Raw genomic sequence first — 57,671 nt, 5'->3', positions numbered from 1 at the left:
GGCGGCACGTATGCCTGGACACCCGGTGGCATGAGTGATTCGGTGATCACGGTTAATCCAACTACGACAACCTCCTACACCGTTACCGTAACGAATGTACAGGGTTGCACAGGCACCAGCCAGGTGGATGTGATCGTTTATCCTTTGCCGGTTGCCGACTTCACGGCACCTCCTGTATGTTTAGGCGCTCCGAGCGTTTTCTCCGATCAGTCGGTCTCGACACAAACTATTTCCAGTTGGAATTGGACGTTCGGTGACGGAACCGGCAGTACACTGAGTTCGCCTTCGTATACCTATGCGGATACAGGAACCTATAACGCAGTACTGACGGTCACCACGGCCGATGGTTGTACCAGTTCGGTCGCGCAGCCCGTGATCGTGTATCCGGTGCCGACTCCCGATCTGGGTCCGGACCCCGCGTATTGCGATGGCGGAAACGCAACGTTTGGAACCAGCGGCGGCGTCAGCTATGATTGGACACCGGGCGGCATGACGGATTCGGTGATCACCGTCAATCCCTCCGCCACCACCGCTTATACTGTTACCGTTACGAATGCGCAGGGTTGCGCGGCCAGCGATTCCATACTTGTTACCGTTTATCCGCTGCCGATCGCGGATGCCGGCACGAATCAGGCAGTCTGCTTCGGCTCCTCCGCCACACTCACCGCAAGCGGAGGCGTTCTTTACGATTGGCAACCAATTGGGGTCGGCACTGCGACCACCACCATCACCCCCGATACGACATCGGATTATACGGTTCTCGTGACCGATGCGAACGGATGCACCGATACGGATGTGGTCACGGTAGTAGTGAACGAATTGCCCGTTCTCTCGGCAACCGCCGATTCCGCCCGCTGCAACGGTGCGGCCGATGGTGTTGCGACGAGTCAGGTCACTGGTGGAACCGGACCATATGGTTATACCTGGTCACCCTCCGGCGGAAGTGCTGCAGTGGCTGGTGGTCTGACGGCCGGTGCCTATTCGGTCATCGTTACGGATGTCAACGGTTGTTCGGATACCGCCTATGCTCAGGTAAATGAGCCAGCGGCTTTGACGATCGCCGCGTCCGCCACCGATGTGGCCTGCAACGGTTTCACCAACGGAACGCTTAACGCGAATGCAGGCGGAGGAATTCCCGGATATACCTACACCTGGAGTCCGGGGAATCATTCGGGTGCAAGTATTTCTTCCCTTCCGGCCGGAACCTATACGGTAACGGCAACGGACTATAACGGTTGTACCATTACAACCACTACGGTCATCCAGCAACCAACGGTATTGCAAGCCAACGCCAGCGCGGTGCCGACATTGTGTAATGGCAGCGCGACCGGATCGGTCTCTGCGAGTGTGAATGGCGGTACGGCAGGCTATACCTACAACTGGCTTCCGGGAAATGCCACCTCGGCCAATGTCAGCGGGCTGGCTGCCGGCTTATACAATGTCACGGTCCTTGACGCGAACGGTTGTCTGACTACTGCTTCGGTGAACTTGACCGAACCGACACCTGTATCCGTCAGCACCGGTTCAACGGCAGCGACCTGCGGCGTGGCCAACGGCAGTGTGAATGCACTGGCATCCGGCGGTGTTGGCGGATATACTTACAGCTGGACACCCGGCGGCGGAGTCGGCGCGACGGTCAACGGTTTGTATGCGGGCGGTTATACCGTTACCGCGACCGACGCGAACGGATGCACCTCGACGCAGGTAGCCACCATCTCCAACACCGGTGCTCCGGTCATCACCGCTTCGGTTGTGCAAAACGTCTCCTGCTTCGGCGGAGCGGACGGAAGCGCGGTCGCCAACATCGTTTCAGGTAACGGGCCGTTCACCTATTCCTGGCCGGGCGGTGTTGCCAATGATACGGTAAGCGGACTTTCGGCAGGAACGTATCCGGTGACGGTCACCGATGTCAATGGTTGCAGCGCACTGGATACCGTACAGGTGATCCAACCCACGGCCTTGTCGATCATCACCGGTGCACGTCCTGCCAGTTGCGCGGGTTATTCGGATGGTTCCGTGAGCTTCTCCGTTTCCGGCGGCACTCCGGGTTACCAGGCGGTATGGTCGCCCGGCGGACATACCGGCAACATCAATTCAGGGATTCCTGCAGGAGTATATTCGGTTACCGTTACGGATGCGCACGGCTGTACGATACTCGGCAGCGCGACTGTCACGCAACCGCAACCGGTAAGTGTGTCGGGTTCGACTGCGCCTGTATCGTGTAATGGCGGTAGCGACGGACAAGCCTTCATCGCCGCTGCCGGTGGGACGGGTCCGTACGAGTTCGACTGGTTGCCCTCGGGCATTGCCAACGATACTGCGAGCGGACTGGCAGCGGGCCAGCACATCGTCACCATCACCGACAGCCTTGGTTGCATCACCAGCGATACGCTGACGGTTACGCAACCGGATCCCGTTACTCTGACTATCGTTGCTGCGGGAGTCTCTTGCAGCGGCGCGGCCGATGGTGTCGCGGCCGTCACGGCAGCCGGCGGCAATGGAGGTTATCAGTATCTCTGGTCGAACAATGCGACCAGCGCAAGCCTGAACAATGTTCCGGCGGGATTGTATACCGTCATGGTGACCGACCTGCTGGGTTGCACCGCGACCGGTTCGGCGATCGTGGATGATCCGTTTCCGGTGGAATTGTTCGTCGAAGGACCGGCACCGATCTGCATCGGACAAGAAGCCCTCCTCACCGCATCGGCCAGCGGAGGTACGAGTCCGTTCAGCTTCACCTGGAACGAGGGAACCGTCAACGACTCGCTGGCTGTTACGCTTGATACGACAACGACCTTTTCCGTCGTGGTGACCGATGCCAACGGATGCTCGACAGCGCCGCAGGAGGTCGAGGTCGTGGTCTATCCGCCTTTGCAACTGAGCGTGGCGGAGCTTCCAATCATTTGCGGAGGCGATTCCGCGCTCCTGAGTGCGGAGGTGACCGGTGGTAACGGCGGGCCATATGCTTATAGTTGGAACGATGGTGCCATCAACGGCGCATCCTCGGTCATCCAACCCTTGAACGATTCGCTCTTCGTGGTGATCGCCACCGATGGTTGCAGTCCGCCGGTAACCGATTCTGTTTACATCGACGTGCATCCCTTGCCGGTCGTCCAGTTCACGCCGGAGAACATCGAAGGATGCACGCCCGTATCGGTCGACTTTTCAAACCTGATCGATCCGCCGGCGGGTTCAACCTATTACTGGGACCTGGATGATAATGTCACCTCCACCGACCCTGCGCCTACTCATACCTACGTTACACCCGGGACATACGATGTAACGCTTACCATCACCTCCGACCAGGGCTGCGTGGCAACTCAGACGATCGAACAGGCGGTGCAGGTGTGGGGTTACCCGCAAGCCGGCTTCCAGCAATCGGCCGATACGATCTCCATCTTCACGCCGGTCGTTGAGTTCAGCGACATCAGTACCGACGCTGTGAGCTGGGAATGGAATTTCGGCGATGGCAGCACAGCTTCCGGCGAACAGTTTCCTGTTCATCATTATGCGGATAGCGGTAACTACGTCGTACAGCTCATCGTGACCAGCGAAGGCGGTTGTCCGGATACCATCTATGGCATCGTACGGATCGAACCCGAGTTCACGCTCTACATTCCCAACGCGTTCACGCCGAACGGAGACGGAAAGAACGACGGCTTCATCGCGATCGGGGAAGGCGTATTGGAATACAACATGTGGATCATCGACCGCTGGGGCCGCGAGATCTTTTATTCCAACCGTTTCGACAAACCCTGGGACGGCTCCGTGTACGGAGGCGATCCCACCTGCCAGAACGACGTCTACGAATACGTCATCGACGTCCTCGATATCCGGCAACGCAAGCACCGGTTCATCGGGCATGTGACGTTGGTGAGGTGAGGCAGGAGCAATAGTGAACCGCCTGCCGAAGCCTTAGCGTAGACGAACAGTGAACAGTGAACAGTAAATAGTAAACAGTTTGCTTTTGCTGTAGCCTGCCCAGGCATGCTTGGGCAGGCGGATTTACGTAACGCCAGTCGATCATATAACGATGACCCCATAGGGGTCTCATAATCCTTCCATTGGGATATATCGCAATGGAATTGCATTTCGATGACCCCGTAGGGGTCACAGTATCCTAGCCGATCGGGGTCGTATAAAGAGTTCATCGGGGATGCAGCCTGGAATTGCGGCATGCAGGTCCCCGCTGAGTCGAAGCCGGAACGTTGCAGGCTAGCCCCGGGTGAGTGAGGCGCTCCCTGCGTACAACAATGAAAGAGAGTTGATGCGACGAGGGAACACGGGACGGATAGGGAGTAACGAACTGCAGATCCGCTTCTGAGAGCAGTAGGCAGTAGGCAGTAGGCGGCAGGCAGTGAACAGTAAACAGTTTGCTCTTGGCTGTAGCCTGCCCAGGCATGCCTGGGCGGGTGGATTTACCTAACGCCAGTCGATCACATAACGATGACCCCGTAGGGGTCACGGTATCCTTGCAAAATGAATTCATTTTTTATTTCGGCCCCGTAGGGGTCACGGTATCATGGTTGCGTTGGATCCCGTGGATTTGATGAAATACGATTAAAAACAGATTTTGATTATTAAAACCTTCTTTTTTGTTGAAAATTGACCTTTAAACCTCACTTATTCACCTCAATTCCAAGCAAATCCGGCAGAAAAGGGCTAAGTTGCGGAGCCAAATCATTACCGCTCTAGCCGATAGTTTCCGCTTTTACCGGCTACTGCACCCAGTTCGATCATGCGCTTCCCGGCCAGGCTGTTTTCCTTGCTGCTGACTTTGCTTTTGAGCAAGACGGCTTTCGGAAGTCATTCCATGGGCTCCGACCTGACGTATCAATGTCTTGGCGGGAACAGCTACGAGATCACCCTTTCTTTCTACCGCGACTGCGCCGGTATCGATGCCGACACCGGTGCCTTCATCGTCTTCCAGTCATCGTGTTTTCAGGCCGACTCGGTCGAGATCTTTCAGATCGCCGGAACGGGACAGGAGATCAGTCCGGCCTGCGCGGCACAGGCTACCACTTGCAATGGCGGCACGTTCACCGGCATCCAGGAATACATCTACCGCGGCATCATCACCCTGCCCGGTCCGTGTGCCGACTGGAACATCAGCTACAACCTCTGTTGCCGCAATGCCGCCATCACCAACATCCAGGATCCGTCGAACACGCAGATGTATATCTACGCGACGCTCGACAACACCAACGGCCTGTGCAACAACTCGCCGGTGTTTTCCAACAAGCCGGTGCCGTTCGTCTGCCTCGGACAGCAGTTCTGCTTCAACCACGGCGCGTACGATTCTGGAAGGCGACTCGCTCGTGTATCAACTGATCACCCCCTTACGACCGGGCCGGTACGCCGGTGACTTACCTCGCGCCGTTTACTTCGAACCAGCCGCTCTCCTCGAGTCCGGCCATGTCGTTCAATCCGCAGACCGGCGATATCTGCATGACCCCGACCAATCTCGAGGTGACGGTCATGGCCGTGCTGGTGAAAGAGTACCGCAACGGCGTACTGATCGGCAGCGTGGAGCGCGATATCCAGGTGACGGTCATTACCTGTAGCAACATCATTCCAACGCTGACCGGCATCAACGGTACCAACAGCTTCGCGATGACGATCTGCGCGGGCGAACAAACCTGCTTCGATGTGTTCTCGTCCGACGTGGACGCCGGCCAGAACACCTTCGTGACCTGGGACTATGCGATCCCCGGCGCAGATTTCACCGCTCACCCTGCGCCGCGCGAGACCGGGACGTTCTGCTGGACGCCGACCCAGGCGGATGTGAACGTGATCCCGTATTGCTTCACCGTCACGGTACGCGACGACAATTGTCCGTACACCGGTTCCCAGATCTATTCCTTCTGCATCACCGTGCGCGGACTGGACGTGGATGCCGGCCCCGATGCCAACGTGGTCTGTAACAGCTTCGCCACGCTGACAGCTTCCGCTTACGGCGGCAGCGGGGCTTATACCTATCAATGGAATACCGGCCAGACGACCACGGCCATCACCGCCGGTGCCGGTGTGTACACCGTCACCGCCAGCGATGGAACCTGTTCGAACAGCGATACCGTGAATGTGACACCCGCCAACGGCGCGCCGCAGGCCGGCTTCAGCATCGCCCAGACGTGTACCAGTCTGGCTGTCGGTTTTACGGACCAGTCGACGATCGTGGGTGGAACCATCACTTCCTGGTCGTGGAACTTCGGCGACGGCGGAACATCCGCTGCGCAAAGCCCGACGCATACCTATGCCGCGACCGGTACTTACACCGTCATGCTGATCGTGCAAACGGCCACCGGTTGTATCGATACCGTGCGGCAGTCGCTGCTCTTGTCGAACAACCGCCCGACGGCCGCTTTCACCACTACCAATGTTTGTTTTGGCGAACAGGCGAATTTCGACGACGGCAGCGCGTCCAACATCACCTTGTGGGATTGGGATTTCGGCGATGGCAACGGTTCCAATGTGCCATCACCGGCGCATACGTACAACGCCTCCGGCAATTATGTCGTGACGTTATCCGTCACCAATGCGGACGGATGTACCTCGACCACAACGCGGCCGATCACGATCTACACACTGCCCACGGCAAATGCCGGCCCCAATGACACCATTTGCCGGGGCTCCGTGGCTACGCTCACCGCGAGCGGCGGGGTCTCGTATGCCTGGTATCCGGGTGGAGGAACGACGGCAACCTTTTCGGTTTCTCCCACCAGCACCCAGGACTTTTACGTGGTCGTAACCGATGCCCGCGGTTGTACCGACCGCGACAGCGCCCGCGTGATCCTGCGGAGAAGCCCGAATGTCAGCGCGGGCAACACGCGCCGCATTTGTCTGGGCGATACTACGACCCTGAGCGCACAGGCGAACGGTTCTCAACCGCTCACGTATCTCTGGACGCCGGGTAACCTGGCTACGCAGCAGATACAGGTACATCCGAACACCACGACCAACTACTACCTCACCGTGCGCGATTCATATAGTTGCCCGGGATATGATACCGTACAAGTGATCGTCAATCCATTGCCGACCGCTGCGACCAATCCGAACCAGTTGATCTGTCCTGGCGATTCCGCTTTGCTGATCGCCTCGGGTGGCATCAACTACTCCTGGAGCGGCGGCGGAAACAACGATTCGATTTACGTAAGTCCGTTAACCACCACAACGTATACGGTCACCGTCGCCGACACGAACGGTTGTGAAGACACCGAAGATATTCTGGTCACCGTTTCCGCTCCCGCCACCGCGAATCTCGGACCGGATCGTACCATTTGTGCCGGAAGTTCCGTCTCGCTGAGCGTCGGTAATGGAGTCGCCTGGCTGTGGAATCCGGGCGGACAAACCACCTCCTCGGTGAGTGTGGATCCGCTGGTTACGACCGATTACACGATCCGGGTAACCAACTTCGCCGGCTGTCTGGCCTGGGATACCATTCGGGTGAACGTGAATGATCCTCCGGTCATCGCCGCGCAAGTGCTTGGCGATGTTGCCTGCTTCGGTGGGGCCGACGGACAGGCAATGGTAGCGGTGAATGCCGGAACACCTCCTTTCCGGTACTTCTGGAGCGGTGGCGGCACCAACGATACGCTCTCCGGCATACGCGCGGGAACGTTTCAGGTCGCGGTGACCGACTCCAACGGCTGTATCAGCCGCGATTCGGTTGATTCTGGAACCGGCTGCTTTGAGCCTGGCTGCTGACGCATTGCCGGTGTCGTGTTACGGTGGTGATAATGGCAGCGTGACGCTGACAGCCGGTGGCGGAACACCTGTATATGCCGTTACCTGGAACGTGCCCGGTCAATCCGGGCTGGTCCTCGACAGCATGTCAGCAGGCAACTATTCCGCGACATTGACGGATGCCAACGGTTGTACAATAACGACCAGCGCCACGATCGCAGCGCCTGATTCAATCACCCTGCAAGTCATCGCAACCAATCCGCGTTGCTACGGAAGCCCGGACGGTTCGCTGATCGCGCTCGCCGGCGGCGGTACGGGAGCGATCACCTATGTATGGTCGCCCGGAACGGTCGATCGCGATTCCTTGCTTGATGTTCCGGCCGGCACCTATGTACTCCTGCTCACCGACGCGAACGACTGTACCCGTCTTGATACCTTCGTTATCGGGCAACCGGATTCGATCGCGCTTCAGCCGCTTGCCACGCCGATCACCTGCACCGGTTCCCGTGATGGTTCCGTTGAGGTTCATCCGACGGGTGGCACACCCGGCTATCAGTTCCAATGGATGCCCGGTAACGCGACGGATTCGGTCGTGACCAACCTCGACACCGGTTCGTACCGCGTCGTAGTCACCGACGCGAACGGTTGTCGGGACTCCGTTGATATGATTGTGAACGATGCCAATCCGGTCAGCCTTACCGTCGCAGGTCCGCCGGTAATCTGCACCGGACAAACGGCGACCTTACTGGCCACGGCGATCGGTACCCGACCGCCATACAGTTTCACCTGGAGCGACGGTTCCACGCTCGACAGCCTGGTCGTGCAGCCTACGGACACGGCGCGCTATGAAGTCTATGTGACCGACAGTGCCGGCTGTCGTGGCGAACCAGTGGCGATCACGGTGAATGGCTATCCGCCGCTCGACTTGTCGCTCGACGCCTTACCCGCCATTTGTGCCGGTGATTCAGTCTTGTTGCATGCGGTGGCCGGCGGCGGCAATGGCGGCCCGTATTCCTACAACTGGAACAACGGCGCGGTCCTCACGGACGAAGCCATGGCCTATCCGGTAACAGACTCCTCCTTCGTCGTGACGGTTTCGGATGGTTGCAGTCCCGATGCCCTCGACTCGGTACCGGTCACTGTCTATCCGCTGCCGGTGGTCGAGTTCACGCCGATCAGTTCTTCCGATGCGCGCCGGTGGCTGTCAACTTCGATAATCTTATCGAACCGCCCTTGGGAAGTACCTACGCGTGGAATTTCGGCGACGACAGCACCTCGACGGTTCCGGATCCCGCGCATGTGTACACCGAGCCGGGCGTGTACGATGTATCACTCGCCATTACGAGCGACTTCGGTTGTGAGAATCGCCTCAGGATCGACAGCGCGGTGGTGGTGTATGCGTGGCCGGTGGCGGACTTTGACCAGTCGGCCGCGACGCTTTCCATCTTTACACCCTTGCTGGAATTGTTCGACCGCAGCGATCTGTCGGCTTCCTGGCAGTGGGACTACGGCGACGGTACCGTGGATACCGGCGTGGTGAATCCGCAACATCAATACGCCGATACCGGCACGTACCAGATCCGCCTGTTCGTGCAAAGTCCGGGCGGCTGTCCGGATACCGCCTACGGCACCGTACGCATCGACCAGGAACTCACGCTGTACATCCCGAACGCCTTCACGCCGAACGGCGACGGGAAGAACGACGGATTCATCGCGGTAGGGATCGGGGTGATGGAATACGAGATGTGGATCATCGACCGCTGGGGCCGCGAGATCTATCACTCGACCTCGTTCGACCAGCCCTGGGACGGCTCCTACAAAGGCGGCAACCCCACCTGTCAGGCCGACGTCTACGAATACGTCATCCAGCTACGCGACATCAAGGACCGGCGACATAAGTTTATCGGACATGTGACGCTGGTTCGGTAGAAGGGAAAAGGAGGAACGAGACCGTGACCGAGGAAAGTTGAGACGAGGCTAGCCTGCCCAAACGTTAGCGAAGGCAGGGACGAGTTGCGAGATGCGAGGTGCGAGCATACCTAAACCCATTGCCTGCTGAATTCTGCCCACTGCACTGCCTACTGCCTACTGCCTACTGAATTCTGCCCACTGCCTACTGCCCACTACTCACAGTGTCCTTTGTGGTTTAAAAAACCACCGCGATCAAAGACTCTTCCTGGCCAGATAGAAATCGACCATCTCGTAGTCGCTCTTCTCGCGTTCCTCCATGGCGGCCACCGTTTTCGGCGGAGGCACGATCACTTTCTCACCCGGCTTCCAGTTGAGCGGACAGGCGATCTTGTGTTGGTCGGCAGCCTGCAGGGCCTGGAGCACGCGCACGACCTCCTCCATGTTCCGTCCCACGTTGAGCGGGTAGTACATGATCAGCCGGATCTTGCCGTTCGGGTCGATGAAGAATACGGCGCGGACGGCTGCCGTTTCACTCTCGCCGGGTTGCAGCATGCCGTAGCGCTTGGAGACGCTCATGTCGATGTCGGCGATGAGCGGGAAACGCATCGTCACGCCGAGGTTCTTCTTCACGTTGTTGATCCAGGCGATGTGCGAGTGGATGCTGTCGATGCTGAGCCCGAGCAGCTTGGTGTTCATCTTCCTGAACTCCTCCTCGCGGCGCGCGAACTCGGTGAGCTCGGTGGTGCAGACGGGCGTGAAGTCGGCAGGGTGGGAGAAGAAGATCACCCAACTGCCTTTGTTGTATTCCGAGAACTGCAATTCGCCGACGGAGGTCAGCGCCTTGAAATCAGGCGCCACATCGCCGATCCGCGGCATCGTGGTTTGAATGGGCTGGTCCATTTAATGAGGTTTTGGGGTAGGTAACCACAGAGGACGCAGAGGTGCTCACAGAGGACACAACTGTGACCTCTGTGCATTCCTCTGCGTCCTCCGTGGTTTATACATAGTTGAATGATATCACACACGCTGATTAGACGTACTGTTCGATCACCTGTTTCAATTGCGGCGCGGGCACCACGCCCGACTGCCTCCATTTGATCTCTCCCCTTCCGGAAGAGGATGAGCGTCGGGACGCCCTGATACCGTAATGCGCCGCGGCCTGCGGGTTGCGGTCCACGTCCACTTTCAGGATCGTAGCCTGATCACCCAACTGCCCGGCCACCTCTTTCAGAATCGGCGCCATCATCTTACAAGGCCCGCACCACTCGGCCGAGAAATCGACCGGGACAGGTTTGTCGGATTGGATAAGTTGCGAGAAGGTTGACATGGGGGGGGAATTTGTAATTAGTGATTAGTAATTAGTAACTGGTAATTAGTAACTGGTAATTAGTAACTGGTAATTAGTGATTATCAACTTTAATTTTTTTTTCGCTATTCGCTATTCGCTATTCGCTATTTACTATTTACTGTTTACTATTCACTGTTCACTCTTCACTAGCGCCATCACTTCTCACCGACAGCCCTGCATTCTGCCACCCCATGATTCCTCCGTCGAGGTTGGTGACATTCGTGAAGCCGGCGTCTTTCATTTGCTGCATGGCGGCGGCGGAGCGGCGACCGGAGCGGCAGTAGACGAGGTAGGGGTTTGGTCTTGTCGAGTTTCTGGATCTCGTCGGAGAAGCCTGGATTTTCATAGTCGACGTTCGTCGAGCCGGCGAGGTGTCCTTCGGCGTATTCGCCGGGCGTGCGGACGTCCAGCAACACGGCTTCGTGTTTGTCGACGAGCTGTTTGAAGTCGGCCGTGGCGACGGTCTGCGTGCCGCCGGATTTCGTGCCGGCCTGTTGGCAGGAGCTGTTCACCGCCAGCAGGGTGGTGAACACGCTCAGAGGAGGAGGGAGCGGAGGAGTTTCATGGATGTGTTTTTGGGGCTTTGATTTTTTTAACCACGGAGGACGCAGAGGTAGACACAGAGGACACAACTGTGTTCTCTGTGCATGCCTCCGTGTCCTCCGTGGTTTATTTTATGCATTGACCGTCGGAGGCACGACCAGATGGAAATGCGACTGCTTCACTTGGTTCATGCCGCCCGTGATGTTGATCACGTTCGTGAAACCGTTGCGCTTCATCAGCGAGCAGGCGATCATGGAACGATAGCCGCCCGCGCAATGTACGTAGTACGTGAGATCCTTGCGGAGGTCCGGCAGCGCGTCGGGCAACTCCATCAGCGGCACCAGGTGGGCACCTTCGATCACGCCAGCGGCCCATTCCGGCTCGTTGCGCACGTCGAGGATGCGTTTGTCTTCGGTATAGAGGCGGTCGAACTCCTCCGGCGCCAGCGAGCGCACCGTATCCACGGAACGTCCCGCCGATTTCCAGGCGTTGATACCGCCCTTCAGGTAGCCCTTCACGTTCTCATAGCCGACCCGTGCGAGGCGCAGCACCGCTTCGGCCTCTTTGCCTTCGTCGGCTACCAGCACCATCGGGTGTTTGGCGTCGAGTAGTGAACCGACCCATACGGCATACTGTCCGTTGAGGCCGATGTTGATCGCGCCCGGCACGAAGCCCTTTTCGAACTCGGCCGCGTCGCGCGCGTCGAGGACGATCGCGCCGTTGCTCGTCTCCAGGTCGAACGCTTCGAGGGAGAGTGCTTTGGCGTTGTGGCTCATCACCTCGTCGATCGGCGTGTAGCCTTTCTTGTTGATGCCCGCATCCATGAAGAAGTACTTGGGCGGAGCGGTAAGTCCGTCGGTGACGGCTTGCACGAACGCTTCCTTGCTCATCGGTTGCAGGGCGTAGTTGACTTTCTTCTGGTGACCGAGCGTGGTGATCGTCTCTTCGCCGAGGTTCTTGCCGCAGGCGGAGCCGGCACCGTGGCCCGGGTAGAGGATAACGTCGTCGGGCAGCGGGAGGATCTTGTTCTTGATGGACTCGTAGAGCAATCCGGCCAGGTCTTCGCGGCTGAGGTCGCTCTTCACGGCCAGGTCGGGACGACCCACGTCGTTGACGAACACCGTATCGCCGGTGAAGATGGAGTTGGGAAGTCCGTGTTCGTCGAGCAGGAGGAAGGACGAGGACTCCAGCGTATGACCCGGCGTATGGAGCACGCGGATCTTCACGTTACCGAGCGGCAGATCTTCGCCGTCTTGGGCGACGTAGATGTCGTATTCCGCCTTGGCGGTCGGACCGTACACGATCTTCGCGCCGGTCAGGCGAGCCAGGTCGATGTGACCGCTCACGAAGTCGGCGTGGAAGTGCGTCTCCAGCACATACTTGATCTTCGCGCCACGTTCTTTGGCGAGTTGCAGATACGGTTCGGTCTCCCGGAGCGGATCAATGATCGCCGCTTCACCGTTCGATTCGATGTAATAGGCCGCCTCAGCGAGGCAGGAGGTGTAAAGCTGTTGAATATACATGACTGTTGGTTTTTTAGTTTCGGGTTTTGGGTTTCGGGTTTTGGGTTGATTTTGGTGATTGGAGATTAGTAACTAGTAACTAGTAACTGGTAATTAGTAATTAGTGATTAGTGATTTGTAATTTGTTTTTATTTCCTCGGTCTCGGTCTCGGTCTCGGTCTCGGTCTCGTCCTCGTCCCACGTCCCTTTTCCTCGGTCTCGGTCTCGGTCTCGTCCCTTTTCCCCGGTCTCGGTCTCGGTCTCGTCCTCGTCCCTCGTCCCTCGTCCTCGTCCCTCGTCCTCGTCCCCCCCGTCCCTCGTCCTCAAAGTTCCCCGACCAAGTCCCTTCACCAATGACCTTCCTCACACCAGCTTCCCCGTACATCAAGACGCCGCCACTCATATTGACCAGGTTTTCGAAGCCGTGGCGGGCGAGGAGGGAGCAGGCGGAGGCGCTGCGGGCGCCGGAGCGGCAGTAGAGGTAGAAGTGTTTGTCTTTTCCGAGCGCCTCGAATTTTTCGAGGAAGCGCGGGTCGGAGATATCGATGTTCTTCGCGCCGGGCAGTCGACCCGATTTGAATTCCATCACCGAGCGCACGTCCACTACGACCGCCTTCGGATCGTTTTTGACGCGCTCAGCAAAATCCTGGCCCGAGAGGTTCTCGTAGTGCGTCGGGCCGGAGAGGAAGGAGAAGAGGTTGTTGAGCATAGCTGTTTGGTTGTTTCGGGTTGGTTTCGGGTTTCGAGTTTCGGGTTTCCGGTTGGGAGAGTGTTTTGGGTTCTGGGTTTCCTGTTGGTTGCGTGTGGTTCGGGTCGGTGTTTTTATTGTTGGTTCCAGGTGTTTCTAGGTGGGTTGCTCCTGATTTACCATCGTTTTCAACTTTCAACGTTTCAACGTTCAACGGTTAAACGATTTTCCTTCCAACCGGAAACTCGAAACGGGAAACCCGAAACGGCCAACTATATTCAAGTATGATTGTATTTTCATATTCAAGCGCCAAAAAAAGCAACCCCGAATCACATGTTGCAGGGGCAATTCTCAATGATCTCCTGATCTGGCTGACTTCTTTAGCTTTGAGGGAGTAGTAGATATTGGTGCCTTCGCGTTCGGCTTTGAGGAGGCCTTTGATGCGCATGTTGCTGAGGTGGTGGGAGACCAGCGACTGTTCGCACTCCAGATTGGAGCAGAGCTCGTTCACCGAGAGCCGCGGATGTTCCTCCAATAGCGCGATGATCGCGAGCCGGGTCGGGTGGGCGATGGTCTTCAGGATGTAAGCCGCTTTTCAAGCTTCTGGCGTTCGGCGATCATGGTTACTGGCTGAATTCTAATGCAAATATATGAACATATTGTAATAATTGCAAGTATTCACGGATTGTATTTACCTTTTTTGTGTAAAATATTGATAACTAATAAGATAAAATCATCGCATCAAGCAGAAGGAATTCCCGCTACCACGCTGTAGACCCGTCTTGGCCGACGATTTTCCCGCATTTAAGCGATTGAGTGGCCGAACCGGAACAGCGTCCTTGGGGAAATGAAAGCGCTTCCATCCGGCAAGCAGGTCAGCCAGATCCTGTTGGAGCCGATGCAATTGAAAGCACTGGCGGCTTACCTCGCGCTGATCGATCTCAAACGATACAGTCCGGCTACGCGCCGGAGTTACGGCACGGCCTTTCGCTATTTCCTGAGCGGATTTCCCGGTCGAAAGCCCAGCGTGATCAGCAAGGCGGAGATCATGGACTGGCTTTTACGCCAGCAGAAGGTGCACGATTGGTCCGGGAGTTACCAGAACCTGATGATCAACGCCATCAAGTTCTTTTACGAGCAGTTGTTGAAACGACCGCGCGAAGAATACGATTTGCCCAGGGCGAAGGAGCCGCATCTGCTACCCAACATCCTGAGTGTGGAAGAGGTGTTGCGCCTATTTGAATGTACCGGTAACCGCAAGCACCGGCTCTTGCTGATGCTGGCCTACAGCGGCGGATTACGAATTAGTGAAGTCGTCAACCTGGAGCTGGCCGACGTAGACAGCCGCCGCATGGTCATCCACCTGAGGGCCGCGAAGGGGAAGCGCGACCGCGTGGTGATGCTCAGCGAAGTGTTCCTCGAAGAGTTGCGGGAATACTACCGGCGCTACCGGCCGAAGCGGTGGGTCTTTGAGGGCCAGACCGGGGAGCGGTACAGTGTACGCAGCATACAACTCGTGTTCCGGGCGGCGGTAAAGAAAGCCGGCATCAGGAAACGGATCACCTTCCACGGCCTAAGGCATTGTTTCGCGACGCACTTGCTGGAAGGCGGCACCGACCTGCGCCGGATCCAGGAACTGCTTGGGCATCGCTCCATTAAAACCACCCTGCGCTACACCCATGTCGCCACCACCGACCTCGCCAAAGTGACCAGCCCGTTGGATAAAGCGAAACAGCGAAAGTGAATAACACGCATTTCGCCAATCTGCCCGATTGTTTGTATATTCGGGTGAAATCAAAGAATCCAGAGAAATAACACGAAGTAAACCTTCGTCTATTTGAGCGTTACAGGCAAGCATAAAGACGATACCAAATCAAGGCAAACAATTCACTAAAATGACAGACAATGGGTAATATTCATAAAGGAAATATAATATATTGGAATCCAACCTTTAGTTATGGCTTTATTGAATGTCCGGAGCTTTCAAGTAGTATTTTCTTTCATAAAAGCAACTGTAAATATGAAAGCATACAACTTTTTGACAAGGTATCATTTCAAACATCTGTAGCAAATTCAAAAAAGCACAAAGGAAAAAAGGTCGCAATAGAAATAAATCTGATTGAAGAAGGCAATTTCAAAAACTATGATTTACGTATTGGGACTATTCAAAATTGGAATGGCAAATTTGGTTTCATAGACTACCCGACAGACGGTAAAAAAATATTTCTATTTCACACAAGACTATTAAATACAAAGAATATACAAAATAATGATTTAGTTATTTTTAATCCAATTGTCTCAGTCAAAGACACAACGCAATTGTTTGCTTTTTTGCATATCCTGTATCTATTGAGAGGGATGTAGTTTTTTAAAATCACAATACGAAAAATATCATATACCTGCACTAAAGGATTACATATTAAGTATTACTAACCAAAATGAATTAACTCTTACAGAAAGATTTGAATTAGAATTAATGAATTTAGGGTTAATTTCAACAATTGAAGACTACTTGAAATTAGCAGACCTTTTAAAAGATATAGCAAAGATTATTCCTTTACAGCAGAATACGACTTACTATCAAAATATGTTTCTAAAACATATTTAATTCAACTATGGGAATCGGATATTATAAACTCTTATGACATCGATACAATTAAGGAATATTTTATTAGAGCAAATGCTGACACGAAAAGAGTAATTATTCAAAAACTAATAGAAGTAGACAAAGAGGTAATAATTGATAAATATTTCCTTCACTTACAAAACTCAAACAAACTTAAACGCATAAATAACGATTTAAAGACTTTTTTAGACATAATATACCGAAACGAAAAACTAGGAGAAAATCTTTATATGAAAAGGCAAAGCGATATTTGCTTTTGACTCTATCACCCGATGAACTAATTGATTTATGGTTACACGACTACATTGACGGTTTAAGTGAAAGTTATGTTGTGAAAAACTTCAATCTAGGTGATAAAAACTCCATCAAACTGCTTCTACAAAGAAAGGACGAAGATGGAAAGGCAAAATATACAGAACTAATTTCTAAAATTTACGAGCAATATTTTATTGATATAGCAAAGGGCAACTTAGACTTTGAGGAGGAATATCCAAATTTAGTTAAGTATTTAAAAATTTTTGAAAACGAGTTTACAGACCGTTATTTAGAAATAATTGACATTCTTCAAAAAACAATAAGACCATATCAGCAATTTGTATTATGGGTTTTAGGAATTAATATTGAAATAAATGCGTACTTTTTTGTAAAGCAAAATCTAAGTGAAATAAACCATTATTATAGATTAAAGTTTATTTTACGTTATTTGACTGAAAACGATAATGCTGACATAGAAACTCTTTTTAATTTGGTTTATCTAGACCTAAACGGCTTAAAAGGCTTTGCCATCAATTACAAATGGAATGATGTAGTTTATCCAACTGAAATTATTGAAAGAGAAGAAACTCATAGTTTTCTGTGTGACGTAATTGATTACAATTCTAAATCCAAAAAGATTTTAATATTCTTGATTTGGCTGATGCCATTTACAATTCAATTGAAAAATACAACGAAATCCATATACGATTGTGGCTTTATGATTATCTGACTGATAAAAAATATTATAGCTATGTCGGTTTTAGAGCAAATTTTAAATATTTAACAAATAAAGAGCGAGAATATTTTAGAACTAAAACAAATGAAAAAGACTTTTCCGAAATATCTGAACAAGAGGTTTCAGAAGTAAAACCGTGTACAAATTATGAGCAGATTAATGAAACAGCAAAGTCATACAAAGCCTTTGTTGAGAATGTTTACTTTGGCAATGGATACATTAAACTACGTTTAGAAAATAGGGACTATACAGAGCAATTTCCCACAGAGTATTCAAGTACAGGTTTAAACAGAATACCATCAAACCATTACTTGAATAAAATACCTTTGAAAATAGTAGTTGAGGCCAATAAAATTAAAGAATTAACAGGCTTAGAATATTTATTTGCACAAATTCACACAGGTGAAATAGAAAAGGCATTAGGTACAGTTATTGAAGGCAATGAGCGAAATAGCCAGAATTATACATATACTGAAGATTGGCAACTTAGAAAGCAAGTAATTAATTATCTAAACACTAGTCAAGCCAAAAACATAGAAATCACAATAGTAAATGAGCCAAAAAATATGTATAGGCGATTAGATGAGAATTCGGGAATTGATGAATTTGAAAAAACTGAATTATTCACTATAGAAATTGAAAATAAAGATGAATTTGCTATTGTTTGGGAAAATGTAGACTTATCTGAAGATAGAGCAACTTACATCTTTAAATGTTCAAAAGATAATCACAGCGAACAAATACGTAAAATTTCTAATGCCATTACGTCACTTGCACAGTTTAGATCAACTTTGTCAAGTGCAAAAGATGAAAATGAACTCTGTACTTTCAAAAATAATTTTGGCTTTATTACATCAATAAGAAAGCAACGTGGAAAAAACAAGCCATTTTCTAATTGGTTAGGGAAATTGGAAAATGCATTAATACAGCAAATCCCTAAATTACCTAATACCGATGAATTGGAAAAATTAAAAAAATGGACACCCAACATACCACATACAGCGAGGTTAAATAAATCATCACAAATTAGCTTCAAACCATCTGCCGTAATCCGAGAAAAAGATTTGGCAAAAACAGACATATTCACAAGTCAAGAACAAAATAATGATGATGAAAAAATGAAAGAAGCATCTAGCATTAATAATGACGATAAAATTTCATTATTGAATATTTTAAAAGAATTCAATCAACATTTTACTGAATATTTAAAATTCTAAATGCAATGAACGAAGAAATTACCATAGAACAACAATTGCAGACAGAACTTTCTCGACTGAAAAAGGCAATTGAATATATTGAACAAGCTGAAAATAATATTCAAAAGGTTCAATTAGTCAATAATGACACTCAATCCAAATGCGAGGAAATTCTCAAATCAAATGAGGACTTGAAAAGTGCGATATATGACGCAAAATCAGAGACGAACAAGAAATTTGAACAAATTCTCGGTGATTTGGACAAACTTTCTAAAGCTGTTACTTTGCAAAACAAGACGATTGAACAAAATCAAAAGGAAATTGAGCGACTAAAAAGCTTAAAATGGTATCAAAGATTATTCATCTAAAATCAATGCCAGCCTGTAACAGCGTGTTGCCTCAATTGGCGGTGACGTGCAAAATTGAAGCTGAGTGCTCCTATCAAACTTTTGTGCAGGTTGACAGTGAAGTGCTCCGAAATCGCCAACTGCGGCAACACGCAAAACGTTAGCAGAAAGCGTATTTGACAGCATCGCAACAATGAAACAGACGACTAAAAAATTAAAATAAGCAGCACTACAAACAATTTTGACAGGTGGACATATACATAACAGCAACTCGACATCGGGACACATCAGCTTGACGGGCAGACACACAAGCCAACGCAATAAAAAAATTAAAACACCCCACCGCACAAAAAAAATGAATTTCTATGGCTACCCGCATTGCACACATTTGGTGGCTGCCCCACCCTCAAACCCCACGCAAAGCAGCCACCAAAAGAGTGCAATTTTTGCAAACGCTTTATTTGGTGCAGGATTCAGAGCAGTAGGCAATTTTCAGCGAGCAAACGAACTTACATATCGGTTAAAATTGTTACTTTGCGAGTTAAAAAATTAGAGAAACTTTAATACAAAATGAAAAAATAACAAGAGGAAAGCGAAACAACTATGTCATTAAACATACAGCATTTAGAAAACGAAATTATAGACCAGTATCTCTATGACGAGAACCCAACAAGACCTTGGATAATAGGTTTTAGTGGTGGAAAAGATTCCACCATGCTTTTACAAGTCGTTTGGAATGCACTTAAAAAAATTGAACCTGCTTTGCTGACAAGGCAGATTTATGTTGTTTGCAATGACACTTTAGTCGAAAACCCACGAATTGTAAAGTTCATCAACAAAACACTGAAACGAATTCAGAAGGAAGCAAACCTTAATCAGTTCCCGATTATCGTTGAAGAAACGACACCAAAATTAGACGACAGTTTTTGGGTTCGCCTTATTGGACTTGGCTATCCTGCACCCAACAAATTTTATCGTTGGTGCACAGAAAGACTAAAAATCAATCCGACAACAAGATTGATAACAGAAAAAATCAGTGAGAACGGAGAAGCAATAATCTTACTTGGAACAAGAAGTGATGAAAGTTCAAATCGTGCAGCATCAATTAAACGACATGAAGTAAAAGGGCAGCGTTTGAGAAAACACCCATTGCCAAACGCTTACGTTTACACACCAATTAAAGACGTTACTACTAATGAGTTGTGGCAATACTTAAATCAAGTTCCACCACCTTGGGGCGGAACGCATAAAGAATTGGTTACGCTTTACCGCAACGCCAACAGTGGCGATTGCCCTTTGGTAATTGACGATTCAACGCCAAGTTGCGGAAACAGCCGTTTTGGTTGTTGGGTTTGCACCGTTGTAAACAAAGACAAATCAATGGAAGGATTGATTGACAACGGTGAAGAATGGATGCAGCCATTGGCAGACATCAGAAACTTCCTGATTGAAACCAGGGACAACCCTGAAATTTACAGAGAGCAAAGAAGGAGAAACGGTGAATTTAAAGAAGGCACTTGGGGACCTTACAAATTTGAAACCCGGGTAGAAATTCTAAAACGCATTTTAAAAGCCCAAAAAACAATTCAGGCAACGGAAGGAATTGAATTGATTACGCACCAGGAAATGGTGTTGATTCAGTACCATTGGTTCAGAGATTGTTTTTTCAAAACCAAAGTATCTCAAATTTATAATCGCATATTCAAAACACAAATTGATATGAGCAAACAAGAAGAAAAATTTAAACAGGAAGCGGAATTGCTGAAAAAATCATGTAAGCAAGAACCCAAAGACGTAGAGTTGATTCAAGACCTTTTGGCTTTGCAAAAAACCAAAACCTTGATGATACGCAAAAGAGGTTTGCAGTCGGATATTGACAACCGCTTGAATCAGTTTATTGAAGAATTAAAGAATCCTGAGAAAGTATAACCAATGACTATAAAAGAAATTGAACTCTACAATTTTCGTATCTACAAAGGCGAAAATACCATTGACTTAACTAGCGAGGGTAAGAAAAACATCTTTGTAGTGAGTGGAAGAAACGGTTTTGGAAAAACTACTTTATTAATGTCAATGGTTTGGTGCTTGTATGGTAAAAACATGCAAGAGGTTGACGACTTATACAAAAAAGAAATTGTAGACCAAGGAGGTTACAGCAAATACATTGTAAACTCACTTAATAGATTAGCGAAGGCAGAAGAAGACTATAACTTCCATGTTTCCATCACTTTCACTGATGTAAACATTCCCGAAGTTCCTTGCAAAGAAATTGTAGTTAAGAGAAGCTACAATGCCAAAACTAGTGTTGCAGATGAAGTAGAAGTTCTGATTGACGGCTATCCAAGTGAATTAGCAAAAGAAGTTGGACAAGAAATTTTCATTCGTGAGTTCATCATGCCGATTGAGATTGCAAAATTCTTCTTCTTCGATGCTGAAAAGATTGTGAGTTTAGCCGAAGTAAACACAGCAGAACAACGCAGAAATTTAAGTCGTGCCTATTCAGAAGTTTTGGGCATCAAGAAATATGAGGATATAAAAAACGAGTTGGAAAATTTACAACTCAAACTTCGCCAAGATTCAGCAAGTGCAAGCGAAAAAGGCCAGTTAAAACAATTAGAAGCAGAAGTTGAAACTTGCGAAATTAAAATTGAAGAGAATTATAAAAAGATTAGCGAACTAAGGGAAAAGAGAAACGAAAAGAACAAGGATTCCAGAGACATTCAAGAGAAACTAATCAAGGCAGGAAGTTTAATTACAGTTGAGGAACTGCAAAGATTACGTGACCAAGAAGATGAATTGACCAAACGCCAAAACGATTTACAAAACGAACTCAAAGATTCATACGACATCATTCCGTTTGCTATTGCAGGAGAGAAATTTTTGGATGTTAGCCGCCAACTTGAAAATGAAGCCAATCATAAAGCGGCACAATTCAAAAATGAAAATGTAAATGACGTTACCAATAAAATCTTAACCGATTTATTGAACATTCCGAAGCCAGACAAATTTGCAATAGACCACCAAGTGCATGACTTTTATGCAAATGCTTTTAAAACATTAATTCGAAAACATTTCTTTTCAGACACAGAAGCATTGCCGGAAGATTTTAAAGTAATTCATGAATTTTCTGATTCGGAAAGAAACGAATTGCAAGCAGTAATTAGCAATATTCGCTTATCATTCCGTGAATCATTCAAGAGAATTAACGGTGATTTCAACCAAACGAAAAACGAATTAAACGGAATCCGCAGACGCATTAAAGATGCAGAAGCCAATCAGGAAGACCCGATTATTGCAGAGTATAGAAAGAATAAAGAAGAACTTGACAAAGAGATAATCCGAATTGATGAAACGATTGATTCATTAAATCGTGAAATTGGTGAGTTTACCAATGAAAAAACGCAAAAAGGAAAATTGATTGAAACACTTTCACGCAAACTCAAAGTTTCTGAAAACAATCTTGAAAAAGATGCCATCATCACAAGAAATATTCAAAACCTGAAAGACTTTATCACCAAGTTTAAAGCCAAGAAAAAAGAATCGCTTGAAGAACAAATTTTAAGCGGACTGAACACTTTGCTTCACAAAAAAGGATTTATCAAAAAAGTGGAAGTTGAAATTATTGGTGAGGACATTGATATTGTTTTGAAAAATGCAAGAGGCGAAGAAATTAAAAAAGAATCGCTGAGTAAAGGTGAGCAACAAATGTATGCAACCGCTTTGCTTAGAGGACTTGTTGAGGAAAGCGATATTCAATTCCCTGTTTTTATTGATTCGCCAATGCAGAAATTTGACGAGCAACACGCTGAAAACATCGTGAAGTATTTTTACCCGAATATTTCAGAACAAGTGGTGATTTTCCCGCTAATTAACAAGGAGTTAACCGAGAGAGAGTTCAATATTCTTTCAAAACATATTGCTCAAACTTACCTCATTCACAATGTGCATGAAGATAAGAGCGAGTTTATGACCATTGAACCCGACAATTTTTTAAGAACTTACAATAGAATGTATAACAATGCTGATTAATCTACGAACATCCGAAGCGAACAAACCAGTTGTTCAGGAGCTAACCAAACGACTGAATCTTGGAACGGAAAACGTAGTTTCAAGAATTGCATTTGCCTATTCACTCTCTAAAGGTGTGAAACTTAGTCTTGAAAATGATTTGAAAGACAGCAAAGGCAAGGAATACAAAGACGATATTCTTTTCGGAAAATATCGTGATTATTACATTGCCATGATTTGCCAGCATTACAGTTTGTATAAGTCAGACAAAGACATTGGCAAATACATCAAAATGCACATTGACCACGGTTTGACCTTGATGAATAAACTGTTTGAGGAAAACAAAAACTATTCAGGTCTTGATTTTCTTTTGGAAAACATTGAAAGAGGAATTGAGAAGTTAGAGGAAAACGATGTTACCAATGATGCTATCATCTTTGACGAGCAGACAAGAAGAAACCGAATTTCAAATAAAGACTATTTCACAGGTGCAATCAGAATTTTAGTTGGAAGTTCATTTGATGATGAAAAAATCTATTTCAATCTCAATGACACTTCCATTCACAACAATGCACACATAGCCGTTGCAGGTAATTCAGGAACAGGGAAAACTTATTTCGCTAACCGACTGCTTGAACAAGTAGTTTCGGAAACCAAAGGCGAAGTGAATTTTATTTTCCTTGACTTTAAAGGTATCACTGCCGAAGATGAGAAGGCAAACAGCGTGTTTTTCAACAAAACGAAAACCGAGTTAATCAAAGCACCTTACAAGCCCTTCCCTATCAATCCGCTTTCGTTCATTGACAACGTGAACGAGAAAAACAAAATCATGGGTATTAGCAAGTTTGTTGACATCATTACCAGTTATAGCAACATTGGTAAGAACCAACAGCAAACATTGAAAGATGCAACCCGTGAAGTTTTTGCTTCAAAGAAAAACGGTCAATATCCATCGTTCAGAGAGATTTACGACAAAGTAATTGAGATAGACGGAGACAAAGCAAGCACATTGAAAGAAGTGCTACAAAGTTTGAGTGAGTTGGACTTGTTTGAAACGAAAGTTGATTTGAAAAACAGTTTCTTGAACAAAAACTACTACATGAGTTTAAGTGGCGATTTGCCAAGAAACATTCGTTTCACTTCTGTTTTTCTTATCATCAATTATATCTACAACACGTTCATGAACATGGACAACGCCCCGATTGAAGGGAAATATCAGGGAATGCGATATGTGTTGTTGATTGACGAAGCACACGTAATTTTTAAAGAGAAGAAGAGCCAAGACCTGTTGGAAAAAATACTTCGAGAAATCCGTTCTAAAGGAGTTTCGGTGGTATTGCTTTCACAAGGAATTGAAGAATTTAATCAGCCATCATTTGACTTTAGCAGCATGTGTGAAACCGCTTTCTTGTTCGACATCAAAGACAAAACCAACCTGAAAATGATGCAGAAATTTTTAGGCATTGGCGATAAAGACGGGCAAAAGCTAAAATCAAGCATGGAGAAAATTCAGAAATATCAATTAGTATCTAACCTGAAAGAATTTAAGGTTGGGGAATTGTTTAAAGCGTAAGTAAATAAAAGTTTATGCCAGTATTGACAAGAGACGAATTAGCCGATTTAAATCCTGAGAAACTATATAACATTCCAACCTTTGTGCTGCATTATGAATTATGGAATAACATTAATCCTAATTTGGCAGTCATTTTAAACGCACCTGTTAGAATACAGTTTAACGAAAATATAAGAGCAAATTTAGGAGCGGTTAGAAATAGAAAGGGCATTTATATGTTTTTTGTTGAACCAGAATTCCCCTTTACTCCTTCGGCAAATTATTTAATGTATGTTGGAAAAGTCGTTGGGACAAATACTTTTTCAGACGATTTTATGAATACGTTAGTGCTATTGGCGATAGGAATAAGAGAAGAAATATCCAGCTTCTAACGAATCTGTGGGAAAATAAAACTTGGGTTTACTTCTATGATTTAGCTCTGCCAGATAATCAAATAGAAATAATTGAACAAAATCTCTACGATAATATCATCCCACCTCTTAACAATCAATTCAGGGCAAGAAGAGCATTAAATTCACGAAGTATATATAACTAAATTATGGCACAGAAATCAATTCATCTACCTTCATTGAGAGGAAACTTTGGTTCTTGGAACTATTTTTCTACTGTAATTAAAGTTAAAGATATAGTTGAGGGAAATCGAGTAATTACTGTTCCAGAATCAAAAGCACTTTACACGAAAAACATCAATCAGATACTTCAAAGGGAAATTGATTTAAGTCGTATATCCAAAATAAAAGAATATTTGCTTAAAAGTAAAGAAAGATTCTTTAGTTCTCTGATTGTTGCAATACACAAAGGAAATCCAGAATGGGCTGACTTTGACCTTGAAAGACAATTTAGGATAGACAATGACTTAATTGATGATGCAGATGTTGATTATATTGAAAATAAAATTGGTGTTTTGACTTTAGCAGGTAATGAAGAAATATTTGTTTTAGATGGACAACATCGCCTACTTGGTATAAGAAAAGCATTTGAAGAAAATAAATCTATTGGTGATGATGAAATTTCATTAATTATTGTGATTCATAAATCAGATTTAAAAGAGCGAACAAGAAGATTATTTACTGTTTTAAATAGGTATGCAGTATCTATAAAACCTGCCGAAAAAGTAATTCTTGAAGAAGATGATGCTGCTGCTATACTAACACGTAAGTTAGTTCAAGACCATCCTATTTTTATTTTAGATAATGCCGTTTCCTCCACGAAAATGTTTAACCTAACAGCTACAGACATAAAGAATTTTACAACATTAGTTTGTCTTTATGAAATCAATAAAATTTTAGTGGATTATTCTACACTTTACAAATCGAAAGTAATTATCCGTCCAACAGATGAAGTTTTAAAGCAATTGTATAAAAAGATAACTGATTTTTGGTCGTTTTTCTTCGATACATTTCCAAACGTCATCAAATTCATTAAAGAGGAATCCGTTCCTTCAAAATTTATTCGAAATAAAAAGAATGGGGGGAATTTATTATTAAGACCCGAAGGTCAACTTTTATTTGCTACAATATATAAAGAGTTTGACGATTTAAAACGAATTAAAGTATTCAAAGAAAATGTTGCAAAAATTGATTTTGACCTTAGTAGTAAAAATTGGATGTATGTCTTTTGGAAGGGCGACAAAATGGAAACCGGGCACAAAAAACTAAAAAAGTCAATCTTTAGATTTCTCTTAGGCAAAAAAGATGAAAAAAATTATATCTCAAATGAGCTTACAAAGATTTATAAGGAATATAACTTATCCTATAAAGATGACCTTAAACCTATTGTATAACTAAGATGGAAGTCGTTTACATATTCCTTTCAGCCCTTGCGATTCTCCTAATCGTAAACATCTTTCTCACCTTAAAAGCAGGTAAGAAAGAATCAGGCAATGAGTTAATCGAAATCAAATCTTCTATCGGAACACTGACTTCCAATTTGAAAGACACCGAGAAAAATCTAAAAGATGAATTTGTAACCAATAGAAAAGAAAGTGCAGAAACGGCAACAGGTTTAAGAACGGAAATTGGCAATCAACTCAATAAGTTTACTCAAACATTTTCTGAGCAATTAGGCAACCTCACCAAATCAAACGAAGAAAAGTTAGAAGCCATCCGCAAAACCTTTGAAGAAAAATTGGTTGACTTTCAAAAGAGCATAGACAACAACAGCAAGGAAAGCAGAAATGAATTGAAAGATAATCTGGAAGCATTCAAAAAGGAATTAAACGATGCTTTGAAAGATTATAAAGAACGCATGAGAGAACAGTTTTCAGATTTTGAAAGAAGTCAGAAAACACAAAATGTTGCTAACAGCGAAAAAATTTCAGAACTCAAATTGAGTTTGGAAAAATCAGTGAAAACCATGCAGGAAGGCAATGAGAAGAAGTTGGAAGAAATGCGGAAAACCGTTGATGAAAAACTCAACGAAACATTGGAAAAACGCCTTGGCGAATCATTCAAACAAGTAAGCGACAGATTAGAAGCCGTTCACAAAGGTTTGGGAGAAATGCAAACTTTGGCAGTGAGTGTTGGCGATTTGAAAAAGGTAATGAGCAATGTAAAATCAAGAGGCGTTTTGGGCGAATATCAGTTGCAGAACATCATCGAAGATTTATTGACCAACGAGCAATACGAGAAGAATGTAAAAACAAAAGTAGGAAGCGGTGCGGTAGTAGAATTTGCCATCAAAATGCCACATGGCAACAACCTTGAAAAAACTTTGTGGTTGCCTATAGATTCAAAATTTCCAAAAGAGGATTATGAAGCCTTGGTAGATGCTTATGACAAAGGCGATGTAGATAAAATTGAAGAATATCGAAAAGCGTTTATCAACGGCATTAAGAAAAATGCCAAAGACATTAAAGAAAAATACATTGACCCACCGAACACCACAGAATACGGTATCATGTTTTTGCCTTATGAAAGTTTGTTTGGCGAAGTGTTGAGAGTTCCGGGACTTTTTGAGCAATTGCAGAAAGATTACAAAATCACCATAACCGGCCCAACTACTTTGAGTGCCTTGCTTAACAGTTTGCAAATGGGCTTTAGAACCTTGGCAATCGAAAAACGCAGCAGCGAGGTTTGGGATTTGCTTGGAGCAGTGAAAACAGAGTTCGGGCAGTTTGGAACTATACTTGAAAAGACAAAGAAAAAACTTGATGAAGCATCAAATGTAATAGACACAGCAGGAGTGAGAACACGAGCTATTGAAAGAAAATTAAGACAAGTTCAGGAGTTGCCCGCAGCCGAAACAAAGATGATTTTGGATGCAAGTCAGGAAGATGATACAACGGAAGAAAATTAGAAGTTATGGCAAAGACATTTCAAAAAATAACTCCACTAATTCCGCTTTCAGAATTTCTTGAAAAGGCAAGAAAAGTAAAATCGTTTACCAGTTCTAACGGCAGACGATATGAAGTTCAGAGAATTGAAAATGATGAAATGTTTTTTCTACGCTTAGACGCTAAGTCAGAAGAAGAATGGAGCATGAATTTGAAAGAAGTTTACAGGGCTTACAAAGAACTTGAAGATTTTGCAACAGTAAATTTTAAACCTTTCGTTCCTATTACACATTCACCAGCAAGGGGATTATTGCTGCATCTTGGTATGTTGTTTTGACTATGAAAGAACTATTATCACTTCAAGACCATGCTAGAAGGTTATTTCTTTGCCTACATGATTTGGGAAGTCCATACGAATTTCAAATAGTTTATGATTGGTTAGATGTAGCAAGCAGAATTGAAAGTGTAGATTATGATGCTTTTAAGTATGATTACTCTATTGGTTTATGTGAATCGGCAGATGACTATTCAGATGCCTTAGGAAAGCACAATAAACAATTATTACCCGAGTTAGTATTCTTCAATTTTGTTTGGTGCAGTTTAGAAAGTTTGATAATAACTCTAAAACTAAAAAAATGCCCTAGAGGATTCGGAAAAATATCAAAAGCAACCTATTTTATTAAAGCAGAATTTGAAAATTGCAATGTTCGTTTAAAGTATTACAACGAATTGATTCATCAGTTGAGAATTTTTCTAAAATCAAACAACATTATTCATGATGAAAGAAAACCATTAGAGTCTCTTTTTCAAATTAAAGAATGTAATTCTGAACACGGCATTGGTTTATCCGTTGTATATGAAATAAGAAATGAATTTGCACATGGTTCATTTTTGTTTCCAGAACCTCCTGATTGGGGAATTGAAAAGAAGGCACTTGAAGTTGATATTTTCTCAGTTGCTTCTCGGATAGTTTTACTCTCAATTCAAATGATTCTTATTGCAAAATATAAGAATGATGTCAGCGAAATACAAGCTGAGACTTTTGGAATAGGAGATGAAATTTATGTAAAAACTATAGACTACCTGAGGTTGTTACATTACTACGATTTTGAATCAACTGAAGATGAACAGTTGGAGATAGAATTTAGCTAATCATTGCCCTTAAACCAATAACAACATTTTTCACAGCATCAATAACAATATCCATTTCCTTTTTGGTATTGAATTTTCCGATAGAAAAACGAATAGAACTAAATGCAGCAACTTCATCTAAGCCCATTGCAGTTAAAACATGAGAAGGTTCAATTGATGCAGAAGTGCAAGCACTTCCATTGCTCACAGCAATTAAAGGCAAATCGGTTTCAGGATTACTCAAACCCATGATGATAGCATCTGAATCAGCACCACGAAACAGAATGTTTGACGTATTGAATAATCGTGAAGAAGTGTTTCCGTTAACAGTAGTTCCATCAATCTTGAGTAATTCAGTTTCTAAATAATCTCTCAAAGCACCAATGCTTTCAGCGTTTTTTGATAACTCTTTTTTTGCAATAGCACAGGCTTCACCTAAGGCGACAATTCCTGGGACATTCAGCGTTCCGCTTCGCAAACCTTTTTCATGACCACCACCATGCAACAATGCAGGTATTTTGACACGGTTCATTCTTTGACGAACATACAAAGCACCGACACCTTTCGGAGCATATAATTTATGACCACTTAGACAGAGTAAATCAATGCCGAGTTCATCAACATTGACAGCAATTTTTCCAACTGCTTGTGTTGCATCAGTCATAAACAAAGCACCAACACCATGCGACAGTTCAGCAATTTCCTTTATCGGTTGTAAGACACCCGTTTCGTTGTTGGCAAGCATGACAGACACCAAAATGGTATCATCACGCAAGACAGTTTTAAGTTCATCCAAATCAAGCAAACCATCTGCCTTGACAGACAAGTAGGTAACTTCAAAACCTTTGGTTTCCAAATATTGACAAGTATCTAAAACGGCACTATGTTCAGTTGACACCGTAACAATGTGTTTCCCTTTTGACTGGTAATTTTCAGCGACACCTTTAATAGCAAGGTTTATCGCCTCGGTTGACCCACTTGTAAAGACAATTTCGTGTGCTTCTGCTCCAATTAATTCCGCTACTTGGACTCTGGCAGACTTGACAGCTTCGTAAGCATAGACTCCAAACTGATGTGTGCTATTGGCATTTGCAAACTCATTGGTGAGAAATGGCATCATCGCATCCAAGACCCTTTTATCAATTTGGGTAGTTGCGTTATTATCTAAATAAATAACTTGTTTTTTCGCTTCCATTTCTATTTGACAAATTTATGAATTTGAAGGGTTGTTTCGGCAGACAATTACAAAATAAACATAACAAATGACCCTAAGCAGCAGTCACACACATTTGCAAACCGCTACAAGCCAACCCGCAGACCAAAGTTTGCAAAAGAGTGTGCCTGCCCGACCCAAGAAGAAATTCATTTTTTTTCTTCCCTCCCTTCGGTGTTTTAATTTTTTTTGCCAATGCACAACCCACGACAGACAAGCATTTTGACAGTTCGGAGCATAAATCAAAAGGTAGTGCAACTTGACACGGAGGACAGAACGCCATCTGCTAACATCGGTTTTGCAAAAGCGGGGGTGCAGTGCTTCGGTTGACAGTTTTTTCGTATAATTGAAGTGCGGTTTTTCAATTGAACGGTAGTGCTAAAAAGCCCCGCCTTCGCAAAGCCGAAAACCGTCAGACTGTGCAAAAACCTTCCCGCCCTGTTTAAAGAAATTCAATCCAATTAAGGGGATTGCTGATTATCTTCAGAGGATAATCGGCTTCCCATGAAATACCTCACCGGATTTGATCGCAGGCAGGCCACGTTATTCCCGACGTGTATCGATGATTTGATCCCGGAAGATGCCGAGGTCAGGGTAATTGATCTGTTTGTGGATGCGCTCCCGCTTAAGGATTTGGGTTTTTTGGAAAAAGCGCCGGTGGAAGAAGGCCGGCCGATGTATCACCCGGCGGATCTGTTCAAATTGTATGTCTACGGATACCTGAACAGGATCCGAACCTCCCGGCTCCTGGCGCGTGAGTGCCAGCGGAACATTGAGCTGCTGTGGCTATTGAAAGGCCTGCAGCCCTGTTTTCGTACGATTGCCGGTTTTCGGTCGGAGAATCCGCAGCTCTTCCGTAATGCGTTCACCCACTTCGTACGGCAACTCAACCGCAAGGGCCTGACCGGGAAAACACTGGTGGCGCTGGACTCCAGCAAGTTCAGAGCGGTCAACTCCAAGAAGAACAACTTCAACCAGAAGAAAATCGACCGGCAACTGGAATACATCGATACCAAGATTCAATCCTATATCGAAGAACTCAATGCCGGTGACCTGGATGAAGCTCAGCAGGAAGCCGTTGGTGAGAAGCTGAAGAAACAAAAAGCTCAGCGCCGAAAGTATAAGCGCATCGAAAAGCAGCTTGCCGCCACCGGCCAGGACCAGGTCTCCACCACCGACCCCGATGCCCGCAGCATGATCCTGCACGGCTCGGTGATCGAAGTGGCCTACAACGTGCAGACCGTCGCAGACTCGGCCAATAAGCTGGTGCTCGAGTACGAAGTCACCAACCAGAACGACCGCAAAGCCCTGCTGCCGATGGCTCAGAAGACCAAGAGCATCTGTGATACAGAGGCCGTGGCCGTACTGGCCGACAAGGGTTACCACAACGGCGAGCAGCTTGCCGCCTGCCAGCGGGAAGACATCTACACCTACGTGGCATACCAGGAAGTTCCCCGGAGCAATCCCGTTCCCACCCCGGAGTTTTACGGCGAGCGTTTTCGTTATAACCCGAAGAAAGATCAGTATGTGTGTCCACAGGGACATATCCTGAAAACCACCGGTCAGTGGTACAACAAAAAGTACGAAAAGTCGGTAACCCGGGTAAAACACTACAAGACCACGGCTTGTAATAATTGTGAAGTGCGGCACCTGTGCACGCGCAATCCGAACGGCCGGGTGATCGAGCGTTCCGTACATGCCGAAGCGGTAGAGCGCAACAACCGGCGGGTCAGAGAAAACTCATCCGTCTATACACTTCGTCAGCAGATCATCGAACACATCTTCGGGACCATCAAACGACAGTGGGGATACGACCACATCCTGTTAAAAGGCCTGCGGAAGAACGAAGGAGAGTTCGGACTCATTTACCTGATTTATAATTTTCGGAGGGTTATAAACATCCTAGGCCTGCCTAAGTTGAAAAAGTGGCTGAGGAAGCTGCTTTTTTCTATTTTTACGGATAGGGCACTCCGTAATGCAAGGCAATACCAAAAATATTCGTGCTGGCAGCTTGTTCCTGTTATCGTCCGGGAAGGGTGGTGCTGAATTTTTGGGGAGTTGTTGCACGAACTGACGTTATAAGCAAGCCTAAGACGACAAGACAGCGACAGACTGACGACTGAAATCAAGTAGGTACACGACAAACCATTTCGACAAGTGACTAACGGACAAACAGTATTACAAACCGACAAGAAGAAAGCCGACACTCAGACCGACCCTTCTGTATTTTTTATTTTCCCCACTGCACATTTTTAAATTCAATTTTAGCCAACCCACATTTGGCACATTTGCTTTTGCCCGACACGCAAGCCGACCCTCCGCAAAACCAAAAGAGCCAAATCTCCCACCCGCAAGAATGATGTTACTTTCGATTTCGTTTCCCAGTTGGATATACAAAGTGCTTTTCTTTGAATTCAGAAATTTCATCTTTAAGTTTTTTATTGGCGTTATGCAGTAACTCGTTCTGTACTTTCATGATACTAAGCAAATCGTGCATAGCGTTAAGGTTCTCCAATTGACAGGAAACGAGTTCTTCCAAATCGACTTTTGTATAGTTTCTCATGAGACTTAATTTTGTTCAAAAATATTCAAAATATGCTTAAAAAGCAAATAATAAATATAAATAAGCATATTGTTTAGCTTTAAAAGCTGAAAATGAAGAAAATAGATTTGTGATATTATGCTTATTTTGCAGAAAATTAGATGTTAAAGGCTTCATTTATGAAGAAAAAAGCGAGTAACCGGATAAAAGCTGTATTAGCAGAAAAAGGTAAAACCAACAACTGGCTTGCAGAAGAATTAGGTAAAAACAGAACAACCGTTTCTAAATGGTGTACTAATCAAATGCAACCAACGATGGAAACGTTATTCGAAATAGCTGATGTCCTTGATATAGATGTAAGAGAACTTTTGGTTTCAACAAAATAAAGTGCTGTAATGGAAGAAAGAAATTGTCTCATATTAACTCAATACAGAAATGACAGTGATTACAATGATTTCATTGGAAAATACTATCATTTTCCAGCGACAGACAAAAAGAACTATTTAAATCAATTCAGTTCTCTTCCGATTGAAGTTGTTTATTATGAACCGGACAAAAAGGGAGATGGTGTTTTTTATGGTTATGGAAGAATAACAAAGAGACCTTTTATTGACAAAAAAACTCCCGATCATTACTTCGTTGAAATTTCCGATTTTAAACCTTTCTCAAAACCTGTTTCTTTTAAAAATTCTGAAGGAGAAATTCTTGAAAAACTTTACAATTCGGAATTCTACAATTATAATAATGCTGTCAGAAAAATAAACCCGGAGTTTTTGGATGAATTGTGCCTTGATGGTGGAATAGTTTTAAACTTCAAAGCCGATGCACACCTCGTTGAGGTTTTAGGGGAGCAACTTATCGAATCAGAAAAGGTTGGCATTCTAGAATTGATTAAAAACAGTTTGGATTCTGGGGCATCCTATTGCAATGTTCGCATTGAAAAAATTAAATCAATACCAAAAACGGATGAAAAAGAAAATAGATTCAATCAGTTTGAAGGCCCGGTAATAGTAATTGAAGACGATGGTGTTGGAATGACGAGAGAAGTTATTGAAAATGGATGGTTAAGACCTGCAACAACATTAAAAACAAATTTAAAGGAACAGTTAAAGAAAGAAAAATTAAAAGCGCTTGAAACAGGCAAGTTAAGTAATTATGAATCTTTGCTTGCTCAATTAAAATCTCAGTATAAAGGAAGAATTCCTTTGGGTGAAAAGGGAGTTGGAAGATTTGCGACTCATCGTTTAGGAAAACATCTTTTAATTATCACAAAAACGGCAGATATAGATTATGAATTAGTGTTGAAAATAAATTGGGATGATTTCAACCAATCTAGTCCTAATACTTTAACAGATTTAAGTTCTGTTGGTGTTTCGTTGACAAGACAACCCATAAGCCGAGATTATGGAGATAGTAACTCAGGAACACAATTGATTATTTCTGGAGGACGAGAAAATTATTCATGGAGCAGTGAAACAATTTATGATATAAATTACTCCATTACACAGCTTAATACACCAAATCCAAATCCAAATAAAATTCGTCCTGCTTTCGTTGTTAATTTCTCTTGCCCTCAATTAGGAGAATTACCTCAAGAACCGTTTCATAAAAATTTCACTCCAATTTTTTCATACTATGGTTTAGTAAATGCTGAGGGTATCATTGAGGAAACTACAATTGAGTTTAATCCTCCTCACAATATCCCTATTCCACCGGAAACTATAACCTACAAAAATTACGATCTCAAAGTTGGAAATGCCTATTGGCTGAAGCATGGGAAGCCGAAATGCGGCTCTTTCTATTTTCATTTTGATATTTGGTATCGAGATAAAGAGTGGATTGAAGGACCGGATTCCAAGGAGTTTTTCACGTATCTTGAAAGCAATGGTGGTATTTCTATTTATAGAGACAATGTTTTGATACTACCTGCCGAATGGGCAAATAAAACAGATTGGTACGGGTTAAGGCAAAAACAAATTAAGCAGGCATACCGGCTTTCATATTATCATATGATTGCCAATATAGAAATAGACCAATTGGACAATCCTCAACTTATTGATAAAACAAGCAGGGAAGGTTTATTAGAAAACAGACAATTTCAAGATCTCCGCGAAATGGTACTCGGTGTTGTTAATTTGGTTGAGCAAAGCTACATCGCATTTAGAGATAAATACACGTCATTAACGAAAGGAATAACAAGAGACCCGGTAAAGCTTAATGATGTAATTAAGCAACAAAGAAAATTGTTGCAAAACATTGACGAAAATTATCCGGTTGAACAAGACCCTTATTCACTATTTCATCAAATTGTGGACAATGTCAGCGGCAGGAAAGAAAGGCTAATTAACCTAGATAACTCACTAAAAAATCTAAAGTCAAGTCTGGAGTTAATTGAAGAAATTCAGGATTTGCTCAAAGAAAAGGCAGCCTATGGAATTTCAGTAGCAGTATCTGTTCATGAAATTGCGAAAATTACCGCAAACTTCTATTCCGGCATTTCAGAAATGCTTAAAGCAAATGTGATTGATAAGGTAAAACTGGAAGACTTGAAAAAAACCTCTGCCTCACTTCAATCAGAATTAAAAAGATTAAGCCCATTACGAGCAATTCGCAATGAGAATCGCATAGAATTTCCTATTTCTCGTTCGATAAAATTTGCATCTGAAGTTTTCAAAAGAAAATTAGAGGAATTAAATATTGACTTCTCCTTTAATGAAAAAGAGGACTTTATTGTTTACGGAAGATATGGAACGATGAATCAAGTTTTAAGTAACTTATTTGACAATAGTGTTCATTGGCTTCAGTTCAGCCCAAGCCCCGATAGAAAAATCGAAATAAAACTAAACGCAAAGAAGAGAACAATGGTATTTGCAGACAATGGCCCTGGTATTTCGGAAGCTATTAGGCCATATCTATTTGAGGCGGGATACAGTTTAAAAGTTCCCCCAAGCGGGCTCGGCTTATACATCTGTAAATATTATATGCAAGCCATGAAAGGTGACATATATGAAACCCATAATAGAGAAAAGCTAAAAGGCTTCGATAATGGTGCTCAGTTTACACTTGACTTCGAGAAAGTTCCTTCACAAAAAGAAAAAGCGATATGAGTTACGAAATCTGTTATATAGACGATAAAATACTTCCGGAAGGCGGAATTGTGGCTAACGAAACCGGTTTAATATCAAAAGGAGAAATTTCCGGCTTGATTTCACAGGATTCATGGGCAGAACCGACCGTGAAGAGATTTTTATCAGCAACAATTGCGAAATCAAATAAGTTCAAGCAAATACAATTTTCCGGCTTCACGCATCCGAATTTTTTTCTTAACCATATTACCAACTCGAATTATCAACCTAATTCAATAATTCTTGATTGGGATTACGGTGAATCAAAAGCCGAGGAAACAATACAAGAAATTATTGCTCGCACTACAAGTAAAATTTTTATTTTATCCGGCAATGAATTGGAATCTGATATAGAGGACGTATTAAATCCAATCCGCCAACAATACAATGACAGACGACTTGAAATATTTTCAAAAAGTATTCACGAAGAGGATGAGAAGACTCAGGAAAATCTATTAGAAACTTTACTGTCTGATTTAACAAGCATTTCAGAAGATAAAAGATACCACGATGTTAATGTAAAGTTTTATCCATCGTCCTTTCTCCCATCATTTGAGTTATTTTGGATGGCAGAATCCATTCTCGGCAGTGATTTTATTATTTCCTTTTTCTCAAAAAATAACCCGGAAATCTCGCATTTATCTATTGAAAAGATGTTCGAAGAATCAAATGTCAAGTTTTACATCAATGCTAAAAACACAAGGATTTATTCAGAGAATGGAATTACTCTCAGTGAGTTTTATAATGATAAGGACAAGCTGAAGCCTATAACTGCTATTTATGCAATAAAGAATTATGATTTATCAATACTTGAGACAGCTTTTGAAAAAGGCTCGTCTAAAACATTTCAAAATCATGAAGGATAATTGTAAAGAAATATTACCCACAATTGGTCAAAAAGTTCCACCACAAAGAAGTGTTGAGTTTGGCGAAGATGCGCTATGTAAATCGTATAACGCATCCCAGAATGGATTTCCGGAAGACATTGTTTATGCCGATACCATTGATCAGATTAAAGATGAAATTGATTTGTCAGCAAAAAAAGAATATGATAAAATTCAAAAAAGACGAAGGTACTTATGGGTAATTAGTGAAGACAAAATAAATATCGCATATGAAGCACTTCCTTCTGAGGCAGAAAGAGGCTGCATTTGTCACACTAATGTAACAGGAAAGAAAGATGCAATTATTGGGGGTGAATTATGGTTCCTAAAAGAAAATGAAACCTACACACTTCAAATTAACTTTTCTTCGGGGAGATACCCGATAAAAAAGCAAGTTGAGTTAACCCAAAAAAGTCCTGACGAAATTATTAGCAACGTAGTTGCTCTTTTTAAGTGTGTAGGATATACAAATATTAATTTAATACAGAATTAAATCATGGAGCTATTGTCAATTGATATCTTCAGTGGTTGTGGGGGCTTAACAGAAGGAATGCACCAAGCCGACTTTAAAACTAAAATTGCTTTTGAAATTGATGAAATTGCATCAAAAGCATATCGGTTGAATCACCCCAATACAACTGTAATAACAAAGGATATTCGCAAAGTTTCAATTGCTGAAATCAAACGACAGCTGAAAGGAAAAAAAATTCATTTGTTAGCAGGTTGTCCGCCCTGCCAAGGTTTCAGCTCAATTAGAAGGTTAAACCGAGTTGAACCGGTTGATGATGAAAGAAACAACTTGATAATGGAATACGTTCGTCTTGTAAAGGCTCTAAAACCTTATACCATAATGATGGAAAATGTTCCCGGTCTTATCCATTATGATCTATTTAAGAAAGCGTTGAAAATCTTAAATGAAGCGGGTTACAAGTGGATTGACTATAAAGTTGTAAACGTAAAAAATTATGGCGTTCCACAAAGTCGGAGAAGGTTGGTATTAGTTGGCTCCAGACTCGGTGAAATTAGCGTTGCAAAACCCATTGATGAAAAGAAAACAGTTAGGCACGTTATTGGAAATTTACCTTTACCTGAAAACTCTAAAGACCCAATTCACAAAATATTTCCTGTCCATACTCCCGAAGTCCAAAAACGAATTGAATTGACTCCGAAGAATGGAGGAAGCAGAAAAGACCTACCAAAGAAATATTTACTAAAATGCCACGAAGCGGAGAATGTTGGATTCAATGATGTTTACGGTAGATTACGTTGGGATGATTATTCAACAACAATTACCGGAGGATGTTTAAATCCATCTAAAGGGAGATTTTTGCATCCAGAACAAAATCGTTGTATTTCTGCCAGAGAAGCGGCATTACTTCAATCATTTCCCGCTAACTATAAGTTTCCAGTCGACACACCAAGAACAAATTTAGCTTTGCTTATTGGTAATGCCTTACCGCCAAATTTCAGTTTCATACAATCCGAGAATATCAAACAACACATAATTTCACATCTTGGCTGACATCTTTACAAAAAGAAAACGCAGCCAAATTATGGCTTCAATTTCCGGTAAGGAAACCAAACCGGAAATTTCAGTCAGAAGTTTTTTGTTCAGACAAGGGTTTAGGTTTCGAAAAAATGTAAAGACACTTATTGGGAAACCCGACATTGTTTTGCCCAAGCATCAGACAATAAATTTCATACATGGGTGTTTTTGGCACGGACACAATTGTAAGAGAGGCACAAAACCGACATCAAATATCGAGTTTTGGAATTCTAAAATTCAGGGTAATATTGATCGAGACAAAAAAACAACCAGTCAATTAAAAAAAATCGGCTGGAGAGTAATAACGATATGGGACTGCGAACTAAAAAACAAAGAACGATTTGACAGTTCAATGAAAAAACTAAATGGGAAACTCAATGCAAAATAGCAACCGCACAGGTGTAAGCACATTTGCAAGCCGCACAAGCCCAAGCACAGACCAAAGCTTGCAAAAGAGCTTCCACCTTTCCTGCCCAGACAAAAGTGAATTAAAATATTTTCCTTCTCTTCTGAAAATAAAAAATACGTAACCCCACAACCGACCCTCAATGACAAGACAAATCAAGAATGACAATGGTTTGCAGACACGGTGGACAAAAGGCCAGCTTACAACAACCAAGGCTTCGTTGCGTCCGCAGGACGGACAATGAAGCCGCTGTTGCACGGAACCCCGCTATCGCGGCGCCGTGCAGGTGACTATGGAGGTTGAATAAGGCAGGTATGGATGGGGGACGATCAGGATGAGCTCCTAAGAGGCAGGATGTTCGCCGGATTTGGCGGGTGATGATTCAGTAAAGAAGTCATCAGGATAATTTCACAGGTTGTTTTTAAGTAAGGGTCAATACAAGCTCAGCCCGGCCTGCAGGTGTTTTTTTCAATGAAGTAATGATGGTGTCAATAGTTCCTTATGGCGCTTTGGCGGCCCCCAGTGGTCGAAGCGCAGGATGGTTTTCATCAGCGCTTTTTTGCAACAGGGACAGAGCACTTCGGGAGCCTTGCTGCGGATATGCCGGATCAGGGTGAGGGCCCGGCCCAGGAGTTGCAGCATGATCCGCGGGATGGACACGGCTTTGCGTCGGCTGGAGAGAATACCGTAGTGCCGGTTGCGCACAAAGCCTTTGGGCAGGATGTGTAGGGCAAAGCGGCGAATGAATTCCATGGGCTCCAGGTCCATCACCTTGTGAGAGCTGCCATCACGGTAGTCCTTGTACCGGAAGCGGACAACTTGCTTGCTTACCGATAGCAGCCGGTGGTTACTGATGGCGATCTTGTGGGTGTAGCGACCCAGATAATCGATCACCGATTCGGGTCCGGCAAAGGGCCCGATGAAGTATGACTTCCTGGGTTTTACACTACAACCCGTCATGCGCCGTATCAACGGGCGGGAGTTGCTGATGCCGGGAACGTTCGTGAGCATCCGATCCAAGACCGCGATCCGGGAAAAGTTCAGGAAGCTGGAACTCCACAAGCGGCGCAAACCGTTTGAGGAACTGGCCCGTGAGCTGAACCCGCTGATTGCAGGCTTGATCAGTTACTTCCATAGGTTTTGGGAAGGAGGGATGCGCGACGTCTGGAACCAGCTCAGCCACCGACTGCTGAAATGGGTGAAATGGGAAAAGGGATTGTACAAGTACGCCTCGCTGCGCTGGCTGCGGTCGTGCTATAAAGCCAACCCCGACCAGTTCACCCATTGTAGATTGGTGCAACCTTGACTATCTTAGTCAGTGGTAAAAGAATACAAAGAGCCGGATGAATCGAGCGGTTCACGGCCTCCCGATAGCTATCGGGACTATTGAAAGCACGGGGCGAGATTCCCCGGCCTGACTCGATTGAAAGCGCCCCCTTCCCCAACCTCAATGAGTAGAACATATAAAATAACGATATTATTCCTGTTAATTGCAGCTCAATCATTTTGTCAGGAAAATGATTTGTCTTTGACAAAAGACAGTGTAACAAATAAGATCGAAAGTGCATCAGCAGAAGAGCCGAAGAAGTACTACGTAAATAAGCCCAATAAAGATGCTATAGTTACTTTCACTAAGTATATTTCATGTTTTCGTTTCCCCGACATACTGGGCTCGTCGGCTCCAATTGAGTTCACAAAGCAGCATCTCAAAGGCGTTAAAAGCTTGAAGGTGGTAGATGACGGATTTTCTGTCCCTGTCTATTACGCGGAATTTGACACAGCAGGTAGGTATAAGAGAATTAACTACTATGAAGTTTATGCGTCTCCTCCCTATTATACACTGGTGTTTGATTATGACAAGAAGGAAAAGTTTGTCGAAGTAATTAACACCTATGGAAGTAAGCATGAACTCTTTTTGGAATTTTATGCAATTGAAGACACAATTGTTCAGAAGAGCATTTATAGCGATTATCCAACAATGATATTTCCAGATGCCTTCGATGTATACAAAAGAGCATTTTACAATAAAGAATTACAAATGTTTGACAGAAGCAAGGCTGTAGCATTGGACAAAAAAGCGCAGTACTGCATGAGCGAGGTCACACATTGTGCTTATTCAACCCTATCGAAAAATGTATACCGATATGATTACTCCTATGAAGTGGATCAGCGAAATGGATATGAGATGATCCATTACAATGACAAGGACCAACTGGTGAAAGTGGAGATCCATGAAGAGGGAGGCAGAGAGCGCCTGATAACTATTACGTACGAGTATTATGTCGATTAAAACTAAGGTAAGAGAAGTTTGAACCTTTCTTGCTTACAACAGGCAGTTTGGCACAAGCTCCCATTTTTATATGGATGTAGCCAAGGAGGGGGTGACGCTGCCAACCGCTTGGCCGAATGTCCCCACTTCAGATGATGAGTGGAATGTTAGGCTCACACAAAGCGTTAAGTGAAATAGTAATCGTTCCAGCGCGTATCCCGCCCGGCGGAATGTTACCACTACCATGGCTTGGCGATTTCTATGCCACTTGCAAGCCTTTCTTCACATAATTTCTCTTTTCCTTAACACAGGCGAATATGCGGTGTATAAGCTTGTTTCGGATGGCATTGATCACTAACATTTTGTTCTTTCCTTCTTTCACCCTTCGATCGAAGTAATCTTTAAACTCTCCGGACCTGCTGATCGAACTTAGGGACGCAAGGTGCAGCATGGTTTTCATTTCCTTGTCCGCAAGGTGGGATCTCTGCTTTTACCCTTCAGGCTTGTTCCGGATGTGTGCTCAAAGGGGCGACGCCGACATGACAGGCATATTTCTTAGCATCGATGATCTTATTGAACTCGTCAGTTGACACCAGGATCTTGGCAGCCGTGATTGGGCCGATATTCGGAACGGAAGTGATGTAGCTAAAAAGTTCCTTCAATTTTTCATCGCTAAGGATCACTTTGTGAATAGCTGCCGTCAAAGCTTTGATGTCGTTCTTCAGCGCTGCCAATGAGGATCGAAGCTTCGCTTTAAAGTAGCTAGATTCTTCTTTAAGCCAAGACCTGCCAGCTCTTCAATCGGGGTAATCAGGATAAGCTTTGCCTTAATGAGACGAGCTCTTTGTGATAGCAGGCTCTTTAAGGATTTGATGATTTCTCGAGACGGAATCCAGAGATTTGCTTGTTCCTGATGAAGGAAGGCATACTTTGCGATTCGGCCTGCATCAATCTTATCACTTTTCCCGCGGACCATACCGATTGACCTTTTTATCCGAAGTGCTGATTCTAACCAAACATGGAATCCAAGTTTGCAAAGCACTTCTACCAAGTGAATATTATAGACTCCCGTATGCTCCAGACAAACAAGTGTCTTTCGGGGATCGAGCTTTAGACTCTTGAAGAATAGTTGAAGCTTTTGGGACTGTTTTCCAAAGTCCCGTCGGACCGAACCTCGCCAAGAATGCGAAGTCGACCGTAGCTTTGCTGACGTCAATGCCGATGATGTGTTCAAATTTCATAGCTTTGGTTTTGAGTATCGTTAACACATTGAATATGCTCAAGTCCTTGATAACGGGTCGCGAGCCCAAATTTCTATCGGAGTCTTATTCAATGAACTGACAGGGGTTCCCAATCGCCAAATAGGTCTTACCTGGGAATGTGTTGGATCGCCCCTGTCAGTGTTAACTTATCTACAAGTTACATTAGATATCAACTCCCCCTAGAACCCCCTGTTTATAGTAGTAATAGGAGTGTAAGAATGGTGGAAGTAAAGCTAAAGGGAATGTTAAGCGCCGCACGAAGCGCTGAGCTAAGTGGATTCAGTTCCTGCGCGCATTCCGCCCGATGCACTGCAGCCGAAGGGCTTAGTTTTAAATTGGAAGGGCGGTGCGTTTTGGCGGAATGCGCGCTGCTGCTGCAGAACTATTTGCAATAGTGCGAAGGCGCTTAACATTCCCTTTAGCTTTACTTCCACCATTCTTACACTCCTATTACTACTATAAACAGGGGGTTCTAGGGGGAGTTGATATCTAATGTAACTTGTAGATAAGTTAACACTGACAGGGGCGATCCAACACATTCCCAGGTAAGACCTATTTGGCGATTGGGAACCCTGTCAGTTCATTGAATAAGACTCCGATAGAAATTTGGGCTCGCGACCCGTTATCAAGGACTTGAGCATATTCAATGTGTTAACGATACTCAAAAACCAAAGCTATGAAATTTGAACACATCATCGGCATTGACGTCAGCAAAGCTACGGTCGACTTCTTGCATTCTTGGCGAGGTTCGGTCCGACGGGACTTTGGAAAACAGTCCCAAAAAGCTTCAACTATTCTTCAAGAGTCTAAAGCTCGATCCCCGAAAGACACTTGTTTGTCTGGAGCATACGGGAGTCTATAATATTCACTTGGTAGAAGTGCTTTGCAAACTTGGATTCCATGTTTGGTTAGAATCAGCACTTCGGATAAAAAAGGTCAATCGGTATGGTCCGCGGGAAAAGTGATAAGATTGATGCAGGCCGAATCGCAAAGTATGCCTTCCTTCATCAGGAACAAGCAAATCTCTGGATTCCGTCTCGAGAAATCATCAAATCCTTAAAGAGCCTGCTATCACAAAGAGCTCGTCTCATTAAGGCAAAGCTTATCCTGATTACCCCGATTGAAGAGCTGGCAGGTCTTGGCTTAAAGAAGAATCTAGCTACTTTAAAGCGAAGCTTTGATCCTCATTGGCAGCGCTGAAGAACGACATCAAAGCTTTGACGGCAGCTATTCACAAAGTGATCCTTAGCGATGAAAAATTGAAGGAACTTTTTAGCTACATCACTTCCGTTCCGAATATCGGCCCAATCACGGCTGCCAAGATCCTGGTGTCAACTGACGAGTTCAATAAGATCATCGATGCTAAGAAATATGCCTGTCATGTCGGCGTCGCCCCTTTGAGCACACATCCGGAACAAGCCTGAAGGGTAAAAGCAGAGTATCCCACCTTGCGGACAAGGAAATGAAAACCATGCTGCACCTTGCGTCCCTAAGTTCGATCAGCAGGTCCGGAGAGTTTAAAGATTACTTGATCGAAGGGTGAAAGAAGGAAAGAACAAAATGTTAGTGATCAATGCCATCCGAAACAAGCTTATACACCGCATATTCGCCTGTGTTAAGGAAAAGAGAAATTATGTGAAGAAAGGCTTGCAAGTGGCATAGAAATCGCCAAGCCACGGTAGTGGTTAGCCGGTGCATTTTTGAGGATTTTGGCGGAATGCGCGCAGCTGCTACAGTACTACTTTCATTTTAGCCGGTCTGTTCGCCCATTGGAGATTGGAACAGCTGTGCTTATATTAGTGTGCAGTTCAAGATTACGAAGAACCATGTGAAGGGTGACAATCAGTCACGGTGCTGTGGAAAGGTCGGGATGAAATTCTCCGGCCCGATTCGAGAAAGCGCATTTAAAGAGGACACGCCAATGAAGCAATGCACACTTTTCATTGTTGTTTTCATTCTTCTTCTAACAGTTATCAGTGGTTGCAAATCAACGATAACCAATAAGCCACTTCCACCCCCAACAGAAAAAGACTTTCACGCTGACCAGAAGTGCTATCACAACGGGAAACTGACGGATTCGGAGCGGAGATCCACTTACCCGTTTGATAAAGCCGTCAGTATGGAGGTCATTTCCTTCGATTCGAAGTTGGGCAGGGCGCCAATCGATCAGGATACCATCGTTCATGCTAAGACCAGGGAGGCTGTGGTCTTATCCACCAATGAAATAAACAGACTTTCTGACATTTTATTCAACTACAACTATTCAAAAGAGACCAATTTGTTTTCGGAGACGACCGTGGGTTGCTATTACCCAAGACACGCAATTGTGTTTCTGGACAAATCGGAAAAAGTAATTTCCTACATAGAACTATGTCTGGAATGCAGTCAGGTCAAAACCAGCCTTCCTAAGGAAAGCACCGGACAGTTCTGCGAGGGCAAATACGATCTGCTCAGAACGTATTTCGTTTCAATCGGTATCCGGTATTTTGGTGACTGATTCCCCCCGCGGCGGAATCTTTCCACCACAAAGGAGGTGCGGAATGATTTGCGCCAGACAAGACGCTGAGTAAAGAAAGTCCCCTGCCGCCACGAATTCTGTTTCTTGCTCTGCAGCTGATGGGCTTCGTAGATTAAAAGACCGGAGCAATTTTATTGAATGTTCGTTGCTGCAGTTGCGCAATTTCGGCGGTCATGAAAATTCACCGACCTCATGACTTCACCGCGATGACGCGCACGGTATCAAAGAGATTGATCGGGATGCCAAAACTATTGAAGTTTTCCAACGCCCGGATGCGCAGTCCGGTCCTTCTGCCTACCTGATAGAACGCTAATCCCAGTGGTACGATCTTCCAGGGTGCTGAAACCGATCGTACTGTAAAGCCCGCCTTCGCGACCATGGCCGGAAGCGTTTTCGAGGAAAAGAAAAAGGTGTGCTGCGGGGGCGTCATCAGCCGCCAATTTGCTTTCATCACCCTGCTGAGCAGGGATCCATGATCGCCCGTAACGATCAAAATCACGCCGCCGGGATTCAGAGCAGAATATGCCAGCTCGAGTGTCCCCATCGGATCCGTCAGGTGTTCGATGACATCGAGCATGACCACAACATCAACTTTTCCGGTTTCGCGGAGAACGTCCTCGGTCAACGCTCCCTCGAATACCCGCAAACCAAGCGCTTCGGATTTCTGGACACCGGCCGTACTGACTTCCACCCCGTAGCAGGTAAAGTAAGCCGAGGCCTCACTCAAAAAATAGCCATAGGCGCTTCCCAGCTCCAGTAGTTTTTTTCCCTGCGGTTGAGGAATGTACTTCAGGATCTCGCGGACGATCTTTCTGAACTCAGCCCGCAGGATGGTCTCGGAAGATTCATAATCGCCATAGCCGTCGACCTGACCACCCTTGAAATAGGTTTCGTCGTAAATGGTGAGCGGGTTGAAATCGGCGGGCAATACCGTCGACACCAGGCCGCAGGAAAGACATTTTACGATCGGGAAGTTCTTCTTGACAAAAAGCAAACGATGGGATGTCGAGCTGCAAAGGTTGCACGGGAACTCGTAGGCTGTATCAGACAAGGTCTTATCGTTCATGTACAGGTCATTTTCTTAGCGCTTCCATGCTTTCCCTGGATGCGCTGACGCGTAGGAGCACGCTGGTCGGCGGAACGTACGGCTCAAGCTATCCAGCAGACAAGGTACTGAATCCGGGTTTGTCCATCAACAGCTTCGTGTAAGGAGAACAGCGGCCATGGCGAGGAAATTCTTATTTTGGGATGTATTCCTGGTGAGGTATGCGAGCAGGTGAATGCGAGCTTCGTATCCGCATGCGGGTGCAACAGCCGATAATCGACTACCTCAATCCTCGTGCATGAAACCTCAGGCAGCCGTCTTGTTACTTTTTATTTGCGGAGTGTGTTCCCCCGCCTTCGCGCAGATAAGCGTATCAGGCGTCGTGCTGGATTCCGTCACGCAGACGGCTTTGCCTTTTGTAAACATCGGTATCAGGGACAAGAACATCGGAACAGCGACGCTGTCCGACGGATCATTTTCGATTCACATCCCCTTGCAGTACGAGCAGGACACGCTGACCTTTTCCATGGTGGGATATGAGAAATGGAGTCTGCCGCTTCAGGATAGTAGCCGTGTTCATCAACAGACTTTTAAGTTGAAGCAACGGACAACTGGATTGAAACCGGTTACAATCACTACCAGCAAGCTGGTCGAACGGAGTTTTGGTATCAGGAACAGCAAAGCCCTGCTTCACTTTACAGACGGCAGCACCCAGCAACGGGATATTTTCGAAATAGCGCAATTGATCAAACTGGATACTGTCCTTTCCAGGATCACCTCGGTGAACCTGCACATCAATCAGGCGCGTCGCGACAGCGGTACGTTCAGGATCAACTTTTACGGGTATGATGGCAGCCGGCCCACCGAACGGATCCTGGAGAAGAGTATCGTACAAAAGAAGAGCATTCAGGAGGGCTGGTTGAAATTCGACCTGACGGCTTACGATGTTTATCTGAAGGGCAGGTTCATAGTTGCCCTTGAGTTTATCCCGACCGGCAGGAAAAGCGATCCCATTTACTACGAAGTCAAGCTCGGTGGTTCCGCGAAAAGTTTCCTCAGGACGAGCAGCCAGGGTGCCTGGAGTGTGCCACCGCATCATTATCGCCTCTTTGTCACCGCGCTTGTGGCGGATAAGAAAGGCAAGCAACAGGCGGAGCCGGAAGAAGACATCGAAACAAGCCCGACAACCGTCCTCTATTCCGAATCGGTGCGCGATTCGTTTTCGATTTTCGTTCGCTTGCCAAAGGAATACACCAAAGGGAAAGGCCGGACCTTTCCGGTCATCTACCTCTTGGATGCGAACGCGTATTTTGACCAGGTTGCCGATGCCATGGCGGAAACCAACGCGAACGCCATCCTGGTGGGTGTCGGTTACAAGGATGCCCTGCTCATGGATTCGCTGCGTGACCGGGATTATCTTTTTCCAAAGTCCGGCAACTGGGAAGGAGTATCAGACAGCGGCGGTGCGATCGGGTTCTTAAAGTTCATGGAAACGGAGTTGATGCCGTATGTGAATGCGACGTATCCAACGGATACCACGAATGAATCGCTCATGGGACATTCGTTCGGCGGCTACTTCGTTTTGTTTACGTTGCTGGAGACATTTCAGCGGAACAGTCATGCGTTTGAAACCTTCGTTTCCGCCAGCCCATCGCTCGATTATGCGCACCGGTATTTGCTGAAGCAGTTCGAGCAAATTACGGATGCATCCGGCTATCCGAAAAATGTGTTGGTGACCTACGGAGGCAATGAAGATCAAGAAGACGGAGGAATCGGTACGAAAGGAATCGACAATTTCCATTCCCTCACGGCGTTGCTTTCCGAGGGCAGACAGGCAAACATCCGGCTGAGCAGCGAAGTGTTTCCGACCTTCGGTCATATGGAAACGGCGCTTCCATCGTTTACCAGAGCGGTGAGAGAAATGCGTTAGTGCTTTGGTTGAGAAAATACGAACTTCGGTTCTTTGGGTTTTGCATCAGGCGTCTCGATACCGACAAGTCGGGAGTTCAATCGGGTTTATACAACTGTCCTATTCGAACCGATGAAACCGGAAGTGATTTGGACACAATTACCGGCAGGAAATAATTCCTGCATCCAGCAGGCGCAGAGCAAAAGAATTTAATGGCCAGCCATATGGTAAGATGAGCAAACCTGCATAGGAAGCACTTTGGAGTTTTGTCATTCCGTTTAATAGTCAACACTTTAGTGAACGGGAATCAAACCCCGGACTTATAGGAGGTCGGGCAGGAACTTTCATTTTACCAGGATGCGCGCTTTTATCATACCTTGAGTTTTAATTCAGGCCTTGCATGCCCGATGAGCGTTCATAGATATGCGTAAGTAAATTTGTCAATCTATAGCCATGAAAAAATTGCAATTCAACGTAAGCATTAAAGCGCCGGCCGAGAGAGTCTATGACCGGATGCTGGGTATCAGCAGTAAGCTGACCTACGAGCAATGGACCGCTCTGTTCAATCCGACTTCCACTTATGAGGGAAATTGGCAAAAGGGCAGCAAGATCTATTTCGTGGGTACTGACGAAAAAGGCGAAAGAGGCGGCCTGGTTTCGGAGATAGCGGATAATGTTCCGGGACGGTTTGTATCGATCCGGCACTACGGACTCGTGAGAGCGGATGCAGAGATCACGGAAGGGCCGGATGTGGAAAAGTGGGCGAACGGATTCGAGAACTATTCGTTTGTAGAATCCGATGGGGCCACGACCGTCACGGTTGAGCTCGACACGAACGATGATTTTTCAGAGTACATGAGCCAAACCTATCCCAAAGCCCTCGACAAATTGCGGGAGATCTGTGAAGCGTGAACCGATGTGATAGCGGAAGAGTTGGAAACCACGACTCCGACGCATTGGCAGTTCCGGTCCGAAAGCGCATTGATTGATTTCGATCACGCAGCACCGGATCCGCTTCCCGTTCGATCAACGTACGGCTGACAGCTTGCCGCGGACCATTGTATTTAACCAGTTTGAGATGCTGATTCCCATGAGATCAATCGCAGGAGTGATTTTTGGCGTAATGGCCCTGTTAAGTTCTTGTAAGGCGGGAAACGACACCCGGGAAAGCGAACAGGCGCTTGAAATCGCCATTGCGGATACGGTTTCCGGATTGGGCAACAGTATCTGGTATGTCTTTCAGGCAGTGAATGGAGACTACTGGTTCGGGAGTGATACGAGCGGGGTCTATCGGTATGATGGCAAAACGATCCTGAATTACACCACGAAGCAGGGATTGGCCGGTAACCGTATCCGGGGCATTCAGGAAGATAAGAACGGCAATCTGTTTTTTACAACATTGAGTGGGATCAGTAAATTCAACGGGAAGGCCTTCACTACACTGGAGAAAAGTGAGAATACCGAATCGGCCCGGCAGTGGAAGCTGCAACCCGAAGATCTCTGGTTTGGGATTCTTGGCAAGGATGGGGAGAAGGGACCGTACCGCTACGATGGCGAGCAGTTGTACAGCCTGGAATTCCCGAAACACGAACGCGAAGACGACTACTACCGGAGATTCCCGAATGTGAGCTGGAGCCCTTATGAGATCTATTCAATCTATAAGGACCATCGTGGAGTCATCTGGTTCGGAACGGGTAACTTTGGGATCTGTCGGTACGATGGGAAATCCCTTCGCTGGATGTATGAAGATCAATTAACCTATACACCGGAGGGCGGTTCGTTTGGGATCCGTTCCATCTTGGAAGACGTAGCGGGAAAGTTTTGGATATGTAACAGCCGGTACCGTTACACATTCTCTTCGGACAATGATAAGGGGGATAGTTTAGCTGTCCTTCACTATAAAAAAGAAAATGGGATTGATGGCATCAGGACGGCTGACGGGAGGGATCATATTTATTTTCTTTCCATCACACAGACTGACAATGGAGACTTGTGGATGGCCACTTACCGCGACGGGGCTTGGCGATACGATGGCAAGACCGCTACACAGTACCAGGTGCTGGATGGGACGGAGGAGATCACCTTATTCTCTGTTTATAAAGACAGACGAGGAGACATCTGGCTGGGTACACAGGGTCACGGTGTCTATAAGTTCAATGGCGTGGGCTTTGAGAGATTTCTACGATGAACTGGAAATGCGGAAAGTCGCTCGATTGGATTGGATATATGATCCGACGAATCATCACGACAGGAGTGCACCATATGGTAATGAAATTTCAATCACGCACCAGCAAGTTGAAGATGTTCTGATTTCATCCCAAAGTATCACTGGACTTCGGAGATGTTCAGTTACCGCACCCTGCATCAAGAACTACGTTGCAAGCGGAAACTGGCATGCAAGATGACCAATCAATAAGATGAAAGCCACACGACCGATACACCCGGACTTCCAGCATTTCCTCAAGTTCAAAGACAAGGAAGTGATCGACTTGTTTACCGATCTTCGGGAGTATATCCTGGAACTGTATCCGGACTCGAATGAACTCCTGTATCATACACACGCCCTGACAGCGGTTTTCTCCATTTCGGAAAAGTTGTCGGACGCTTTTTGCATGTTGCCGATCTATACCAAGCACCTGAACCTTGGTTTCAACAAGGGGACGCTGTTGAAGGATCCGCATCAGCTCCTGACGGGCACCGGAAATCTGATCCGGCACATCGATGTGAAGAAACCAGGTGATTACCGGAATCCGAAAGTGAAAGCCCTGATCAAAACAGCCATCGACTTTGCCATCAAGGATATGGAAAAGCCGACGAAATCAGTTGGCAAGACGATTTCCAAGATTGCGAAGAAGTGAAAACGGGTAGTATGGCGGGTGATTCATGATACGATCCCGGGTCTTGCAGCCTGTAAGCCGCGCAGGCGTTATAGCCTACCCTATTGCGCATCATGAAATCTAACCAGAGCAACTCGAAAACCAAGTTGACATATGAGAAAAGTTGTCGCTGCCTTCAACATGACCCTCGATGGGAACTGTGACCATACGGCGGGACTGCCGGATGAGGAGGTGCATCAGCATTATACGGATCTGTTGGACCGCAGCGATGTCATCCTCTACGGCCGAACGACCTATCAGTTGATGGAATACTGGCGGACATTTTTGGAAAAACCTTCCGGCGAGCGGACGATGGATGCGTTCGCGGCCGCGATCGACCGGATTCCCAAGATCGTGTTCTCCCGGAGCTTGAAGGAGGTGGATTGGAAGAGTGCCGGCCTGGCTGAACTTGAACTGAAAGAAACCGTCGAGCGTCTCCGGCAGCAACCGGGAAGGGATATCCTCATCGGAAGTCGAAGTCTGATCCAACAGTTGATGAAGCTGCGGCTGATAGACGAATTGCAGTTGTGCATTCACCCGGTCGTTGCCGGTAAGGGAATGTCGCTGTTTAAAGACATGGACCGGATCATCCTTCGGCTGGTCAACACAAAGCGGTTTGACGGCGGTGCTATTGTGCTATACTACAAGCTGGAAGCATCGTGAGGTGTAATGGAGCTTAGACTGGTTCCGGTAGGAAAGGTCAAGCGCTAATCGAAACGTATAAAATGAAACCGGTTTAGAGTGCTCATTACGCACATTGCATAGATTCACAATTTGAAGAATCGGACAAGAGCTACATCCAATGAACACATATCCGAAGGTGACTGTACGAAGCGCGAAGCTTCCGGACGACTTGGAATCCGTCAGAAAATTGTGGATGGACTACCTGAGTTGGGGTAACAATAAAATGCAGGAACTCTATGGTGTTCATCCGCATCATCCTGCGGAGACCGTGGAACAGGATATACGTCAGATCAGTAAGTTCCAGCCACCGCACGGTCAACTGCTGTTGGCAGTACATGAAGGCAGGGTTTGTGGACTTGGAAGCTTGAAGAGCATCAGCGCGGATGTCGGTGAAATCAAACGAATGTTCGTGGATCCGGGCCTCAGACGAATAGGGGCCGGCAGAGCCATACTGGAAGGACTCTTGACAGAGGCAAGAATGATCGGATACAAAACGGTCCGGCTCGACAGTCCCCGGTTCATGGAAGCTGCGCATGCACTGTATAGAAGTGTTGGCTTCCGTGATATTGATGCCTATCCGGAAGTGGAAATTCCGGAGGCCTTTAAAGCCTATCTGTTATTTATGGAGTTGGACTTAACCAAAGAACCGCAGTAAAGAATGACCGGTCCGTTTGGTGGCGTTTCTCCAGATTCAACAACAACTTCTTTTCTACCTTGCTGAAGTGTTCGTGAAAGGCATCCGGTATGAATTCACCGCCCCGCTTTGGCAGTATGCCGGAGCTGGCGGCTGGCATTTTGTTTCGCTCCCGAAGAAGATGTCGAAGGAGATCCGCAAGCTGTTACGATCGGAAGAGCAGGGATGGGGCCGGTTGCCGGCTACCGCACGGATCGGACAAAGCGAATGGAAGACGGCGATCTGGTTCGATACAAAGCAGGACACCTATTTGCTGCCTGTAAAGGGAGAGGTTCGGAAGTCGGAAGGGCTCATCGTCGACAAAAGTTTCAGCACGATCCTGTGGTTGTGAATCCTCTTTGATAGTGGTTGTGGCCTCCGAAAGCCGGATACTTCATGTTTGTCAGAGCCACTGAAACCGCTGTTTTTATACCCAACCACCGAATTTCTAATTAAATGCTGGTCTCTGGAGTCGCTGCTTTATTTCTTGGGCGCTGGCTTTGATTTTCGTGTTCGTCATGGGCTAAAAAAAAGCTTAGCAAGCCCGATTGTGTTGTAGGGAACGGACACTGAAGCAGGAGATAACTTGCAGGAAGGGAAGGAAATTACCTTACCTTAACGGTTCAGGGTAATGCTCTGCCAGGGACTGGCTTTTTTGTACAAACAAGAAACTAAACAGACCATGAGAAGGCTTCAACTTACGCTTTGGTTCGTATTGTTTACGGTCATTTCGCATAGCCAATGGTTGGGCGATGACTACTATGTACTCACATTTGAAGACACTGCCACACTGCCCCACTTGCGAATGGATTCAATATCGAATCGGAATGGCCTGTGGCAAGTTGGCAGTCCGCAAAAGGCTGTCTTCACTTCAGCCCAGTCACCTCCCAGGGTCATTGTCACCGACACTGTTCAGCCCTACCCGGTAAACGACACCAGCAGTTTTACCGTGGTGAATATTGCGAGCGGGTACGGTTGGCTGTATCCCCATACAGTAATGTTATCCGGATACTATCAGGTGCATTCCGATACGCTGACCGATTTTGGTACGATCGAACTTTCTCCCGACAATGGAACTACCTGGATTGATTTGATCAACGATACCTTATATTCCGCGTACTATCAGTGGTGGTCAACGGTACCGGTGCTAAGCGGGAATTCAAACGGCTGGCAGTACTTTTCTACCTGGCTGTCGCCACTCGGACCGTTATTCAATGTACAGCTCAACGATACGATCCTTTTTCGATTTACATTCATCAGCGATAGTATTCAGACAAACAAAGACGGTTTGATCTTTGACGATCTGGTTTTCGAGGATTGGATCGAAGGGGTTCCTTTCATACGAGACGATGACCGGGTATCCATTTATCCCAACCCGACCAATGAATGGTTGAGTTTGCGATGTGAGAGAGGGACGGGCGCGCGATCTGTTCAAGTCTTCAATTTTAACAGCGAACTGGTTTACGAGAGCCGGAATTTTTCGGAAGAAGGCCTGGAAACACGGCACCTTCCTGATGGTGTTTACTGGTTGAAATATTCCGACAATCGAATATTTGCAGTGAAGCGCTTCCTGGTTCAGCATTGAAAAGGCCAATTGGAATCGTTGCGCTGAACAATCATTATATATGCATGACATTCAGTAAATTAGGCCACATTCCCCAGAGCTAAACGGTATTGCGTTGAAATTTGAGTTTTTCGATAAAACACATATATTTATTGACAAACAATAAATATTTATTATATTTGCCGCAGCATTTATAATCATAAAGCGGCATGTCTAAGACAAATTCCCTCGTATTCAAGGCGTTATACATTATCGCCTGGCTCATCTTCGTCGGCTTGAGCATTGAGGCCGGTGGGCTGGTCGTCAATTTCTTCTTTCACCTGTACCGGCCCGACTTCGTGGTGAACCTTTACCAGAAGCTGGACCTGCGCGAGATGCTGACGCAAAGCAGGGCATCTTTCTTCGGGATCTACTCGCTGATCCTGTCGATAGCGCTGCTGAAGTCCTTCCTCTTCTACATTGTCATCCGCCTGATGCATACCATGAACCTGTCGAAACCCTTCGACCTTTTTGTTTCCAGTCAGATCCTGCGGATCAGTTATTTCACCTTGTCGGTCGGTTTTTTGAGTTATATCGCCCGGCAGTTTGCCAGGAATCTTCAGCAACACGGACTGATCACCGACGGGCTGCACCAGTTCTGGGAGGACAGTCAGGCCTTTGTGCTGATGGGCGCGGTGATCTACATCATCGCCGCCATCTTCAAACGCGGCGTGGACATTCAAAGCGAAAACGATCTAACCGTATAAGCCATGGCGATCGTCGTAAACCTGGATGTCATGATGGCGAAGCGAAAGATGTCGCTGAACGAACTGTCGGAAAAAGTCGACCTGACGCTCTCGAACCTTTCCATCCTCAAGACCGGAAAAGCCAAGGCTGTCCGCTTCAGCACGCTGGAAGCGATCTGCAAGGCGCTGAATTGCCAACCGGGCGATCTGCTCGAATATGTCGCCGACCGGGAAGGGGAGATCGAGTAAGTCAGCTGTTGCAACGGCCTGCTGGTATTTTCTTGTTTCAATCCGGAAGGATGGGCAGTCATTCATCCGAATACTTGCAAGTACCGCTTTAACAATTGGTCCAATGGAAATCGCCGGTAATACCCGACCTTCGGTGATATGGCCACACTCCATCCCCACATCAACTTCAACGGCAACGCACGGGAAGCTTTTGAGTTCTATCGTTCGGTCTTCGGTGGTGAGTTCAGCCGGATCCTGTACCTGAAGGAATTGGCGGGACCGGATGTTCCGATAGCGGACGAAGACGCCGACAAGCTCCTCCACATCGCCTTGCCGGTCGGCACAGGTATGCTGATCGGAAACGACGTTCCTTCCTTCCTCGGACGCGTGAATGAGCAGGAAAATCGCTCCAAGATCTCGGTCCGCGCCGTGAGCCGGGAAGAGGCGGACCGCTTGTATCACGGACTATCCCAGGGAGGAACTGTCGAGGCCCCGATCGGCGAAAGTCCCTGGGGAACTTATTTCGGTATGTTCCGGGATAAGTACGGCATTGAGTGGATCGTGGAGACGGAACGCTGAGCAAGTAACAGCTGGCGCGTCGCAGCCGGACTAATCAGCATGAAAGCACAACAGGAAATAACCCGCCACATCGCTACCCATCCCGAACCGAAGCGGAGTGAGCTGTCGACTCTGCATGAGTTGGTGTTATCGGTAGATCCAGGCTGCAAGTTGTGGTATTACGACGGAAAGGACGAACAGGGAAAAATCGTCGCCAATCCGACCATCGGGTACGGCACGCAGGTATTGCGCTATGCGAATGGCAAGACGCGGGAATGGTTCCGGATCGGGATCAGTGGCAACAAGACGGGGATTTCGGTTTACCTGCTCGGCATTGCGGATAAAGGGCATCTCGCGAAGGCTTACGGAAAGACGATCGGCAAGGCCAGTGTGACCGGTTATTGCATCAAGTTCAAAACGATCAGCGATATCAAATTGGACGTATTGGAAAAGGCGATTCGGTTCGGTATGGAGAATGGTAACTAGGTTGAAAGATGTCAGCATGAAACGAACGAGCATCAGGCTGTTACGGCTTCCACTACGCTTGTTGCTCTGGAGCCTCGTCATCCTCCCGCACTTTGCTGAAGGCAGGATGCCCATTGATTCGCTTTTGACGGGAAAGCAGGTGTATACCAGCACGGAGCCGATCGCGTTTACCGTCCACCTGAGTAAGGAAGCGCCCCCGGGAGCGAGCCGCATGATCCCGACCATGTCGTGTTCCTGCAGCGACCGTGATTTCTATTATGTCGTTTACCGCCTGGGCAAGGGCCGTGGATCTCGAAGCCGGACCGTATTTCTGAATCACTCGGAAGCCCCGACCGCCCCGCGTTGCCAGTGCAAGGTCCGGTACGCGAATTTCAAGGAAGGTGGAACCTGGTCCATTCCCGCGATCGAAAAGCGCGGGCGATACCAGATCGAGGTAAGGAGCAGCAGTTCGATTCTTAACTCGAATGTTTTTGTTGTTCGGGAATAGCTTTTCGATTCGGAACACAGCCATGGAGATCATATCCCGCAGATTGGAAATAGTAACTGCAAGCGCGCGCCGCTTTTTCAATCCAGATCCTGCCCTTAACTTAGTAATTCGTTAGCGTAATTTATGCAACAAAACGAGAAACAGCGTCAGCGCATCGCCACGATGACTTTCGCGTCGGTCTATCCGTTGTATCTTCAGAAAGTAACCAGGAAAGGCAGGACGGAAGCGGAACTTCGGGAGGTCATCAACTGGCTGACCGGTTATGATGGAAAGCGGTTGGATGCGGTGATACACGACAAGCTTACATTTGAGGCGTTCTTCCAACAAGCCAGGCTGCACCCCAATGCTCATCTGATCACCGGCCTCATTTGCGGCTACCGGATCGAGGAGATCGGGGATCCGTTGATCCGTCAGGTCCGTTATCTCGACAAATTGGTGGATGAATTGGCGAAAGGCAGGACGATGGAGAAGATACTGCGGAAGGCTTGAACCTGGCCTTCGTCGGGCACAGTTTCCATAAATGAATAACTTTCGTTCCGGGACTTGGCACGAACGAGTCAAATAATCTGAACTTTCAAGTCGCTAATGGTATGATGAAACACACGAGGTTCCTCTTATTTGCGATTGCCTTCTCACTGTTCGCCTGCAACTCTTCCACCATCAAGGAAAAGATCAACCAGGCCGGTGATGTGGCCGGGCAGACGGCAGGCGAATTTATCGAAGGCGCTTCGAAGGGCGTTCAGAAGGCGTTCGACGTGAAAGTCGAATTATCGGAAAGTCTGAAGAGCAAGGGCATTGAACTGGGAAAATCCACGGTTTCGAGCGACAGCCTCGGAACCGACAACCTCTTGTCGCAATACGTGATCTTCAACCAGGATTTTCCGGAGCGCTGACCGCACGGGTATTCGACAGCAGCGACAAGGAGATGGGTCGCGCTGCCGTCGAGGTGGAGGGAAAGCAAAAGGAAGCACGATTTATTGATTTCCGGTTCGATCCGCGTACGAATATTGACAGTAAGTGTCGCCTTAATGTCGAATGAATTGGGGTGCCGTACTTGGAGTACGAATCGCTCGATTTTTTATACCAATCCGACAGTTCGGATCTGATGGATAGAATCGCTTGCCGCAACATCATGGAAGCAAATGCTTGAATGCTGATAGTTCATTATCTTGCAGGAGCAATGGACTTGATTTCGCAGAACATATCTCAAATTCGTGCTTTGTGTGACCAGTATCACGTCCGGTATCTGTTTGCATTTGGCTCAGCAGTGAGAAACGACCTAAAAGCCGGAAGTGATGTAGATTTTCTTGTCGATTTTGAAAGTTCTGATCCAATCATTTACTCTGATAATTATTTTGCTTTAAAGTTCAATTTACAGCAACTTTTTGATAGGCCGATTGATTTGCTGGAGATGAAGGCACTAAGCAATCAGTTTATTAAGCAGCGCATTGATCAGACCAAAGTTCTGGTATATGGAAGAGGAAATTAACGCTTGGTTGGCTGATATTTTGAACGCCATCGGGGAGATCGAAGCGTTTCTTCCTGTAGAAAAGAACTTCTTAACCTTTCAAGAAGACCTGAGAACCAGGCGTGCTATCGAACGAAATATTGAGATTATGGGCGAATCGATGAGCCGGATCCTGAGAGTCCGTCCCGAGATTTCGATTTCCAGCGCACGAAAGATCGTTGATACACGAAATCGCATATCGCACGGCTATGATAGTGTATCGGCTGAAATTTTGTGGTCTATTGTCATTCGTGATTTACCTCTTCTCAAAAGAGAAGTACAATTGCTTTGCCTCCTAGCTAGGTCGGGAAGATCGCGAACATCTGTTTGGTTCTTCCGGTTA

Annotated in this window: 58 protein-coding genes and 3 pseudogenes (1 of these 61 running past the window's edge); 49 read left to right on the top strand and 12 right to left on the bottom strand. The window is 46.0% G+C overall.

The features are described from left to right. The 6 genes and pseudogenes from IPJ96_00305 to IPJ96_00280 form a co-directional block, all read left to right on the top strand. Window positions 1-3,882: the 3' portion of a PKD domain-containing protein gene (locus IPJ96_00305; protein ID MBK7908801.1), read on the top strand. It extends 1,938 nt beyond the left edge of the window; 3,882 of the gene's 5,820 nt are visible here — the last part of the coding sequence; its start codon lies beyond the left edge, outside the window; its stop codon occupies window positions 3,880-3,882. A gap of 856 nt (window positions 3,883-4,738) precedes the next feature. After that, window positions 4,739-5,365 carry a hypothetical protein gene (locus IPJ96_00300; GenBank protein MBK7908800.1) on the top strand — a complete coding sequence of 209 codons (627 nt, stop codon included), beginning with the start codon at window positions 4,739-4,741 and terminating at the stop codon, window positions 5,363-5,365. Then, window positions 5,362-7,704 (top strand): PKD domain-containing protein, encoded by a 2,343-nt coding sequence (locus tag IPJ96_00295; protein ID MBK7908799.1) that lies wholly within the window; start codon window positions 5,362-5,364, stop codon window positions 7,702-7,704. Before IPJ96_00300 ends, IPJ96_00295 begins: the two co-directional genes overlap by 4 nt. Then, a pseudogene (locus IPJ96_00290) lies at window positions 7,661-7,795 on the top strand (SprB repeat-containing protein). Before IPJ96_00295 ends, IPJ96_00290 begins: the two are co-directional and overlap by 44 nt. Window positions 7,796-7,915: 120 nt before the next feature. Then, window positions 7,916-8,257: pseudogene (locus tag IPJ96_00285) on the top strand (SprB repeat-containing protein). 659 nt (window positions 8,258-8,916) lie between these two features. Then, the gene (locus IPJ96_00280; GenBank protein ID MBK7908798.1) at window positions 8,917-9,612 is read left to right on the top strand and encodes a gliding motility-associated C-terminal domain-containing protein; all 696 of its coding nucleotides are present in this window, start codon (window positions 8,917-8,919) and stop codon (window positions 9,610-9,612) included. Window positions 9,613-9,846: 234 nt separating this feature from the next. Here IPJ96_00280 and IPJ96_00275 read toward each other — a convergent pair whose 3' ends face one another. From IPJ96_00275 to IPJ96_00250, 6 genes and pseudogenes are all read right to left on the bottom strand, one after another. Continuing rightward, the gene (locus tag IPJ96_00275; GenBank protein MBK7908797.1) at window positions 9,847-10,470 is read right to left on the bottom strand and encodes a peroxiredoxin; all 624 of its coding nucleotides are present in this window, start codon (window positions 10,468-10,470) and stop codon (window positions 9,847-9,849) included. A gap of 154 nt (window positions 10,471-10,624) precedes the next feature. Further along, window positions 10,625-10,921: a thiol reductase thioredoxin gene (locus tag IPJ96_00270; GenBank protein ID MBK7908796.1), complete on the bottom strand. Its 297-nt coding sequence runs from the start codon at window positions 10,919-10,921 to the stop codon at window positions 10,625-10,627. Window positions 10,922-11,078: 157 nt separating this feature from the next. Next, complete coding sequence (locus tag IPJ96_00265; GenBank protein ID MBK7908795.1) at window positions 11,079-11,288, bottom strand: rhodanese-like domain-containing protein; 210 nt, start codon at window positions 11,286-11,288, stop codon at window positions 11,079-11,081. A 328-nt stretch (window positions 11,289-11,616) separates the two neighbouring features. Further along, a complete protein-coding gene (locus tag IPJ96_00260) occupies window positions 11,617-13,008 on the bottom strand; it encodes an MBL fold metallo-hydrolase (protein ID MBK7908794.1) in 1,392 nt (463 codons plus the stop codon). Between the two features lie 100 nt (window positions 13,009-13,108). Further along, entirely contained in the window at window positions 13,109-13,696 is a 588-nt protein-coding gene (locus IPJ96_00255) for a rhodanese-like domain-containing protein (protein MBK7908793.1), read from the bottom strand. Window positions 13,697-14,004: 308 nt separating this feature from the next. After that, window positions 14,005-14,258, bottom strand: a pseudogene (locus IPJ96_00250) (winged helix-turn-helix transcriptional regulator). 264 nt (window positions 14,259-14,522) lie between these two features. Here IPJ96_00250 and IPJ96_00245 point away from each other — a divergent pair. The 13 genes from IPJ96_00245 to IPJ96_00185 all read left to right on the top strand — a co-directional run bounded on the left by IPJ96_00245 (window position 14,523) and on the right by IPJ96_00185 (window position 28,842). Then, complete coding sequence (locus tag IPJ96_00245) at window positions 14,523-15,419, top strand: tyrosine-type recombinase/integrase (protein MBK7908792.1); 897 nt, start codon at window positions 14,523-14,525, stop codon at window positions 15,417-15,419. Between the two features lie 161 nt (window positions 15,420-15,580). Then, on the top strand, window positions 15,581-16,039 hold the full coding sequence (locus IPJ96_00240) for a cold shock domain-containing protein (GenBank protein MBK7908791.1): 459 nt from the start codon (window positions 15,581-15,583) through the stop codon (window positions 16,037-16,039). Between the two features lie 512 nt (window positions 16,040-16,551). Beyond that, complete coding sequence (locus IPJ96_00235) at window positions 16,552-17,286, top strand: hypothetical protein (GenBank protein MBK7908790.1); 735 nt, start codon at window positions 16,552-16,554, stop codon at window positions 17,284-17,286. Continuing rightward, on the top strand, window positions 17,211-18,509 hold the full coding sequence (locus IPJ96_00230) for a hypothetical protein (protein MBK7908789.1): 1,299 nt from the start codon (window positions 17,211-17,213) through the stop codon (window positions 18,507-18,509). Before IPJ96_00235 ends, IPJ96_00230 begins: the two co-directional genes overlap by 76 nt. 5 nt (window positions 18,510-18,514) lie before the next feature. Beyond that, entirely contained in the window at window positions 18,515-18,856 is a 342-nt protein-coding gene (locus IPJ96_00225) for a hypothetical protein (protein ID MBK7908788.1), read from the top strand. 582 nt (window positions 18,857-19,438) lie between these two features. Continuing rightward, on the top strand, window positions 19,439-20,764 hold the full coding sequence (gene dndC, locus IPJ96_00220; protein MBK7908787.1) for a DNA phosphorothioation system sulfurtransferase DndC: 1,326 nt from the start codon (window positions 19,439-19,441) through the stop codon (window positions 20,762-20,764). A gap of 3 nt (window positions 20,765-20,767) precedes the next feature. Then, window positions 20,768-22,864: a DNA sulfur modification protein DndD gene (dndD, locus tag IPJ96_00215; protein ID MBK7908786.1), complete on the top strand. Its 2,097-nt coding sequence runs from the start codon at window positions 20,768-20,770 to the stop codon at window positions 22,862-22,864. Then, window positions 22,854-24,416 (top strand): DndE family protein, encoded by a 1,563-nt coding sequence (locus IPJ96_00210; protein ID MBK7908785.1) that lies wholly within the window; start codon window positions 22,854-22,856, stop codon window positions 24,414-24,416. The genes dndD and IPJ96_00210 overlap by 11 nt, the downstream gene beginning before the upstream one ends. 14 nt (window positions 24,417-24,430) lie before the next feature. Then, the gene (locus IPJ96_00205) at window positions 24,431-24,787 is read left to right on the top strand and encodes a hypothetical protein (protein ID MBK7908784.1); all 357 of its coding nucleotides are present in this window, start codon (window positions 24,431-24,433) and stop codon (window positions 24,785-24,787) included. 167 nt (window positions 24,788-24,954) lie between these two features. Further along, the gene (locus tag IPJ96_00200) at window positions 24,955-26,199 is read left to right on the top strand and encodes a DGQHR domain-containing protein (GenBank protein ID MBK7908783.1); all 1,245 of its coding nucleotides are present in this window, start codon (window positions 24,955-24,957) and stop codon (window positions 26,197-26,199) included. Window positions 26,200-26,204: 5 nt separating this feature from the next. Then, a complete protein-coding gene (gene rmuC, locus IPJ96_00195) occupies window positions 26,205-27,713 on the top strand; it encodes a DNA recombination protein RmuC (protein MBK7908782.1) in 1,509 nt (502 codons plus the stop codon). Window positions 27,714-27,718: 5 nt separating this feature from the next. Continuing rightward, entirely contained in the window at window positions 27,719-28,027 is a 309-nt protein-coding gene (locus IPJ96_00190; GenBank protein ID MBK7908781.1) for a hypothetical protein, read from the top strand. Window positions 28,028-28,029: 2 nt separating this feature from the next. After that, complete coding sequence (locus IPJ96_00185; protein ID MBK7908780.1) at window positions 28,030-28,842, top strand: hypothetical protein; 813 nt, start codon at window positions 28,030-28,032, stop codon at window positions 28,840-28,842. Here IPJ96_00185 and IPJ96_00180 read toward each other — a convergent pair. After that, window positions 28,835-30,016, bottom strand: coding sequence for a cysteine desulfurase (locus tag IPJ96_00180; protein ID MBK7908779.1), 1,182 nt, complete (start codon window positions 30,014-30,016; stop codon window positions 28,835-28,837). The two genes, IPJ96_00185 and IPJ96_00180, sit on opposite strands and share 8 nt — an antisense overlap. A 522-nt stretch (window positions 30,017-30,538) precedes the next feature. Here IPJ96_00180 and IPJ96_00175 point away from each other — a divergent pair. After that, complete coding sequence (locus tag IPJ96_00175; protein ID MBK7908778.1) at window positions 30,539-32,080, top strand: IS1182 family transposase; 1,542 nt, start codon at window positions 30,539-30,541, stop codon at window positions 32,078-32,080. Between the two features lie 132 nt (window positions 32,081-32,212). Here IPJ96_00175 and IPJ96_00170 read toward each other — a convergent pair whose 3' ends face one another. Further along, a complete protein-coding gene (locus tag IPJ96_00170) occupies window positions 32,213-32,461 on the bottom strand; it encodes a hypothetical protein (protein ID MBK7908777.1) in 249 nt (82 codons plus the stop codon). 294 nt (window positions 32,462-32,755) lie between these two features. Between IPJ96_00170 and IPJ96_00165 the strand changes: the two genes are divergently transcribed. Genes IPJ96_00165 through vsr form a run of 6 tightly spaced genes read left to right on the top strand, consistent with a single transcriptional unit; the run spans window position 32,756 to window position 38,519 of the window. Next, complete coding sequence (locus IPJ96_00165) at window positions 32,756-32,962, top strand: helix-turn-helix transcriptional regulator (protein MBK7908776.1); 207 nt, start codon at window positions 32,756-32,758, stop codon at window positions 32,960-32,962. Between the two features lie 9 nt (window positions 32,963-32,971). Continuing rightward, window positions 32,972-35,683, top strand: a complete 2,712-nt coding sequence (locus IPJ96_00160) for a sensor histidine kinase (protein ID MBK7908775.1) — start codon at window positions 32,972-32,974, stop codon at window positions 35,681-35,683. Continuing rightward, window positions 35,680-36,567, top strand: a complete 888-nt coding sequence (locus IPJ96_00155) for a hypothetical protein (protein MBK7908774.1) — start codon at window positions 35,680-35,682, stop codon at window positions 36,565-36,567. The genes IPJ96_00160 and IPJ96_00155 overlap by 4 nt, the downstream gene beginning before the upstream one ends. Then, window positions 36,557-37,078 carry a hypothetical protein gene (locus tag IPJ96_00150; protein ID MBK7908773.1) on the top strand — a complete coding sequence of 174 codons (522 nt, stop codon included), beginning with the start codon at window positions 36,557-36,559 and terminating at the stop codon, window positions 37,076-37,078. Before IPJ96_00155 ends, IPJ96_00150 begins: the two co-directional genes overlap by 11 nt. Window positions 37,079-37,081: 3 nt before the next feature. After that, entirely contained in the window at window positions 37,082-38,107 is a 1,026-nt protein-coding gene (locus IPJ96_00145; protein ID MBK7908772.1) for a DNA cytosine methyltransferase, read from the top strand. After that, window positions 38,100-38,519, top strand: a complete 420-nt coding sequence (vsr, locus tag IPJ96_00140) for a DNA mismatch endonuclease Vsr (protein ID MBK7908771.1) — start codon at window positions 38,100-38,102, stop codon at window positions 38,517-38,519. The genes IPJ96_00145 and vsr overlap by 8 nt, the downstream gene beginning before the upstream one ends. A gap of 486 nt (window positions 38,520-39,005) precedes the next feature. Here the strand turns inward: vsr and IPJ96_00135 are convergent, their stop codons facing one another. Beyond that, window positions 39,006-39,509: a transposase gene (locus tag IPJ96_00135; protein MBK7908770.1), complete on the bottom strand. Its 504-nt coding sequence runs from the start codon at window positions 39,507-39,509 to the stop codon at window positions 39,006-39,008. Here IPJ96_00135 and IPJ96_00130 point away from each other — a divergent pair. Together IPJ96_00130 and IPJ96_00125 are read left to right on the top strand one after the other, a co-directional pair. Next, on the top strand, window positions 39,496-39,843 hold the full coding sequence (locus tag IPJ96_00130; protein MBK7908769.1) for a hypothetical protein: 348 nt from the start codon (window positions 39,496-39,498) through the stop codon (window positions 39,841-39,843). The two genes, IPJ96_00135 and IPJ96_00130, sit on opposite strands and share 14 nt — an antisense overlap. Window positions 39,844-40,065: 222 nt before the next feature. After that, entirely contained in the window at window positions 40,066-40,827 is a 762-nt protein-coding gene (locus tag IPJ96_00125) for a hypothetical protein (protein MBK7908768.1), read from the top strand. 476 nt (window positions 40,828-41,303) lie between these two features. On the opposite strand, the gene IPJ96_00120 is transcribed toward IPJ96_00125, so the two are convergent. Both IPJ96_00120 and IPJ96_00115 read right to left on the bottom strand, forming a co-directional pair. Further along, entirely contained in the window at window positions 41,304-41,540 is a 237-nt protein-coding gene (locus IPJ96_00120; protein ID MBK7908767.1) for a transposase, read from the bottom strand. Beyond that, a complete protein-coding gene (locus tag IPJ96_00115; GenBank protein MBK7908766.1) occupies window positions 41,528-42,040 on the bottom strand; it encodes a transposase in 513 nt (170 codons plus the stop codon). The genes IPJ96_00120 and IPJ96_00115 overlap by 13 nt, the downstream gene beginning before the upstream one ends. Window positions 42,041-43,013: 973 nt before the next feature. Between IPJ96_00115 and IPJ96_00110 the strand changes: the two genes are divergently transcribed. The 4 genes from IPJ96_00110 (at window position 43,014) to IPJ96_00095 (ending at window position 44,565) form a co-directional block, all read left to right on the top strand. Beyond that, window positions 43,014-43,268: a hypothetical protein gene (locus IPJ96_00110; GenBank protein ID MBK7908765.1), complete on the top strand. Its 255-nt coding sequence runs from the start codon at window positions 43,014-43,016 to the stop codon at window positions 43,266-43,268. Then, window positions 43,256-43,492 carry a transposase gene (locus IPJ96_00105; protein MBK7908764.1) on the top strand — a complete coding sequence of 79 codons (237 nt, stop codon included), beginning with the start codon at window positions 43,256-43,258 and terminating at the stop codon, window positions 43,490-43,492. Before IPJ96_00110 ends, IPJ96_00105 begins: the two co-directional genes overlap by 13 nt. Further along, window positions 43,438-43,611 (top strand): transposase, encoded by a 174-nt coding sequence (locus IPJ96_00100; GenBank protein ID MBK7908763.1) that lies wholly within the window; start codon window positions 43,438-43,440, stop codon window positions 43,609-43,611. Before IPJ96_00105 ends, IPJ96_00100 begins: the two co-directional genes overlap by 55 nt. 258 nt (window positions 43,612-43,869) lie before the next feature. Beyond that, window positions 43,870-44,565, top strand: coding sequence for a hypothetical protein (locus IPJ96_00095; protein ID MBK7908762.1), 696 nt, complete (start codon window positions 43,870-43,872; stop codon window positions 44,563-44,565). 211 nt (window positions 44,566-44,776) lie between these two features. On the opposite strand, the gene IPJ96_00090 is transcribed toward IPJ96_00095, so the two are convergent. Then, window positions 44,777-45,652 carry a class I SAM-dependent methyltransferase gene (locus IPJ96_00090; GenBank protein ID MBK7908761.1) on the bottom strand — a complete coding sequence of 292 codons (876 nt, stop codon included), beginning with the start codon at window positions 45,650-45,652 and terminating at the stop codon, window positions 44,777-44,779. Between the two features lie 277 nt (window positions 45,653-45,929). Here IPJ96_00090 and IPJ96_00085 point away from each other — a divergent pair, with 277 nt between their 5' ends. The 17 genes from IPJ96_00085 to IPJ96_00005 form a co-directional block, all read left to right on the top strand. After that, window positions 45,930-47,561: a carboxypeptidase-like regulatory domain-containing protein gene (locus IPJ96_00085; GenBank protein MBK7908760.1), complete on the top strand. Its 1,632-nt coding sequence runs from the start codon at window positions 45,930-45,932 to the stop codon at window positions 47,559-47,561. A 432-nt stretch (window positions 47,562-47,993) separates the two neighbouring features. Next, window positions 47,994-48,452, top strand: a complete 459-nt coding sequence (locus IPJ96_00080; GenBank protein MBK7908759.1) for an SRPBCC domain-containing protein — start codon at window positions 47,994-47,996, stop codon at window positions 48,450-48,452. 211 nt (window positions 48,453-48,663) lie between these two features. Beyond that, the gene (locus tag IPJ96_00075; protein ID MBK7908758.1) at window positions 48,664-49,728 is read left to right on the top strand and encodes a hypothetical protein; all 1,065 of its coding nucleotides are present in this window, start codon (window positions 48,664-48,666) and stop codon (window positions 49,726-49,728) included. A gap of 229 nt (window positions 49,729-49,957) precedes the next feature. Then, window positions 49,958-50,398 (top strand): DUF1801 domain-containing protein, encoded by a 441-nt coding sequence (locus IPJ96_00070; protein MBK7908757.1) that lies wholly within the window; start codon window positions 49,958-49,960, stop codon window positions 50,396-50,398. 132 nt (window positions 50,399-50,530) lie between these two features. Next, window positions 50,531-51,079 (top strand): dihydrofolate reductase family protein, encoded by a 549-nt coding sequence (locus tag IPJ96_00065; protein ID MBK7908756.1) that lies wholly within the window; start codon window positions 50,531-50,533, stop codon window positions 51,077-51,079. A gap of 139 nt (window positions 51,080-51,218) precedes the next feature. Further along, window positions 51,219-51,755 carry a GNAT family N-acetyltransferase gene (locus IPJ96_00060; GenBank protein MBK7908755.1) on the top strand — a complete coding sequence of 179 codons (537 nt, stop codon included), beginning with the start codon at window positions 51,219-51,221 and terminating at the stop codon, window positions 51,753-51,755. Window positions 51,756-51,837: 82 nt separating this feature from the next. Then, window positions 51,838-52,125, top strand: a complete 288-nt coding sequence (locus IPJ96_00055; GenBank protein ID MBK7908754.1) for a DUF1905 domain-containing protein — start codon at window positions 51,838-51,840, stop codon at window positions 52,123-52,125. 330 nt (window positions 52,126-52,455) lie between these two features. Beyond that, window positions 52,456-53,358 (top strand): T9SS type A sorting domain-containing protein, encoded by a 903-nt coding sequence (locus tag IPJ96_00050; GenBank protein MBK7908753.1) that lies wholly within the window; start codon window positions 52,456-52,458, stop codon window positions 53,356-53,358. Between the two features lie 188 nt (window positions 53,359-53,546). Further along, window positions 53,547-54,083 (top strand): DUF2975 domain-containing protein, encoded by a 537-nt coding sequence (locus IPJ96_00045; GenBank protein ID MBK7908752.1) that lies wholly within the window; start codon window positions 53,547-53,549, stop codon window positions 54,081-54,083. 3 nt (window positions 54,084-54,086) lie between these two features. Beyond that, window positions 54,087-54,311 (top strand): helix-turn-helix transcriptional regulator, encoded by a 225-nt coding sequence (locus IPJ96_00040; GenBank protein ID MBK7908751.1) that lies wholly within the window; start codon window positions 54,087-54,089, stop codon window positions 54,309-54,311. Between the two features lie 138 nt (window positions 54,312-54,449). Beyond that, window positions 54,450-54,869, top strand: a complete 420-nt coding sequence (locus IPJ96_00035) for a VOC family protein (protein ID MBK7908750.1) — start codon at window positions 54,450-54,452, stop codon at window positions 54,867-54,869. A gap of 39 nt (window positions 54,870-54,908) precedes the next feature. Continuing rightward, window positions 54,909-55,334 carry a DUF1801 domain-containing protein gene (locus IPJ96_00030; GenBank protein MBK7908749.1) on the top strand — a complete coding sequence of 142 codons (426 nt, stop codon included), beginning with the start codon at window positions 54,909-54,911 and terminating at the stop codon, window positions 55,332-55,334. A gap of 16 nt (window positions 55,335-55,350) precedes the next feature. Next, on the top strand, window positions 55,351-55,821 hold the full coding sequence (locus tag IPJ96_00025) for a hypothetical protein (protein ID MBK7908748.1): 471 nt from the start codon (window positions 55,351-55,353) through the stop codon (window positions 55,819-55,821). A gap of 123 nt (window positions 55,822-55,944) precedes the next feature. Beyond that, complete coding sequence (locus IPJ96_00020; GenBank protein MBK7908747.1) at window positions 55,945-56,310, top strand: DUF2200 domain-containing protein; 366 nt, start codon at window positions 55,945-55,947, stop codon at window positions 56,308-56,310. Between the two features lie 101 nt (window positions 56,311-56,411). Beyond that, on the top strand, window positions 56,412-56,714 hold the full coding sequence (locus tag IPJ96_00015) for a hypothetical protein (protein MBK7908746.1): 303 nt from the start codon (window positions 56,412-56,414) through the stop codon (window positions 56,712-56,714). A gap of 287 nt (window positions 56,715-57,001) precedes the next feature. Beyond that, window positions 57,002-57,310, top strand: a complete 309-nt coding sequence (locus tag IPJ96_00010) for a nucleotidyltransferase domain-containing protein (protein MBK7908745.1) — start codon at window positions 57,002-57,004, stop codon at window positions 57,308-57,310. After that, on the top strand, window positions 57,294-57,671 hold a 378-nt coding region (locus IPJ96_00005), incomplete at its 3' end, for a DUF86 domain-containing protein (GenBank protein MBK7908744.1). The genes IPJ96_00010 and IPJ96_00005, both read left to right, overlap by 17 nt.

Source organism: Bacteroidota bacterium (genome assembly GCA_016713765.1).
Taxonomy (GTDB): domain Bacteria; phylum Bacteroidota; class Bacteroidia; order AKYH767-A; family 2013-40CM-41-45; genus Pollutiaquabacter; species Pollutiaquabacter aromativorans.
Note: the sequence above shows the minus strand (reverse complement) of the source record. Positions and strands in the feature narration are given on the sequence as shown.

Coding starts and splice junctions, on each gene's coding strand:
- IPJ96_00015 (MBK7908746.1), top strand. CDS start 56,412: ATGATGAAACACACGAGGTTCCTCTTATTTGCGATTGCCTTCTCACTG.
- IPJ96_00270 (MBK7908796.1), bottom strand. CDS start 10,921: ATGTCAACCTTCTCGCAACTTATCCAATCCGACAAACCTGTCCCGGTC.
- IPJ96_00180 (MBK7908779.1), bottom strand. CDS start 30,016: ATGGAAGCGAAAAAACAAGTTATTTATTTAGATAATAACGCAACTACC.
- IPJ96_00265 (MBK7908795.1), bottom strand. CDS start 11,288: ATGAAAATCCAGGCTTCTCCGACGAGATCCAGAAACTCGACAAGACCA.
- IPJ96_00275 (MBK7908797.1), bottom strand. CDS start 10,470: ATGCCGCGGATCGGCGATGTGGCGCCTGATTTCAAGGCGCTGACCTCC.
- IPJ96_00255 (MBK7908793.1), bottom strand. CDS start 13,696: ATGCTCAACAACCTCTTCTCCTTCCTCTCCGGCCCGACGCACTACGAG.
- IPJ96_00030 (MBK7908749.1), top strand. CDS start 54,909: ATGAAAGCACAACAGGAAATAACCCGCCACATCGCTACCCATCCCGAA.
- IPJ96_00155 (MBK7908774.1), top strand. CDS start 35,680: ATGAGTTACGAAATCTGTTATATAGACGATAAAATACTTCCGGAAGGC.
- IPJ96_00060 (MBK7908755.1), top strand. CDS start 51,219: ATGAACACATATCCGAAGGTGACTGTACGAAGCGCGAAGCTTCCGGAC.
- IPJ96_00165 (MBK7908776.1), top strand. CDS start 32,756: ATGAAGAAAAAAGCGAGTAACCGGATAAAAGCTGTATTAGCAGAAAAA.
- IPJ96_00300 (MBK7908800.1), top strand. CDS start 4,739: ATGCGCTTCCCGGCCAGGCTGTTTTCCTTGCTGCTGACTTTGCTTTTG.
- IPJ96_00025 (MBK7908748.1), top strand. CDS start 55,351: ATGAAACGAACGAGCATCAGGCTGTTACGGCTTCCACTACGCTTGTTG.
- IPJ96_00170 (MBK7908777.1), bottom strand. CDS start 32,461: ATGAAATTTCTGAATTCAAAGAAAAGCACTTTGTATATCCAACTGGGA.
- IPJ96_00225 (MBK7908788.1), top strand. CDS start 18,515: ATGAACGAAGAAATTACCATAGAACAACAATTGCAGACAGAACTTTCT.
- IPJ96_00065 (MBK7908756.1), top strand. CDS start 50,531: ATGAGAAAAGTTGTCGCTGCCTTCAACATGACCCTCGATGGGAACTGT.
- IPJ96_00145 (MBK7908772.1), top strand. CDS start 37,082: ATGGAGCTATTGTCAATTGATATCTTCAGTGGTTGTGGGGGCTTAACA.
- IPJ96_00175 (MBK7908778.1), top strand. CDS start 30,539: ATGAAATACCTCACCGGATTTGATCGCAGGCAGGCCACGTTATTCCCG.
- IPJ96_00035 (MBK7908750.1), top strand. CDS start 54,450: ATGGCCACACTCCATCCCCACATCAACTTCAACGGCAACGCACGGGAA.
- IPJ96_00160 (MBK7908775.1), top strand. CDS start 32,972: ATGGAAGAAAGAAATTGTCTCATATTAACTCAATACAGAAATGACAGT.
- IPJ96_00205 (MBK7908784.1), top strand. CDS start 24,431: ATGCCAGTATTGACAAGAGACGAATTAGCCGATTTAAATCCTGAGAAA.
- IPJ96_00010 (MBK7908745.1), top strand. CDS start 57,002: ATGGACTTGATTTCGCAGAACATATCTCAAATTCGTGCTTTGTGTGAC.
- IPJ96_00245 (MBK7908792.1), top strand. CDS start 14,523: ATGAAAGCGCTTCCATCCGGCAAGCAGGTCAGCCAGATCCTGTTGGAG.
- dndD (MBK7908786.1), top strand. CDS start 20,768: ATGACTATAAAAGAAATTGAACTCTACAATTTTCGTATCTACAAAGGC.
- IPJ96_00150 (MBK7908773.1), top strand. CDS start 36,557: ATGAAGGATAATTGTAAAGAAATATTACCCACAATTGGTCAAAAAGTT.
- IPJ96_00130 (MBK7908769.1), top strand. CDS start 39,496: ATGCGCCGTATCAACGGGCGGGAGTTGCTGATGCCGGGAACGTTCGTG.
- IPJ96_00090 (MBK7908761.1), bottom strand. CDS start 45,652: ATGAACGATAAGACCTTGTCTGATACAGCCTACGAGTTCCCGTGCAAC.
- IPJ96_00240 (MBK7908791.1), top strand. CDS start 15,581: ATGGGTAATATTCATAAAGGAAATATAATATATTGGAATCCAACCTTT.
- rmuC (MBK7908782.1), top strand. CDS start 26,205: ATGGAAGTCGTTTACATATTCCTTTCAGCCCTTGCGATTCTCCTAATC.
- IPJ96_00085 (MBK7908760.1), top strand. CDS start 45,930: ATGAAACCTCAGGCAGCCGTCTTGTTACTTTTTATTTGCGGAGTGTGT.
- IPJ96_00075 (MBK7908758.1), top strand. CDS start 48,664: ATGGCCCTGTTAAGTTCTTGTAAGGCGGGAAACGACACCCGGGAAAGC.
- IPJ96_00020 (MBK7908747.1), top strand. CDS start 55,945: ATGCAACAAAACGAGAAACAGCGTCAGCGCATCGCCACGATGACTTTC.
- dndC (MBK7908787.1), top strand. CDS start 19,439: ATGTCATTAAACATACAGCATTTAGAAAACGAAATTATAGACCAGTAT.
- IPJ96_00200 (MBK7908783.1), top strand. CDS start 24,955: ATGGCACAGAAATCAATTCATCTACCTTCATTGAGAGGAAACTTTGGT.
- IPJ96_00045 (MBK7908752.1), top strand. CDS start 53,547: ATGTCTAAGACAAATTCCCTCGTATTCAAGGCGTTATACATTATCGCC.
- IPJ96_00110 (MBK7908765.1), top strand. CDS start 43,014: ATGGTCCGCGGGAAAAGTGATAAGATTGATGCAGGCCGAATCGCAAAG.
- IPJ96_00050 (MBK7908753.1), top strand. CDS start 52,456: ATGAGAAGGCTTCAACTTACGCTTTGGTTCGTATTGTTTACGGTCATT.
- IPJ96_00070 (MBK7908757.1), top strand. CDS start 49,958: ATGAAAGCCACACGACCGATACACCCGGACTTCCAGCATTTCCTCAAG.
- IPJ96_00260 (MBK7908794.1), bottom strand. CDS start 13,008: ATGTATATTCAACAGCTTTACACCTCCTGCCTCGCTGAGGCGGCCTAT.
- IPJ96_00185 (MBK7908780.1), top strand. CDS start 28,030: ATGAAAGAACTATTATCACTTCAAGACCATGCTAGAAGGTTATTTCTT.
- IPJ96_00210 (MBK7908785.1), top strand. CDS start 22,854: ATGCTGATTAATCTACGAACATCCGAAGCGAACAAACCAGTTGTTCAG.
- IPJ96_00190 (MBK7908781.1), top strand. CDS start 27,719: ATGGCAAAGACATTTCAAAAAATAACTCCACTAATTCCGCTTTCAGAA.
- IPJ96_00080 (MBK7908759.1), top strand. CDS start 47,994: ATGAAAAAATTGCAATTCAACGTAAGCATTAAAGCGCCGGCCGAGAGA.
- IPJ96_00040 (MBK7908751.1), top strand. CDS start 54,087: ATGGCGATCGTCGTAAACCTGGATGTCATGATGGCGAAGCGAAAGATG.